Below are 57,671 nucleotides of genomic sequence, written 5' to 3' on the forward strand. Positions count from 1 at the left end.
AGCGCATGGAACGACTTGCCCGCCAATAAGTCGTTGATGGGACTGCCGGAAAATCAGGGACTTCCTATCGGGAATCTGACATCGCAGTTATTTGGCAATATTTACTTGAATCCCTTGGACCAGTTCGTAAAACGAATCTTGAAAATTAGATGCTATGGTCGCTATGTGGATGACATGGTGCTGGTGCATCGCGACAAACGTGTGTTGCTGGATGCTGTTGACCAAATCCGGGATTTTGTTGCCTCGCAGCTAGCGCTGAACTTGCATCCGAAAAAGGTGTATCTTCAACCAGTGCAGAACGGCTTTGCATTTTTGGGGGTGTATATCTTGCCGTGGCGGGTTTATCCTGGGCGGCGTATTGTTAGAAACTTCAGGGAATGTGTTGCAAAGCCTTCTGCAGATTTGCTTTGCCAGGCTGCACGATTGCAAAGTTACCATGGCTATATGAGTCACTATGATGCCAACCTTTTTATTTGGAGGATTTATGGCTAATGAAAATTCTTGAAGAAGTAGGGGAATGTTTATAAAGACTCCGTTATACTTTGCCAAATCTCTGTTTTTTGATGACTTTTGGCGAGTTTAAATACCGTGCTCAGACTCTCATAGAAAGATTCATTTTATTCAATTTACTTACTGTATTGAATAAAAATCAACCTTTTTTATTCAATATGATTGTTTTGTTGACTAAAAATGCTATTTTTAAGGCATGAAAAGTGCCGTGCTCAATCAGCGAAAAGAACGGGATCGCCTTTTGGCGGAGCCTTACCTTACACGTCAAACGGTGTATGATTTTGAAGCCTTGCTCCAGAGCCCGAACATAAAGTTGCTAACGGGGCCTCGTCGCGTGGGAAAATCCACCCAGGCTATTTTGATGCTGCGCGGGAAGAATTTTGCTTACCTGAATTTCGATGACAATGAATTGCTAAAAGGCTGGAACGAGGAACAGGCGGAAATGCTGCTGAACGAGGTGTACCCGAATTTTCAGTACCTTTTGCTTGACGAAGTCCAAAATGTAAGTGGCTGGGATGTTTGGGTCGGCAAGCTTTTTCGTCGTGGGTACAACCTGGTTATAACAGGTAGTAACGCCAACATGCTTTCGGGAGAAATGGCAACCGTGCTTACGGGGCGATATCTTGAAATCAAGATGCTGCCTTTTAGTTTGTTTGAGACAAGCTCGTTTAATCGGGAATTGACCAAGGACGATTATCTTAAAAACGGGGGCTATCCAGAAACGGTGTCGCAACGGGCCATAACGCAAACATACCTGCAGACACTGTTCGATTCCATTGTGTACAAGGATGTGGTTCGCAGGCACAAGATCCGAAATGTTACGGACCTGAATAATGTGGCTACATTCCTTCTTGCAAATTTTACGGGAACATTCAGCTACAACGATGTGGCGGATGACCTTGGCCTTTCCAGTGTTGCCACGACAAAAAAGTTCATGGACTATTTGCATGAGCCATTCCTGTTCTATTATCTGGATAGATACAACAACAAATTGAAACTGATGAAAAAGGCTCCGCGCAAGGTCTATGTGGTTGACAATGGCTTTGTTTCGTCGAGGGCGTTTAGCCTTAGCGAAAATCTGGGAAAACTTCTGGAAAATCAAGTCTTTATTGAATTGCTTCGCCGTGGGTACGATACCGAAAAATCCTTGTTCTACTACCATTCCCGCAATGACAAAGAAACGGATTTTGTAGTTCGTGAAGGCAACAAGGTAAAGCAGCTAATTCAAGTTTGTTACGAGATGTCGAACGAAAAAACAGAAAAGCGAGAGGTGGGTAGCCTTGTGGAATGCGCCGGCGAACTGAAGTGCGATAACCTTACCATTGTAACATGGAATGATGAACGGCTCATTGAAAAGAACGGGTATGCTATTAAGGTCGTGCCCGTGGAAAAATTTTGAATGAGATTTTATTGTCTCCAAGACTTCAACTAAACTTTTACCTAAAATACTCCGTTTAGAACGAAAAGTTTGCAAAAAGGTGGTTGTTTGACTACCTTTTTTACGAAATTTTGCTACTTTAGATGGCGTGAGATACCTAACATTAGAAAAAGCCCTTGATGCGTGGAGAAAACTCCTGCCTATTTCAGATGAAAATAGGGCTCGTCTTGCTCGTCGTTTTTCCGTTGACTTCAACTATAACAGCAACCATATCGAGGGGAACACCCTTACTTATGGACAGACGGAAATCCTTTTGCTGTTCGGGAAGGTGATTGGTGAAGCGAATGTGCGGAGCGTTCAGGAGATGGTGGCCAGCGAAGTTTCTCTCAAGATGATGGTGGCTGAAGCTAAAATCAAGGAAACTCCACTTACACAAAATTTTATACGGGGCCTGCATCATACTCTATTGCGGGAGGATTATTCCGTTCATCGTGAACTGCCTGGTGGAATGCAAGTCGGGTATGTGGTTCACGCAGGGCAATACAAGACCCGCCCAAATAGTGTCATTACGCGTTATGGAGATCGGTTCGACTATGCGTCACCAGAAGAAACTCCTGCACTGATGACGGATTTGGTGGATTGGTATAATGCTGCAGAAAAAGAGGGGAAGTTGTCTCCTGTGGAATTGGCTGCGCTGTTCCATTATCGGTATATTAGAATCCATCCATTTGAAGATGGAAATGGTCGAATCGCTAGACTGCTTGTCAATTACATTTTGGCGAAACATGATATTCCCATGGTAGTTGTTCGCAGTCGAAAGAAAGACGAATACCTGGAAGCTTTGCATGCAGCCGATTTGGCTGTAGGTGCTGCGCCGACATTAGGCGCGAATGCCTCGTTGCGAACTATCGCTCCATTTCTCAAGTATTTTAAGAATATGGTGGCGCAAGAAATTGATGGCGATGTTCGCTTTCTTACAAAGTGTGGTGAAAATATCTGGTGGTATGATGGCGAGTGCGTTGAATTTCGCACCCCGAATTATGGCCGTATTTTGAACCTTATGCAAAGTGAACCGGTTTTGACGCTAGCCGATATTCAGCGAAAACTTGGTATTCGAATTTCAGCGGTTAACAAGCTGGTTCAGCACCTTCTTGATTGTCATTATATTGAACGCGGAAATGATGTTGGCAAATGGCATGTGTTTATCGTGCCGTCAGTTTAGAGACTTTGCAATATTAGAAATGCGAAAAAAGGACCTGAGTTTTCTCAGGTCCTTTCTGTTTCTAGATCCTTCGCTAACGCTCAGGATGACACCGTGAGGCGCATGGTCTCCGCGATGTTCTAATTAGGAATTACTAGCAACCTTCACAGCTTCGATGGTCTTCAGTACGGAGCCGTCTTCGATAGCCTTCATGGCCATGTCGTAGCCTTCCTTGATGGTGGCGGCCTTCTTGCTGATGTAGAGGGCGGCGCCAGCGTTCAAGGCGCAAGCATACTTGATGCCCGGGCGGCCCTTGCCGTTGAGCAAGTCCAAGCCCAGCTGGAAGTTTTCTTCGCCAGTGCCACCGGCCAAGTCGTCTTCGTCCACAGCGGGAACGCCGAAGTCCTTGGGGTCGATGCGGTAAGTCTTGTACACGCCATCTTCCAGGATTTCTGCGATGGTGGTGGGAACGCAGGGAGAAATTTCATCGTAGCCGTCGTCGCTCAATGCCACCATCACACGCTTTGCGCCAAGAGCCTTAGCAGCCTTGGTGAAAGGTTCCAGCACAGCTTCGCTGTACACGCCCAGGCAGAGGTACTTGGCTTCTGCGGGGTTGGTGAGAGGTCCAATCAGGTTCATGATAGTCTTGATGCCAAGGCATGCGCGGACGGGGCCTGCGAAACGCATAGCGCTGTGGTACACGGGAGCCATGAGGAATACGAAGCCGGTCTTTTCCAGAACTTCGGCTGCCTTTTCCGGAGTCATGTCCAGCTTGAAGCCTGCAGCGGTGTAGAAGTTTGCTGCACCGGACTTACTGGAGACTGCACGGTTGCCGTGCTTTGCAATCTTACAGCCGCAAGTTGCTGCGATAAGGCCAGACATGGAGCTCACATTGAAGCTGCCCTTGCCGTCGCCACCGGTACCCACGATGTCGGTGAGTTCATCACCAGCCAAGGGGAACTTTCTCTTCTTCTTGCTCAGTACTGCGGCGCAGCCGGCGATTTCGTCGGAGACGGGGCCCTTGCAGGAAAGTGCAGTAAGGATTGCTGCCATCTGGCGTTCGTCCATGATGCCGTCGGTCAGGTCGTCCATGAACAGTTCTGCAGTTTCGCGGGAAAGGTCCTTGCCTTCCATGAGGGTGTTCAAGATGCCGCGGACGTTCAGCGGTTCACGACGGTAGTTGAGGAATGCCTTGAAGAATTCAGCTTCCTTGCCGCTGGCGATGGATTCCGGATGGAACTGGACGCCTTCGATATCCATGGTCTTGTGACGGATGCCCATGATGTCGCCGTCGTCGGCGCGGGCGGTCACTTCGAATTCCGGCGGGAGAGTAGCTTCGTCGATGACCAGGCTGTGGTAACGGGTGAAGGGATTCTTCTTGCCGATGGTGCGGAACAGGCCCTTGCCGTCGGTGTTGATGTCTTCAACAATACCGTGCTTAATGAACTTTGCGCCAACGATCTTTGCGCCGAAAGCGTACCCGATGGCCTGATGGCCGAGGCACACACCCAGAATGGGGAGCTTGCCTGCGAAGTGCTTGATGGCTTCAACGGAAATGCCTGCGTCTTCGGGACGGCCCGGACCCGGGCTCACAATGATGCGGCTGGGGTTCAAAGCTTCGATATCGGCAATGGTGCATTCCTTGCTGCGGAGCACGCGAATTTCTTCGGTGGTGATCTTTGCCAGAGCCTGGTAAACGTTATAAGTAAAAGAGTCGTAGTTGTCGATGAGTACGATCATTATTTGGTTCCCTCCAGGACTGCGCGGACAGCACCCAGCTTTTCGTTAGTTTCTTCGAATTCACGTTCTGCGTTGGAAGCGGCCACGATACCGCCACCGGCCTGCAGGCTGATCTTCTTGCCCTGCTTCAAACAGCAGCGGATAGAAATGCAGAAGTCCAGGTCGCCATCGGATTCAATGTAGCCCACAGCACCGGCGTAGAAACGACGCTTGATGCTTTCGAGACCGGAGAGAATTTCGATTGCGCTGATCTTGGGGGCGCCGCTAACGGTACCAGCAGGGAAGCTGGAGCGGAGTACTTCAATAGACTTCTTGAGGGGGCTGACCTTGCCCTGAACGTCGGAAACCAGGTGGATCACATGGCTGTACTTTTCGCATTCCATGTACTTCACGGTGTTCACGGTGCCGGCGGAGCAGACGCGGCCCAAGTCGTTACGTGCCAAGTCCACCAGCATCAGGTGTTCTGCGCGTTCCTTGGGGTCGGCCTTCAGTTCCTTCATCAATTCTTCATCTTCCAGGTCGTTCTTGCCACGGCGGCGAGTACCTGCGATGGGGTGGATGGTTGCGATACCTTCGCGAACGCGGACCAGGCTTTCGGGAGATGCGCCAATGAACTGGTGGGTACCGTAATCCAGGTAGAACATGTACGGGGACGGGTTCACAGAACGGAGGCGACGGTAGATGTCCAGAGCCTCGATGTCGCTTTCGAACTGGATGCGGCGAGAAGGCACTGCCTGAACAATGTTACCGGCCACGATGTGCTTCTGCAGTTCGTTAACCTTGTGAGTGTATTCTTCCTTGGACTTGGAAAGATCGGTAATGGTAACGCCCTTGGCCACTTCCTGTTCCGGAGCCAGGTAGCTGAAGTCCATGTCAGAAAGACGCTTCTTCACGTTCTCAATAGCGGCAGGAAGGTCGATCTGGTGTTCTTCGTAGTTCAGTGCGAACAGGTGAAGCTTTTCGGTGTAGTGGTCGAACACGATGTAGATGTGACCCACCATGAATTCGGCTTCGGGAATGTTCAGCTCATCAACCTGGGGGGCCAGGTGAATCGTATCGCAGCGTGCGCAGAATTCGTAGCCCAGGTAGCCTACGCCAGAAGAGGGAATAGGAATCTGGTTAGGGGGAACGGTGTTTTCTGCGGAAATCTTCATGAGGGCGTCGAGAATGTCGCCTTCGCCTTCCTTGAGAAAGACGCTTTCCTTGCCGTCGATAACGATGGAAACGTCCTTTTCGTTCTGACGGAGACGGAAGCCTTCGTCCACCATCAGGGTGGAGTAGCGGCTCTTGCCGTGGGCGAAGCTGGCGGATTCAAAGATTGCCTTTGCGCCCAATTTCTTGCCCAGGGAGAACGGGGTATAGCGTTCTGCCGGGAGGGCGACGTAAATGCTGTCGGTACGAGGTTCAGTCATTTTTTAGTCCTTGGTTCTTAAAACCATTTTTTTTCAGTTCAAATTTAGTTTTTTAGGCTTTTTGAATCTGGAGGACTTTGACTTTTGGGGAGCTATAAACCGCAAAAAATAAGGGCCTCCAGGAGTCTGGAAGCCATCAGTTTGCTTTTGCATTTGCCTTTACTTTTGCTTGCGCTTTTTGTTTTACGCTAGGTGTAAGATGTATGCCTTAATGACCAGACTCTATGTTTAGAGGCTGCGCCACCATCGGCCATCGAAGTTGACCTTCAATGCAACTGTAAGGGCATTATTCATCTTCATGTACCAAATAATACGAAACGAAAAAAACATCGGCAAGGGATTCTTTCAAAAAAAATGAAAAAAGCCCTCGGGTAACCGAGAGCTTGGATTTTGAAAAAACGTATTGAATGATCCGTCTTCCGTGAACCGTAACGGTCTTAGAAAGTAAATCCGGTAAATACGTTGTTGCTCAGGAAGGGTAGCACGCCCAGCAGGAGGGTGGCAATCAGGAGAGCAATGATTGCAATACGCTGGCGCTTTACCATGCGGATAGGAGAGAGTTCTCCTTCGGCTTCGTCTGCCCAGGCGCTCTTGATGACCTGCAAGTAGTAGAACAGAGCCAGCACGTTGTTCAGCACAGCGAAGGCCACTACGAAATAGTGTCCGGTAGATGCACCGCTGAAGAACAGGTGGAACTTTCCGAAGAAACCTGCAAGGGGCGGAATACCGGCAAGGCTGAACATCGCAGTAGCAAGTGCTACAGCCAGCAAGGTATTCTGCTTGGCAAGACCGCGGAGAGAGTCGAAACTCTCGGGGCGATGATGACCGATGACGCCGAAGACGAAGAATGCCAGGTAGTTGGCTACTGCGTAAACGAACACGTAGTAGACGATGGCGGTCTTTGTCATAGCGGCAGGACCCAGCAGGGCAATCATGATGTATCCTGCCTGAGCAATGGAACTGTATGCCATGAAACGGCGGAGTCTGCTCTGCTTCAGTGCGCCCAGATTACCCACAAACAGGGTGGTGCAAGCCAGGAGGGCGATAAGCGGAGCAATCTGTTCCTGGATAGGAGCGAGAGGTCCATAAATCAAAACCACCAGGAATGCAATTGCGGTAGCCTTGGAGGTTACGGACAGAACTGCTGTAACCGGGGAGGGTGCGCCTTCGTAAACATCCGGAGCCCAGGTGTAGAAGGGGAACAGGGTCAGCTTGAAGCCGATACCGCAGAAGACGAACAGAATTGCAATCCACAGCAGGGGATTGGTGCCGGCACTGACGGCGGCAAGAATCTGGTCGAAGTGGATGGAACCAGCAAAGCCATACAGATAGCTAAAGCCGAACAGTTCAAAGGCGGTTGCCACAGAACCCATCAAGATGTACTTGGTGGCGGCTTCGGAACCGTACTGGTCCTTCTTATTCCAGGCGGTCAGGGCGTACATGGGGATGGTTGCCATTTCAAGACCCAAGAAGAGGGTCAGCATGTCACAGGCGGATACAACGATGAAGCCACCGAAGGTTGCAAACATCAATGTCCCTACGAATTCAGCCAGATGGCTCAAGGCGGGTTTGCCGTCGGCACCATGGTTGAAATAATCCTTGGCAAGCCAAGTGCCTAGAATGGCGCTCAGTACGAACACTTCGCGCATCAGCACGCCGAAATCATCCACACGCCAGTTGCTGAGATAGAAAGTGCCTGCGCTGTTTGTCAGCGGGATTAGGTTCAGCAAGACGAAGGTTGCCACCAAACCCAGATTAGCAAGACGCCAGGGGATGGAAGAATTTTTCTTGCATACCAGACGGGCTGTAATCACCAGGAAGGGAAGTGCCAACAGGAGAATGTCGGGAATCAGATAGTTGGAAAGAGTGTACATGGATTAACCTCCTACCACGGGTGTAGCCGCTTGGGAAATTTTTGCAAAGATAGGTGCAATGCTCTGGTCCAGCAGATCGCAGATCCAGCCCGGGAAAATACCGATGAGGAGCAGGCAGAGAACCAGAACCACAACCACCAACTTTTCGCGGAAGCAACCGTCGGTAAGTGTTTCATACTTGGCAGGCATATTGCCGTGAAGCATGCGGTTGGCAGTCTGCAGGATGTAAACTGCGGTAGTGGTGATGGAGAGAATTGCAAGAATAGTCACGATGCGGGTTACGGTATCTTCCTGCTGGAAGGCCCCGATAAAGATATTGCTTTCGGCAACGAAACCGCTGAAGCCAGGCAGGCCAAGACCTGCAAAACCTGCAATGACGAAACCAACGCCCAGGAAAGGAATCTTTCTCATGATACCGCCCATCTGGGTGATGTCACGGGTGTGGGTACGTTCGTAAATCATACCGATGGTTGCGAAGAACAGACCTGTCAGGAAACCGTGGGAAATCATCTGGAGGGATGCGCCGCGAAGACCGATGGGGGTAAGTGCAGCAAGACCCAGGAAGATGAGGCCCAAGTGGCTGATAGAGCTGTAAGCGGTAATGTACTTCAGGTCCTTATGACGCAGAGCAATGAAGGGACCGAGAACTACGTTGAAAATCAGGAGCAGAACCACATAGGGGAGCCAAACCTTTGCGGCTTCCGGCATGAGGAACAAGGCCACGCGAAGGCAGCCGTATGCACCCATCTTCATCATGACGCCTGCTGCCAGCATGGAAACTGCGGTAGGTGCAGAGGCATGACCGTCCGGGCTCCAGAAGTGGAACGGGAACAGGGATGAGCTGACTGCGAAGCCCATGAACAGCAGGGGGAATGCCCACATCTGGAAATCCACGGGAAGAGTAATCTTGGAAAGTTCCACAATGCTCCAGCTGTTGACTCCACCTTCGAAGTAAATGCCGAAGAGAGTGGCGAGAATCATGGAGGATCCGAATGCCAGAGTAAGAGTCAGTTTCTTACCGCCGTAGTCCTTACGACCAGAACCGTAACCGGCGATCATCAGGTACATGCACAGAGCTTCCATTTCGTAGAATACGAAGAACAGCACCAGGTCCATGCTCATAAATACGCCGTAGACGCTAGTTGCCAGGAGCTGGATCAAGGCGAAGAATACCTTCTGGTTGCCCTTGATGTTGTAGCTCACCAGGATGCCTGCCCACACGATTACTGCGGTAAGCAGGAGCAGGAACATGTTCAGACCATCGGCACCCACAATGTAGTGGACGTTGAAGGCGTTGAGCCAGGGAATGTCCGTAAAGAAACGTAACAGCAGGGGCGCTGCAGCTTCATTTGCGGGAGTGCCACTGACGGAATACAGATAGTAGGTCAGGTAGCCTACCAATGCAAGGACCAATGAACCGGAAGCGGTATGGATGGTCTTGAGAAGGGTTGTCTTTTCCTTGGAAATAGGAATACAGACAAGAACCGTCAGGATGGGGATAAGCCAAATCAGGTTAAAAAGTAAAGTTTCCATATTGTAACCTATAACCTAAAAGGGGAGATGCCCGATGAAACGCCACAGGATGACGCCGACGATCAGCGTTCCCAGATAAAATGTCAGGTGACCGCCCTGAGCTTGGCGAACCAAATCACCGAGGCGATGGATGAACCATACCACAAAGGCTACGATGCCTTCCACGATGTAGTCCTGAATGAAACGGGCAACACGAGCGATGCCGCCAATGAGGAACTGGCGAACGACGCAGTAGTACATTTCATCGAAGTAGAACTTGTGATAAATGGTCTTGTAGATGCTACCGCGGTTCACATCGTCCAGTGCGCGGTCGATGTTTGCCTTAGGACTTGCGTAAAGTACCCATGCGATAAGCAGGGCGAAAACAGCAACACCAATAGCTACGAAAGGAATCCAGTGGGCTTCCGGCAACATCATCAGCTGGGGAACGCGAAGCTTACCCGGCGTAAAGAAGTGCTCGAAGAGACCCTTTGCAGCAATACCGCTCAACAGGGAAGGTACTGCAAGAATTGCAATCGGCAATGTCATTGCGAAATCTTCGTGGACATGACCTTCTTCGACGGCGTGGCAACGGGGCTTGCCGTGGAATGCCAGGAAGAACAGACGGAACATGTAGAATGTGGTCAGTCCGCTGGTAAGAAGTGCCAGGCCGAATACAACGTAGTGCTTACCCTGGAAGGCAGCAAGAATGATTTCATCCTTGGAGAAGAATCCAGAGAAGGGAGGAATGCCGGAGATTGCCAGGATGGAAATCAAGGCGCAGATGTAAGTGATGGGCATCTTCTTGCGGAGACCGCCCATGGCGTCAAGATCGTTGGTATGAACCTGATGGATCAAGCTACCTGCAATCAAGAACAAGCTGCACTTAAAGAAGGCGTGGGTAAAGATGTGGAAGGTAGATGCGGTCCAACCGGTGGTGAATACGGCATCACCAATCTTACAAGTACCCAGGGCGAACATCATGTAACCCAGCTGGGACAGTGTTGAATAAGCCAGAATACGCTTGATATCCTTCTGGGTGCAAGCGATGACAGCGGCAAATACCATGGTAAATGCGCCTACCCACATAATGAGAGTGAGGGAATCACCGCAAACGGCGAAGAAGGGGAACAGACGGGCTACCAGGTAAACACCTGCCACCACCATGGTTGCACTATGGATGATGGAGGAAACCGGAGTAGGACCTTCCATTGCATTGGGAAGCCAAATGTGCATGGGGAACATGGCGGACTTACCCCAGCCACCGGTAAAGATCAACACGGCGCCGATGGTCAGTGCGGTTGCCTTGCTCACGGACATAATGCCCAAATTAATGGTCTGGTCGGCGAACATGCCAAGTGCGATGCCATTCAGACTTCCGAAATCAAAGGTCTGGACCACATAGCTGACCAATACGATACCCAGCAGGAAGAAACTGTCAGCGAAGCGGGTCAAGATGAAGGCCTGCTTGGAAGCGCTTACTGCAGAAGGCTTGTGGTACCAGAAGCCAATGAGAAGGTAGCTGGATACACCCACCAGTTCCCAGAAGATGAACATCTGGAAAAGGTTGGTTGCGGCTACCAGGCCCAGCATGCTAAAGCTAAAGAGGGAGAGCAGCGCGAAGAATCGTCCTTCGGCGCGGTCTCCGCGCATATAGCCAACGCTGTAGATGTTTACCATGAACGCGATGAACGTCACTACCACCAGCATCATGATGGAAAGCGGATCCACCAGAAGGCCGATATTTGCAACGAAGCTTTCAGCAAACTTCAGGAAGGGAACTTCAAATGCAATCACCTTCTGGGGGGCAACGCCCGTAGTGAAGTAACTTACGGCCAGAGTCAGTGCAGAGATGAATGCGATGCCGTTGAGAGTAATGGCAAGAGCTGCCGCACCCTTGGCGGAACGTTTTCCCAGGAAAAGCCCGTTAATCACGAAGGTGAGAAGGGGCATGAGGAAAATAAGGTAGCTGATAGATGTATTAGTCATGGAGCTCCCTCAGTTGATCTATGTCGAGGCTCTTGTGACGGCGATACATGCTCACGATAATAGCGAGAGCGATAGCCATTTCACAGGCGGTGACGGCAATGACAAATGCACTGAAAATACTGCCGGAAGTGGAATCACCGGGAGTAAAGTAGGCAAATGCAATGAAATTGATATTAGCTGCGTTGAGCATCAGTTCCATAGAAATCAGCATGCCCACCAGATGGCGACGGTGGATAAGACCCCACACGCCAATGCCAAACAGAAGGAATGCCAGAATCAGGCAATTCATTAAAGTCATTACTTGTCCTCCTTTTCCTTGTGAGCGATGGTCACTGCTGCAATCAAGGTCATTAGCAGGAGAACGCTTACGATTTCAAAAGGAATGATATAGCCATTGGTTCCATAGTCCAGAAGTCTAAGTGCAAAGGACTTCAGGCTTGCGTAACCCTCGGGTGCTGCCATAGGCATGGTGGCCAGTTCCTTAATGGGGAACAAGCACTTGACCATCACCACCACAAAGCCTACACTCAGAAGGAATGCTGCAAAAGTGCGGGGGATGTTTACCGAGAAGTGATCTTCGCCGAGATGGCTGGTCAGCAAGATTGTGAACACCACGAAGATGACCACACCGCCTACGTAGACCATCACTTGGGCAATGGCAATAAATTCTGCCTGCAGGAGCATATAAAGAATGGCTGTTCCTACGAAGGCGAAAATGAGGAATACGGCACTCTTCAAGACGCTCTTGACAGCAACGGTACATACGGCCATCACAAGAATTACAAGCGCCACCGCATAGAAGGCGATATCTACGCCGCTATGGGGAAATGCCAGAGGAATACTGTTAAGCAGGTTTTCAAGCATTAGCCTTGTCCCTCCTTCTTATTCAAGATCATTTCCAGCGTGGAAGCATCCGTAGTTGCCACTTCGAAAGCGGGGCTCATCTCGATGGCGCCAAAGGGGCATGCTTCTACACAGAGGCCGCACTGGGTGCAGCTAGCGAAATGATAAACGTAACGGCCCAGAACCTTCTTGCCAGCAATGTTCTTGGTGGGAAGCACCGTAATGCTGGAGTTGGGACAGGCACGTTCACACATACCACAAGCGGTGCAGTGATTGTTTCCTTCGGCGTCTTCCACCATGGAAAGGCGACCGCGGTAACGTTCATGCATTTTCAGTGTCTTGCGATTTTCCGGATACTGTTCCGTAACGATGCGCTTGGGGTTAAAGAAGTACTTGAGGGAAACGGACAAACCGCAGAGAAGGCTCCACGGACCCGTTACGCACTTCTTCAAGTAGCGCTTGATGTATTGAGATGTTGAAATATGTTTTGACATTTTTGATCTCTATGGTCCTTAACCAGCAAAAACAACCCATGCGGCACCAGCAACCAGAAGGAGCAGGTTTACCGGCAACATAAACTTCCATTCAAAACTCATGAGCTGGTCTACGCGGGGGCGGACAAAGGTCCAGCGGACCATCATGTAGCACCAGATCAGGAAGTAAATCTTGGCGAACATCCATACGAAACCAGGAACCTGCATCATCAGGTTGTCTACGGCTTCGATGCCGATGCAAGGTACGTTAAAGCCTCCCAGGAAGCAAGTTGCTGCCAGAGCGGAGTTGGTCACCAGGGCAATGTATTCAGCCAGGTAGAACATGGCAAAAGGAGTGCCTGTATATTCCGTATGGTAACCACCGGTCAGTTCCTGTTCTGCTTCTGCGATGTCGAAGGGTGCGCGGTTCATTTCTGCAGTAGAAGAAATGAAGAACAGGATGAAGGCGATAAAGCCGAGAACGGGGACCTTGAAAATCATCCAGTTGGCTACAGTACCGGACTGGCTTGTGGCAATGTCCATCAGGTTGGTAGAACCGGACATCATCACCACAAAGAGGAGAATCAAGGCGAAGGAAATTTCGTAGCTGATCATCTGAGCGCCACTACGGAGAGATCCCATCAGGGAGTACTTGTTATTACTGGACCAACCGCCCAGAAGAATACCAAGAACGCCGAAACCGTTCACCGCAATAATCAGGGGAATGCCCAGGTCTACGTCAGCCACCACCAGGTTGCTGCCGAAAGGAATGAGGGCTGTTACCATGAAAGGTGCGATCAATGCAATCATGGGTGCCACATAGAAGAGAATCTTGTCGGCACTCTTAGGAGAGTAAACTTCCTTGAAGAGCATCTTCAGCACGTCGGCGATGGTCTGGATGGTTCCGTGCCAGCCGAGGCGCATGGGGCCCAGACGGCACTGAACGTGGGCGCAGACCTTACGTTCCATGTAGATGAGGATGGGGGCGTTGCCGATGTTCACCAGGCAAACTGCCACAATGCAAATCACTGCATTGATGAGGAATGCAACGATGTTATTGAGCAGGTCGGACTGCAGTGCTTCCGGCAGGTATGCTGCCAACTGCGGAACCCACTCGCGAACGACGTCGCCGATAGGATTTGGAATTGAAGGTACGAACATATTACTTACCTACTATCTGTCAATTTCAGGAATCACAGGGTCCAGAGTGGCCATGACCACCACCAAGTCGGAAATCTTTCCGCCCTGGCACATCTTGTTGAGGGCGCCTACGTGAGGGAAGCTGGGACCGCGAGTGTGAATGCGGTAAGGCTTGTCGCCGGCGGCAGCCACCACGTAAGTACCGTAAAGACCCTTGGCGGTTTCAATTTCGCTGTAGTAACGACCCGGATTCAGCTTGACCGGCTTTTCCTTACTGCGATAGGGACCTTCCTTGGGGAACTTTTCGATACACTGACGCAGGATCTTCATGGATTCGTGAATTTCTGCAATACGGATCTTGTATCGATCGTAGCAGTCGCCGTTATGGAAAACGGGAACGTCGAAATCCATCTGGTCGTAAATGCTATAGGGATTAGCCCTACGGACGTCAAAGTCTACGCCACTAGCACGAAGAACAGGACCGGAGCATCCCAGGGAGATTGCGTCTTCCTTAGAGAGGACGCCAACGCCGATGCTACGTTCCAGAACGATGATGTTCTTGGAAAGGAATCGCTCGTAGTCCTTCATGGTATCTTCCATGTGGTCCAGGAATGACTTTACGCGTGCAATGAAACCTTCCGGAAGGTCGAAACGGCTTCCACCCGGACGGAAAAAGTTGGTGGTCAGGCGGGAACCTGTCACTTCTTCCAGCATGTCGTGGATCATTTCACGTTCCTTAAAGCCGAACAGCAAGCAAGTCTGGCCGCCCAAGTCACCGCCGAAGCAGCCGAAGAACACCAGGTGGCTTGCAATACGACCCAGCTCAGAGAGCATGACGCGGATGTATTCAGCCTTTTCGGGAACACCGATGTTCATGCCCTTTTCGTAAGCAAGAACAAGACCCAGGTTATTCTGGATGGCGGTCAGGTAGTCCTGACGGTCACTCATGGGGATGTACTGCAGGTAAGTCATGGACTCGCCCTGCTTTTCCATACCACGGTGGATATAGCCAAAGTGGGGGACGATTTCCACGATGTTTTCGCCATCCATGCGGAGAGCTAAGCGAAGTGCACCGTGGGTACTGGGGTGCTGGGGCCCCATGTTAATGAAAAATTCTTCGGAATCCGTTTCCCGGGTGATTTTGAATCCCGGAGGGAGCTGTGTCATACTCATACCGGCCTCTTCATCATGTTGGGGTTAGTGAAATCCTTACGCAGGGGATAGCCTTCGAATTTCGGATCCAGGAAGATGCGGCGCAAATCCTGGTGACCTTCGAACTTAATGCCGAACATGTCGTAAACTTCACGTTCCTTAAGTTCTGCGGTTGCGTAAAGATCGCTGATGGAGGGGACGTTTGCCAGAAGGCTGGTTGCCTTCTTTTCTTCGGCCACTTCTGCCTTAGGAAGCGGTGTGCAGAAGAATACCTTGTGACCCTTTACCAAGCTGCGGAGCATGGTGACCAACTCAAAACGATCCGGGTAGTCAATGGCGGTAACGTCAATGAGGTAATCCATCTTCAGGGCGGGATCTGCCTTGGCGAATTCAACTGCAGCCCTGTAGTCTTCCTTGTTCAGGCGGATTTCCAGAGGACTGTCTGCGGGGATGTTTTCCAGTTCGCCTTCGATGGTTGCGCTGGGGAACTTCTCCTGAATCTTTGCCAGCATATCAGCATGATTCAGTCCCTTGTTGAACTTTTCGGCCAGGGAGAGTTCGTGTTCGCGAGTGACTTCGGGGAACACTTCCTTAACGACGCGAACAGGCTTAAAGGCGCTCTTGTAGTCCGGATTTTCTTCCTTGAACTTGGCGCGGGCTTCGGCCATTTCCTCATCCTTGATCTTTTCAAGTTCGGCCCAGGCCTTGGCGGCTTCGCGGTAGCGGTCGTAGTTGGCGGTATCCTTGATGTCGCCTTCATGCCACGGATCGCGGCAGGTTTCCTTGAGGATCTTTTCGCGCAGGGTCAAGAGACCATGGAAAAGAGCTTCCGGACGGGGAGGACAACCAGGAACGAAAACATCTACGGGAATTAGGTTCTCGGCACCACGGACAACAGCGTAGTTGTCATACTTGAAGGGGCCACCACTAATGGTGCAAGCGCCCATAGCGAGAACGTACTTGGGACCCGGCATCTGTTCGTACAGCATCTGGAGTGCAGGTGCCATACGGCGGGTTACTGTGCCTGCAATGATAAACAGGTCTGCCTGTCTCGGGGAAGCGCGGAACACTTCGGAACCGAAACGAGAAATGTCATAACGGGCCATGGAGCTACTCATCATTTCGATAGCGCAGCAGCTGGTGCCGTAGGTGAGGGGCCAAATAGAGTTGGCGCGAGCCCAGTTGACTACGTAGTCAATGGCGTTCACCACATACTTGCCGCCCGGAATGGGGTCAAGTATCTTGGGTGCAAAGTTGATTATTCCCATTTGAGGACTCCCTTCTTCCAGGCGTAGGCGAGACCTGCCACCAGGATTGCAACGAAGATCACCAGGTCAATCACCACTACCACCGGGGAGAGGAAGGTGTTGCCTGCCATAATTTCCTTGAAATTTGCGAATACGGGAAGCAGGAATAATGCTTCCACGTCAAAAACCAAGAAAAGGAGGGCGAAGATATAGTAGCCCACCTTAAACTGGATACGTGCATTGCCATAGGTCTCCATACCGCATTCGTAGGGAGCCGCCTTATTCTTGGTATTCTTGGTGCGATAACCTAGCAACAGACCTGTAACGGTAGCTGCAGCTGCGATAAACGCGCCTAGGAATAGAAAGATGGATAGAATGATGTACTCTGACATGATTAACCTTGTTCTTTCCTTTTTTAATAAAAATTCTGCAATTCCTGGATTGTACCAAAAAGTGTATTACCGATCTGGAATCTTTCCAGAACGTGTCGTAGCAAATCCTTGAATTCGTCGATGGTGGCGACGTTCATTTCATTCAACTTCTGCTGAATGGCGTTCACGTAACCAGAACCTACGGGCTTTGTTTTCATATCCTGCATCTCGCCACTCCACTGCTGTAACATCTGGTCCGTTTCGATACGGGCGATGACATAGCGGGTGGTCGACAAAAGTTCCTGCAAAAAGTGTACCATGAAGATTTCTTCCTGCAGAATACCCCATCTCTTATCCTTGGAGTAGAGGGAGGCGTTTTCGGCCTTTCCGTAAAAGACTGCTGCCTGGGCATACTCGAGACAGGTCATGAGCAGGCGTTCATAACGTTTGATTTCTCGACCTAGATGCTGGAACCATACGGTGTCCGCCACCGGGTTGGTTTCCTTGCGTTCGGCAACGTCGTTAGGGAATAACGCTCTGAAGGCGTAATAAACTTCTTCATAATAGCGATTGCGCATTCGGCAGTTGAATGCACGGTTCTTTAAAGTGTAGTCGCTATGGTGGAGGGTTGTAATCATGATTTGACCACCTGGCGTACGCCGGGAACTTTCTTGATATTTGCGATAAGACTATCCACCTGTTCCTTGCGGTAGGCCTTAAATACCAGGCGCACTCGACCGGAGTAGCTTTCGCCGACGGAGGAAATGCGGTCCATAAACAGGTTCTCGTCCTTCAAAACCTTCAGAATGTCGTAGGTGAAATTCTTGCGGTTATCGTTTTCGATAGAGAGATGGACTTCAAAGGCGTGGGTGGATTGTTCGCTCCACTGCACTGCGATTTGCTGACCGTCCGTAAGCTTTTTCAGTTCTTCGCATTCTGCGTTATGGACTTCGATACCGATCTGGGGGCGAAGAATACCGATAATCTTGTCTCCAGGAACCGGAGCACAGCACTTGGCGAAATGGATCATCAAACTGGTCTCGCGACCGATCTGCAGAGGCATGTCATCGCTGTTTTCGGCTTTCTTGTCCTTGTTAAAGGCGGGGAAGAACTTCAGTGCCTTGGTGTCCCGATGGGACGTTTCCGTGTCTCCACCCAGGAATCTCTGGATGTCCACCAGGGGCAGTTCGCCCTGGCCCAGGCGTTCGAAAAAGTCGTCTAAGCTTGCGGCACCAAAGTACTTCTTGATGGATTCTTCGCTGGGACGTTTTTCCTTTTCAATCTTTGCAAGACGCAGTTCACGAATCCAGATTTCCTTACCCAGGTCCTTGGACTGCTGGATCATGCTGTTTCGCATCCAGCGGCGAAGTTCCTGCTTGGCCTTGACGGTTTTGACCATTTCAAGCCATTCTGGACTAGGCTCCTGGTGGGGGCTCTTCAAAATCTGAACTGTGGCGCCGTGGGTAATCACCGTATCCAGGTTCACCACTTCGTCGTTGATCTTTGCACCGATACAGTGGAGACCCAGCTCCGTATGCACGGCGAATGCGAAGTCCAGGACGATGGCTCCCTGGGGTAGTTCCACGGAGGTGCCCTTGGGGGTAAATACGGTCATGCCGCTAGGCTTTAAGTCCACTCTCAGGAAGTCCAGGTATTCCTTGGAGTCGGAAATTTCGGACTGGAGCTTCACCATGTGGTTGAGCCAAGCCAGTTCTTCGCCTTCGTGCTGAGTTTCCAGCTTGTAGGCCCAGTGTGCGGCGAATCCCTTTTCTGCTGTCAGATCCATGTCCTTGGTGCGGATCTGGACTTCCACCAGCTTGTTTTCGGGACCGATCACTGTGGTATGAATGCTCTGGTAGAGGTTGGGCTTGGGGGTTGCGATGTAGTCCTTAAAGCGGCTCTGCATGGGAGTCCACAGGTTGTGGACGTACCCTAGTGCCAGGTAGCATTCCGGAATGGTGTCCACGATAATGCGGATGGCGAAAATGTCGAAAATGTCCTCAAACTGGCAGCCGCGGCTGATCATCTTGTTGTAGATGCTATAGATGTTCTTGGTACGGCCCTGGATGGTACAGTCGAAGTCTTCCAATGCCATCTTCATCTGGAGAGGCATGATCACGGACTGGACGTATTTTTCGCGGGATTCCTTATTCTCGATAAGGGCGTCCACCAGCTTCTGGTATTCATCGGGATTGACGTACTTGAAGCTCAGGTCTTCCAGTTCGTTTTTAAGCTTGTATAGACCGAACCTATGAGTCAGCGGGATGTAGATGTCCAGTGTTTCCTGGGCAATGGCCTGACGGCGTTCGGGCTTCATGTAGCGCATGGTACGCATGTTGTGGATTCGGTCCGCGATCTTGATCATGATGACGCGGGGATCCTTAGCCATGGCGATAATCAGCTTTCGGTAAGTCTCTGCCTTCTGGGCGGTCTTGTTTGCTTCCTGTGCTGCTGTAATCTTGGTGACGGCGTCCACCATGAATGCCACATCCTGACCGAACATTTCGGTAAGCTGTTCAAGGGTGTAGTCGGTGTCTTCAACGACGTCGTGGAGGAGTCCTGCGAGAACTGTTGGCTGGTCCTGCTTCAGGTCAGCGAGAATCTTTGCAACTTCGTAGGGATGCTCGGTGTAGGGCATGCCGCTCTTGCGGTATTGACCTTCGTGGGCGGTTGCAATAAAGGCAACAGCCTTGGTAAGAATCTCGCGGTTTAGGTCGGGATTCTTCCTGATGAGCACGTCAATAATGTGCTCCTGATTAGATGTAAGAACAACTTGATCCATCAGTAACAAGTATATGTAATAATTCCACCCTTTGTATATCTAAAATGTGGAAAATAAGCGAAAAATAAGGGATTGAAGGTCCCTTATTTATTCCAAGTTGGAATATGGATTTTTACAGTTTTTGAATGAAAAATACAGCGAAAGAAAAGATCTGTAAAAGTGAGGAATACATCTATTCCTTTTTGTTTGACTGACAGAGTTTTAGGACTTCAATTGCTGTCAAATTGAATTTGTCTCGAAGTTCCTCGACGGTGTAAGTGACTCCGTCATCGCATTCGCAAGCAGTTTTTTCCACGTACATTACGCCATAATCGGGACAAATGTCCCCTTCGCAGCCGGGGGTGGTATATTCTGTCTTTGTTGTTTTATAACAGGAATTAGGTGCTTTACTTGTGGGCTCGGAACTGCTGGAATACACAGGGATGGCACCGTAAAGTATGGGAGGCATGGAACTGCTGCTAATCCATTTGATATAGCTGGAGCTGGATTCAATAGTTTCCTGACTTTCGCTAGAAACAGGTTCCGGTTGCTCATTGCAAACATCGGCGGGGCATCCGTATAGAGCTACGGGCTCAGTAGAGGCTTCGTCACTGCAAGATGCCCAAAAACTGGCGAAAACGGCCAGTACGATTTTTTTCCAATGCTTCTTTAGAAAATTCATGCTTAAACCTCCTACGTTCTAAGTATAATCAAAAAATAACTACCGATGTGGTGCATTGGGAGAGCCCCTCTTGTAAAAATGCATAAAGAAAAGACCTTCTAAACAAATTAGAAGGTCTATATAGAACAGGTTGTTTCTTATAGAGGCGCGAACGCCTTAGAAAACTACAGAGTGTCCTGGAACTGGTGGAACTTTTCCAAGAGTTCTGCGTAAGTCTTGGTTGCTTCCAGCTGCGGGAACTGTGCAACGATGGAATCCGGAGCGCAGAAGAACACGCCCTTGTCGGCCTGCTTCAGCATGCCGGTATCGTTGAAAGAGTCGCCGCTGGCGAACACCTTGAAGTTCAGGTCTTGAAGGCTCTTGACCACTTTAGTCTTCTGGTCGTTCAAGCGCAGGTGATAGCCCTTGATCATGTCGTTTTCAACCACCAGGTTGTGGCAGAAAATGCTGGGCATACCCAGATTCTTCATGATGGGGTAGGCAAATTCCTGGAAAGTATCAGAAAGGATAATCACCTGGGCTTCGTCGCGGAGCTGGTCCATAAAGGCGCGGGCGCCGTCAAGCAGTCCAAGATTTGCAATGACATCCTGGATGGTAGAAAGCTTGAGACCTTCGCGTTCCATGATCTTGATTCGACCCTTCATCAAAACATCGTAGTCAGGGATGTCGCGGGTGGTGAGGCGCAGGTCTTCGATGCCGGTCTTTTCGGCAACTGCAATCCAGATTTCGGGAGCCAGAACGCCTTCCAGGTCCAGAGTCACGACACATTGCTTAGTAAACATAAAAATCCTTCGGTTTATTTTCCCTGACGTTCCTTGATAATCTCGCGGAGATCGTCCATTGTTACGATGTACTTATTGCGGCAGAAATCGCAGACCATTTCCAGGTCCTTGCCGTCCTTTTCCAAATCCTTCAAGTCAGCCAAAGGCAGAGCTGCCAAAGAGCTGATGGTGCGTTCCTTGCTGCAGGGGCAGAAGGCCTTGGCGCCAAATTCCTTGATGACTTCAATTTCGTAGGGTCCTTCGAACTGGTAAAGCAGCTCGTCCACCATGGTCTTGCCGCCCTTTTCCTGCACGTCGTACATTTCGGCGAACTTAGGCAGGTTCAACACCACCTGTTCCAAGGTGGTGGTGTCCTTTTCTTCCATTTCGGGGAAGGCTTCTACGTAAAAACCGATGGCGTAGTCCAGTTTGCTAGGATCCTGCTTGTTGAACTGGGCTTCGATGCCCACAGCAGAAAGAATCTGTTCAGACTGGTACAAGTAGGTAGCCAGGTTCTGGCCCATGGAAGGGCTCACCGCCTGCACCACGCTTTCGTGGACGCGCTTGCCGAATTCGTTCAGCTTCACCACCTGGTAGTTCTGGGGAATCAGGGCCGGCTCGTCAGCCTTGATTGCCTGCAGGTCGTCCTGGGGAATCATGGCGCGCACGAAATAGTAGGACTCTTCGTCTTCCTTGCGGCTGATATAAGGGGTAGTGTCTGCCTTGGCGTAAGAAATTTCACCGCCAAAGGTGGCAGTAACGCTTACCGTGCCCTTCATCTTGAGGCTGCTGCTCAAAAAGATGGACGAAATGGTGGTTTCGGCCAGGAGCTTCAGGGAATAGGACTGGGCCCCGTGCTTTGCGCCAATTTCGTTCATTGTGTTGGTAATATCCACAAGAACCAGACGGAAAGGAGCCTTTTTGCCGGTAGAACGAATAATACGATCTTTCAAATTCATGGCCCAAATTTAATAAATATTGCAAATAGTCCCAACGGTTTATATCTTTGTTATGGGGGTGTTCACATTTTTACAAGAAGGAAAAATCGTGAAACACAAAAATTTGGCTGTTTTGGTCCTGCTTTTGGCGGGAATATCTTTCGCACAGACTGGCCTGATGGGCGGTTCTGACGGTATCCACCAACAAAATACGAAGACCTTGGGCCAGTGGCACTTTACTGCTGGTACGGGTGGCAATGTGGCTTTGGACCCTTGGGCCCAGACCCGCGGTGGCGTTTTCTATGAAAATGGGGAAAGAATCAAGATGCAGGATGTGAAATTGTCTGCTACAGGCAATTTCTTTGCTTCCCTGGGATTTTCTGACCGTGTGGATATGGGTGTCGCTGCAGAGATTAACTATGACCGCACGGATGCTCAAGATATTGATGAAGCTGCCGGTAGTATCCGTCCTGGCGACATCGATTTATGGCTAAAGGTTCGGGCCCCCTTCGTAAACGAGGAAAGCGTGTTCAGCCTGGCAGGACAGATGGATGTCTATATGCCCACGGGTGAAACGGAAACTGGAACTCGCCCCCGTCACGCTTGGTTCATCAAGGGACGTCATGAGACGCAACCCTTTACTTCCGACGAGGTGGTTATCGGGGCAACCGCTATTACCACGGTAGACCTGGAAAAGATCGACATTCCCCTTCGTTTTAACGCTGCAATTGGCTTCATGTATGCAAGTCAGGGCGCTAATACCTTGGTATACAACACTGGTATTAACTGGGATATGTCTTACTGGATTACAGCCTTTGTGGAATACTCCGGTGAATTCCGTGTAGAAAATAACGGCATGCCCATTGATTTCTTTGAAGATCCCATGCATGTTACTCCTGGACTTCGCCTCCACTTGCCGCAGAACTTGGAATTGGTTGCGGGCATTGACTTGTCTACCCGTATGATGCGTGTGGGCTACAACCGTGAGGACGAACTTAAGGATGTTGAAAAATACACCATTGGCTACACGGATGAAAACGGTAACGTAAAACGTTATGGCTACACTCCCGGCGTGACCTATGCTCTTACTGGCCTTATTAGCTGGACGTTTGGTGGAGAACCTAGAAACTATAAGTCCGCTGGAGGTGATAAACCAGTGATTGATACGGTTCAGCTGTCAAGAACCGATACCGTTTACTGGGTGGATACCATTGTGAAGGCTTACACTGTGGTAAAAAATGATACCATCGTGAAATATGAGTCTTATACCGTGCTTGATTCTATGCCTGATGCTGATAATGACGGCGTATCCGACGATCTGGACTTGTGCCCCAATTCTCCTCCGGGAATCGTGGTGAACCGTAAGGGCTGTCCTCGTGACTTTGATGGCGACGGCATTCCTGATTATCTGGACCAGTGCCCCAATACAAATCCGGGAACCAGTGTAGACTCTACAGGTTGTGCAGTCACATTCAATCTGGAAGGTCTTGAAAAGGGAATTACCTTCAAGAGTAAGTCTACGGCTTTGGCAAAGACTAGCCAGAAGTCTCTAGATGAATTGGCAAACCTGATGATTGCACGTATAACCATGGGCGTGGAAATACAGTGCTATATGGATAACTTTGGTAAGGACGGAAAGGCTCAGAGTATCGCTCAAAGCCGTGCCCAGTCCGTTGTTGATTATCTTGTTCGTAAGGGCGTTGAGGCGAACCGTTTGCGTGTCGCAGGCCATGTGGTAGATGCTCCTGCAAAAGATCCCAAATCCAAGAAAAAGGCTGAACCCAATTGCACTGTCAAACTTGTTACGTTTACGGTAAGTGACGAGAACGATGGTTCCAAAACTGCTGTGAACGAAAAATCTGCCGCAGCTCCTGAAAAGGCTGTGGAACCCGCTAAGAAGGCGGAGTCCGCTAAGTAATACGGCCCAAGTATTTTTGAAAACGTAAAAGGTCAGGCAATCGCCTGACCTTTATCTATCTCAAACACTCGAAAATTACTGATACTTGAACTTTGCCTTGAACAGGTGCTTGCAATCCAGGGCGTCGTCACCCCAGTGCTTGCTGGATCCGGCGACAAGGTGGATGCCAACATCTGCAATGCCTGCAATCACTCGGCTCATATTGGCGCAGCGCCAGATTCCACGGAGAATGTCATCGCACTCTTCGCGGGTAAGGTTGGCTCCATCGATTTCTCCACGGAGAATGTACAGACCGTCGTGGATGAAGGGGGCTGCATTGTAGGTGTCGTTGCCTTCCTTGATATGAGGTACTACGCAGCCGAAAATATCAGGTGCGGAAGCTCCATCCGTCATGAATCCTTTCTTGAAGGTGCAGGTCATGAGGAACTTGCGAGTTGTCTTGTCGGACTTGGTATAGCGGGATCCCTTGACGTAGACAATGCAGTCCTTGGTGAACCAGTAGGTCTTATTACCATCAAATTCTAGGGGGTAATCCTGACTTACTGAATCCACGGTGATGGAATTCTTGTCCGCTTTTTTTGATTTTCCGCCAAAAAGGCTGGAAAAAAAGCTTGAAATTCCCATGTATGATTCTCCTTTTTTGTGATTATCTAAAAAATTTATATATTACGTTGTTGAAAGTATCATTGTAAAAAATTATTACGGTTTCGGAATAAATTTGTCAGGTATAAATGAAAGACTCGATTACTGCTCCCGTAACTCCCACGACGATTAATCTGACGGGAATTCAAAATATTAAGCCCAAGGGCAATTTTTCCTTGGTGAAGGCTGTTGACGTCCTTTGGAAACAGCGCTGGCTCTTATTGACTTTTGTCCTTGTAGGTGCTGCTGTAGGCGTTTTTGTGGGGAACTGGATTCGTCCCCAGTATAGCAGCGATGCCTTGCTGAAACTAGAAGTAAAGAGCTCTAAGAGCAATAAGTCCTCGGATGTGTTGGACATGCTTTTTGCCCAGGGCAGTCCCGCAGATGCTGAAATTGAGATGATCAAGAGCCGTAGGGTTCTTAGCTACGTGGTTGATGCTGAAGGGTTGTGCTACAAAGCTAATCCCATTGGTCTTGTAGACCGTCTTCGCCATCACGAAGGCCGTATGGATGTTCAAAGCCTAGTCCTGCCGACCCACATCCGCGATGGCTGGACCGCCAAGATTGTGAATGATCGTTCCTATGTGGTTTACAGCCCGGATGGTCGCTCTGTAATGAAGGGCGTCGTTGGGAAGGAATCTTCTGCTACTTATAAGGGTGAGTCCGTTAGCATCCTGGTGTCCAAGATCAGTGGTGTGCCGGGTCAGCGATTCGATCTCGAAATCACAAGCTCTTTAAAGGCTGCCCGTAGTCTTGCGAACAAGCTGATTATTGAAGAACGTGGTAAGCAGACCGGCATTATCGGTATTACCTACGCACATCGCTATCCGGACAGGGCTGTGTCTATTCTGAATTCTCTTGCAGATGTGTATCTGAACCAGAATATCGAAATGCGTAGCGCTGAAGCCGCTAAGACTTTGCAGTTCCTGGAAGAACAGCTGCCTGGCGTAAAGGCTCGCTTGGACTCTGCTGAAAAGAAACTGGCTGACTACCGCCAGAGTGTTGGTGCTGTAGACCTTTCTGTTGAATCCCAGTCCCTTCTTAAGAAGGAACAGGACCTGACTCGCCAGATCTCCGCCCTGGAACAGAAACGTCAGGAAACCACGCGTCTATTCAAGGCTGAACATCCTTCTGTACAGGCTATTACCCGTCAGTTGAGCAAGGCTCGCAGTGAATTGAATAAGTTGAAGAATGATGCTGGCAAGATGCCTGCAACTCAACAGGAAATGTTGGCATTGCAGGAACAGGTCGCTACTAACAACGCTCAGTATACTTCCATGCTGAATAATATCCAGCAGCTGCGCACGGTTCGTGCTGGTGAAGTGGGTACCGTGACTGTCGTTGACTACGCTGTTGAAGACAATGAACAGATCAAGCCTCGCAAGGCTCGTATCTTCTTCTGGAGTGTGGGTATTTTCCTGTTTGCTGGTGTCATGCTGGTGTTGCTGATGCGCCTGTTCCGTAACGGTGTTCGCAATGCTCTTGAAATTGAACGTAAGACCGGCGTCAGCGTTTACGCCAAGGTGCCGGAATCCAGCAACCGCGACCTGAAGAAGAAGAGTCGCAAGGGTACTCTCCCTCTGGTTTGCTGCTGCCCCGAAGATCCTGCCAGCGAAGCCCTGCGCAGTGTATTTACCTCTGTGGAATTCTCCGCTGCTGCTGAACGTCCTGTGATTATGGTTGCAGGTCTTGTTGCTGGTGTGGGTAAGTCCTTTGTCTCTCGTAACCTTGCTGCTCTGTACGCAAACTTTGGAAAGAAGGTCTTGCTTGTGGATGTGGACATGCGTCGCGGTGTTGTGTACAGCAAGCACTCTCAGGGCTTGGCGGATATTCTTTCCGGTAAGATGTCCTTTGACGAATGCTTGTCTAAAACAGACGTGGACAATATGTGGGTGATTGGTGCTGGTAAGCCCGAACAGGCTCCTACAGACTTGCTCCATGGCGAAACCTTTGCAGACATGCTGAGATATGCTAAGCAGAACTTCGACGTAATCGTGCTGGATACTCCGCCTATCAATCTGGTGGCCGATACAGAACTTGTCCTGCCGTTGGTTGACTTCTCCCTGTTTGTGCTGCACTATGGCCGCCACACTATGGACGAAATCGACGAAGCCGTTACTAAGGTTAACCGCTTGAGCGAATCTCCCAAGGCATTCGTGATGAACCATTGCGATAGATTCATGAGCTCTCATTACTACTACAATGGTTATAGCAGCTACGGCTTCAAGAAAAAGTAAACCTTAGATAGATTATGAGAAAAATCCCGACGTGATGTGCGTCGGGATTTTTTTTTGCTACGGTAGAACGAGTGCCGTAGTTTTTATTTGTAATTAACGAGCGACAACCTGGTTGCGAATCTTTTCGGATGTTTCGCGATTGGTAGCCTGGGCCAGACATTCAAATGCGAATTCTTCGGCGGTGCCTGCGCCACGGCTGGTGATGACGTTGCCGTCAACGACCACACGATCGGTCAGGAACTGCTTGCAGTCCAGCTCCACTTCGCAGCCGGGGAAGCAAGTGCACTTGCGATTCTTGAGAAGGCCTGCCTGGGACAATACCAGCGGTGCAGCGCAGATGGCGAAAATCCACTTGCCAGCTGCGTCAAATGTCTTGAGCACTTCTGCGACTTCTGCGGATGCTTTCAGGTTCTTGACGCCGGGACCGCCACCGGGGAGGCACACTGCGTCAAACTGGTTCAAGGATCCTTCGGCAATAAGGTCGCTTAACAGAACGTTCGTTTTAATTGCAAGACCATGAGCCCCGACGACTTCTTCAGATTCGCCGATAGATGCAAGGGCTACGTTTAAACCGCCGCGCTGCCAGTAGTCAAAGGGAGTAACGAATTCGGTTTCTTCGAAACCATTTGCCATCAGGAAAAGAACGTTCATGTTTTACCTCAAGAGACTTGTTTTAAAACAAGATAATAAAAGCTTGGATCCTTCGTCGCTACGCTCCTCAGGATGACAGCGGGGGGAGAACCCTTCAGGATGTCTCTATGAATTTTAGCCTACGGAGTGTTCCAGTTTCAATGTGAGGAGCTGACGGGCTTCGGTGGCGAATTCGCCGGGCAGTTCCTTGAATACGTCCTTACAGAAACCGCCTACCATTGCCTGGATGGCGTCTTCGCGCTTGATGCCGCGGCTCTCGAAATAGAACAGCTGGTCTTCGCTGATGCGGCTGGTGGTGGCTTCGTGTTCGGTCTGTGCGGTACCGTTAGCTACAGTGATGTAGGGGAAGGTGTGTGCAGCGGACTTGTCGCCTACCAGCATACTGTCGCACTGGGTGTAGTTGCGGGCGCCTGCGGCACTCTTGCGGATAGAAACTTCACCGCGGTAAGCGTTGCTGGAATTGTCGGCGCTGATACCCTTGGAGATGATGGTACTCTTGGTATTCTTGCCGATGTGAATCATCTTGGTGCCGGTGTCTGCCTGCATGTGGCCGTTGGTCAATGCCACGCTGTAGAATTCACCTACGGAATTGTCGCCCACCAGAACGCAGCTGGGGTACTTCCAGGTGATGGCGGAACCGGTTTCTACCTGGGTCCAGCTGATGCGGCTGTTCTTGCCGGCGCACTTGCCGCGCTTGGTCACAAAGTTGTAGACGCCACCTGCACCAGTTTCGCGGTCGCCAGCGTACCAGTTCTGCACGGTGCTGTACTTGATCTTAGCGTTTTCGTTAGCCACCAGTTCCACGATGGCGGAGTGCAGCTGCTTGCTGGAAAATTCCGGAGCGGTGCAACCTTCCAGGTAGCTTACTTCGGCGCCGTCGTCTGCGATAATCAGGGTGCGTTCGAACTGGCCTGCTTCCTTGTTGTTGATGCGGAAGTAGGTGGACAAATCCATGGGGCACTTGACGCCTGCGGGAATGTAGACGAAGCTACCGTCGCCAAAGACGGCGCTGTTCAAGGCGGCAAAGTAATTGTCGCCAGCAGGAACCACGCTGCCCAGGTACTGTTCAATCAGTTCCGGGTATTCCTTGATGGCGTCGGAAATGCTGCAGAAGATAATGCCCATTTCCATGAGCTTCTTCTTGTGGCTTGTATAAATACTGACGGAATCGAAGACTGCGTCCACGGCCACATTGGCCAGACGCTTCTGTTCGTCCAGGGGAATGCCCAACTTTTCAAAAGTGGCCAGCAATTCCGGATCCACGTCTTCGATCTTTTCGTGCTTAGTCTTGGTCTTGGGGGCGGAGTAGTAGACGATGTCCTGCAGGTCCACAGGCTCAAAGCTCAGTTCGCCCCACTTGGGCTGTTCCATAGACTGAAGTTTTTCATAGGCCTTCAGGCGGAAGTCCAGCATGAACTGGGGTTCACCGCGGAGCGCACTGGCACGGCGGATAATATCTTCGTTAAGGCCCTTTTCGAAGGCCTCGTTTTCGATATCCGTTACAAACCCGTACTTGTAGTTTTCGCTCATGGTATTTCCCAGATTTTATTCAGCTGAATGTTTCCGCTGGTATTTATAAAATAGCGGGACAAATATATAAAAATTGTAGGGATTGTATTGCCTTGATCCTATCGCTGCGCTCCAGGATGACTCGCTGATTGGGAACTTTATTATCTTTTTGTGACAATTTTTTCACATAGGGTAGGACAATGAAGGAAAGAGAAAACTTCGCATCCCGTTTAGGTTTTATTTTGATCGCTGCCGGCTGCGCTATCGGTATTGGTAACGTATGGCGATTCCCTTTTATTACAGGACAGTACGGCGGTGCTGCATTCATTCTCATCTACTTGTTCTTCCTGGTGATTCTGGGCCTGCCTGCTTTGATTGCTGAATTCGCCGTAGGTCGTGGCAGTAAGCGTGGTATCGGTCGTTCCTTTGAAGAATTGGAACCTGCTGGATCCAAGTGGCACATTGCCAAGTATCCCATGATTGTGGGCGACTACTTGCTCATGATGTTCTATACTACGGTCAGCGGCTGGATGATGTACTACTTCTATCATATGGCTGTAGAAGGGGATATTTACGGTTTGACTCCTGCCCAGGTGGGTGAAAAGTTTGGTACCATGCTGGGTAACCCCAGCGTTCAGGTGGGCTGGATGGTCATCGCCACCGTTCTTGGATTGGGTATTGTTTCTCTGGGCTTGCAGAAGGGCGTGGAACGCGTGACCAAGAGTATGATGTCCATGCTGTTTGTCATCATGATTATTCTTGCTATTCGTGCTGTAACCTTGCCGGGTGCGGATGAAGGCCTGAAGTTCTACCTGTTGCCGGACTTTGCCCGCCTGAAACAGCAGGGTGTTACCGAAGTGATTTTTGCGGCTATGGGACAGGCTTTCTTTACCTTGAGTATCGGTATCGGCTCCATGTCCATTTTCGGTAGCTACATCGGCAAGAAACATTCCCTGGCTAAGGAAGCTGTGAACATCTGCGCCTTGGATACCGTAGTTGCCTTGCTTGCTGGTCTTATCATTATTCCTAGCTGTTTTGCTTTCAATGTGGAACCGGGTGCAGGTCCGGGCCTTGTATTCGTCACCTTGCCCAACATCTTTAGCCAGATGCCTGCAGGCCGCTGGTGCGGTGTTGCCTTCTTCCTGTTCATGAGCTTTGCTGCCCTTTCCACTCTGGTGGCCGTGTTCGAAAACATTGTGGCCTTCTGGATGGACCTGAAGGGATTTGACCGCAAGAAGGTGGTGACCTGGAATATTGTTGCCATTATCCTCCTGTCCTTGCCTTGTGCATTGGGCTTTAACGTCCTTTCCGGATTCCAGCCTTTTGGTGCCGGTAGCGGTGTCCTTGACTTGGAAGATTTCATTGTCTCCAACACTTTACTGCCTCTGGGTGCCCTGTTCTTCGTGGTTTTCTGTAATTTCCGCTATGGCTGGGGCCAGGAAAAGTTCTACAACGAAGTCAATGCGGGCAAGGGCATGAAACTACCGGGAAATGTGCTCGTCCGTTTCTACATCAAGTGGATCCTGCCGTTGATCGTTCTGGTAGTATTCCTGATGGGTTATGTTCAGAAGTTTGCTCCGGATTTCTACAACCAGATTCTGGGCAAGTAACACCCGTCAAGATTGATCATCTAGCAATGAAAAGCCTGCATTATGCAGGCTTTTTTGCGTTTTGGAATAAAAATAATTTGTGTCAAAAATTGACGTAAGTTGATTCTATATTTAGTGATGTAAAAGAAATAAAGAAAGGAATACATCATGCACAATATCTTGAATCTTGCTTCTAACAACACTCTCTTCGTCACCCTCCTGGCTCTCACTCCGGCTGTTTTTGCAGGTATGTTTGTTGGTTCCGATAGCATTGCCGCCGCTGCGGCCGTCGCTGTAGCCTACGCCAGTGTGATTGTGGGCGAAAAGGTGGGGGACTGATTTTCCCTACTTCTTGCTGATTACTTCGACGGTCAATTTGTTGAAGCCTAGCTTGCCACCTTCTCCGATCTCCAGAGCGGCACGGAAGGTGGTTTCGTTTTTCTTGAAGGGCTCAAGAACGGGGGAATACTTGTTCTTGAGTAGGGCTTCCATTTCGTCGTCGGTAAATTCCCTCTGGTAGAATACCTGGGGGATGCCGTAATTGCAGTGGGGATTCTGGCAGACATAGGCGGATAGGTTTCGGCCTTGTTCATCGCTTCCCTTGCGGAAACGTAGCTGGTCACCGCAGGCGGGGCAGGGGAAATCCCGGCGGAGGAACTCAAATTCAACGCGGCCCATGGGACTCATTTTCAGGAAAGCGTCAAAGGTGTCGCCCTTCTTGCTTTTGAATCCGGATATGAGTTCGGTTTTTTCGCTGGTGAGCAGCGCCTTGATGTCGGCTGCACGAAGTTTCTTACCGGCTACGGTCTTGAATAGGGTGAACTTACAATCGCAGGGGTTGCCTTGTTCATCTCGACTGGTGCCTTTACCTGTACAGAAAATGGCGTTCTTGTTTTCTTCAAGAGAGTGCTTACAGAGGGGGCACTTGTATTTCGTTTCTGTCCCGTGGAAATGTCCATCGTTCTCGAAAGCGAAGGTTGCCTTATGGTCGTTATCCCAAACCACCTTGGCGCTGAAGGATTGACCTTTCTTGGTGATGAAATCCGTAATGACGTCTGTGGTTCCGTTATTGAACAGCTCCGCGATTTCCTCATCGGACATGATGTGTCCGGCAATGGTCTTATAGAAGGTAAAATCGCAGGTGGGAGTGGCGTCGGCTGCTACGGCGGCGCCTTCGCACATCAGGCGGTTTCCTGAATCTAGAAGTTGTTTGCCACACTTAGGGCACTTGTAATCCGTAGGCGTTGAGGCGCGAGGCTCATCGCTAAACTCAAACCCGATATTTCCATCTTCGGCCATGACCAACGTGGCGCTGAAGGTGGTTCCCTTCTTGCTTTTGAAGCCGCTTAACAGATCCGACTTGCCGGTGGCGAGAAGCTTGCCCATCTCGGCGTGGCTGAGGGTGCGACCCGCAATGGTGTGGCCTGCCTTGAAACCGCATTCGGCATTCTTGCAGACATATCCCCAGGGGGCGATTTCCATGGGGGTGCTGCACTTGGGGCAGGGAAGCGCGTCGGTAACGGTTTCTCTCTCGAACTGGCTACCGTATTTTTCATGCAGGTGGACGAAAAGTTCCCGCACATAGTCCATAATGCCGTCGCGGAATTCGACGGGCGTCAAGTTGCCTTTTTCCACCTGGGAGAGCTTGTATTCCCATTCTCCTGTCATTTCCGGAGACTTGACTTTTTCGTCCATCAATTCGATGACGTCGCGGCCTCGGGCGGTACTGACCAGATAATTCTTCTGGGCTTCAATGAACCCGCGCTTTTTGAGAGTCTCAATAATACCTGCTTGGGTTGCCGGAGTACCCAGACCACGGTCCTTCATGGCTTCCGCAAGTTCTTCGTTTTCGATTTGCTTACCTGCGGTTTTCATGGCGGCAAGGAGGGTTGCCTCGGTGTAATACTTGGGCTTGCTCTTCTTTTTCTTTTGCAGTTCCAGGGCGTCGAAAGGCGCCTTGTCTCCGGTTTTCCAATCAGGGAAGGCGTCTACGATATTGGTGATATCGTCGTTATTGCCGGCATCATCAGCCTTGGCATCGGCACTATCTGCTGCATCGCCTTTCTTCTTTGCCTTGGCCTTCTTTTCTTCCTTTACAAGAGCACGGAAACCCAGATCCTCGTTCTGCTTGAGTTTTAGACGGAAAACTTCTAGATCCTTCGACTGCGAACCTGACGGTTCTCCGCTCAGGATGACATTGCCTGCTGGCGCAGTCAATGTCACTTCCATTTCATTCCAGATATAGGGCTTCAGCCATGCCTGGATGAAACGTTCCTTGGCCAGGTTGTAGATGTTTTCTTCCATCTCGGGAAGACCATTGGGCTGTTCGCCTGTAGGGATAATGGCGAAATGGTCCGTCACCTTGCTGCTGTTAATGAAAACGAAGTTTTCACTTTCAGGACGCATCAGTCCCTGCTGGGCCGGGGTAGCCAAGCGTGTCGCCAGCTGGTATGCTTCCTGCTTCATGGTGTCCGGCAGGTAAGCGGAGTCCGTACGGGGGTAGGTGAGGAGCTTCTTTTCGTAAAGGTTTTGGGCGCAGTCCAGCACTTGCTGGGCGCTGTATTTGAAACGCTTGTTACCTTCTTTCTGCAGTTCCGTCAAGTCGAAGGGCTTCTGGGGGAACTGCTTTTTCTGCTGGACGTCAATGGCGGTAATGACCGCATCTTCCGGCGGGGAACATTTGTCGATGACAGCTTGGGCTGGTTCTTCTTTTTCAAAGATCGCAACTTTTAGGGCTGGGCCCTTCGACTCAGCGCTTTGCGCTTCGCTCAGGGTGACATGAGGAGCGTCGCGATCCGGGCGCAGCAACTGTGCCTGATACCCTTTCCATGTTCCTACCACGCTGTAGTAGAACAGTTCTTTAAACTGCTCCACGATGGTATCCCGTTCCACAATGAGGTTCAAGGTGGGAGTCTGCACACGACCTACGGAAATCATCTTGCCGCGACCGGCGGTTAGTGTGTAGGCGCGGGTGGCGTTGAGGCCTACCATCCAGTCCGCACGTTGGCGAAGTCTTGCCGCAAAACTCAGGTTTAGACGCTCGGTGGCATCTTCCAGGTTTTTCCAGGCCTTGTCCAAATCCTTTGCCACATAGCTATTCACCCACAGACGCTTAATCTGCTTCTGCCTAAAGGCGGGTGTGTAATCCAGTACCAAATCAAAAATCAGGTTACCTTCACGGCCGGCGTCCGCGCCATTCACGAGGACGTCTGCCTTGGACATCATGTCTCGCACCACGGACAACTGCTTTTTGGTGCTTTCGATTTCCATCAGGCGGAATTTTTCCGGCAGGAGGGGCAGATTGCTTAACTTCCAGCCCCCTTCATAGCCAGGATAGGCATCCAGAGGGGCTAAAGTAATCAAATGACCGACGCACCAGGTGATGCAGTGGTTCTGCCCAATAAGGCATCCGTCTCCCTGGGTGAACTTTTCGCCTTCTAATCGTTCCAGCATGGGTCTATAATGCTGGTTTGCTACGGAAGGTTTTTCGGCCACGAGTAAAATCATGTTTGCAAAGATAATAAATGGTGCGAAAAAATCTAAATTTGGACCTGTGAAAAACTTTTTATTCTTGATCCTTGCTTTTGCTGTTGCCGTGATGATTATCGCCTGTGGTGAGGATTCTGCCACATCCGATACAGGCTCAAAAGCGTCTGACAAAGATGAAGCTCCTGCTGAAACGATAGTGGTTGATCGTTATCATGACATTATTGAATACGATACGATTTTTTCCGATCAAAAATGCTATGCTGATGAATTTGATGGAATTGTGACTGTTACTTGCGGTGAGAATAATCTTCTTGTGTACAAGGGCTCCTGCGATTCTATTGCCTTTGATCCTAAAAAGAAGTTTTGTTACGAAGGACGTACCTTAGATTTCTGTGAAGGATTTGCTTATAATCCCAATAGATTCTTCTGTTACGAAGATTCTCTCTATACATTGTGCGGTGACTCCTCCTATAATCCTTCAGAAAAATTCTGTCACAAAGAAAAGATTTTCCTTAAGAAAGATGGCAAGGAATACAACGCAGATAGCGTGTTCTGCTATAACGATTCTCTCTATACTTTGTGCGACGATTCCATCTATGATCCTTCTGAAGAATTCTGCCGCAAAGATAAAATCTATGAATTGTGTGATGGCAAGGAATACAATGTAGATAGCGTGTTCAACTATAAGGATTCTCTTTATGTTTTGTGCGGCGACTCTATCTATGATCCTCCTGAAGAATTCTGCTATAAAGGAATTGTTTATCCGAAGAAAGATGGAAAGGTATACGATGTAGATAGTTTACTCAATTACCAAGACTCTGTTAGTGGTCTATGCAGGGGTGTGCGCTATGATGCAACCACTCAGTTTTGTTCCGATGGCAGAGTCCTTCCGTTGTGCGATGAGCTTGTGGAATCGAAAGGTCTTTTTTGCTACGAGAATAGCTATTACTCGTTGTGTGACGGTAAACCCTATGATGTAGATAAATATTTTTGCAATGGAAAAACTCCCGTCCAAAAGTGCGAAGGGAAGAGATTTAATACGGATAAAAATTTCTGTGATGATGACAAACTTTATGACTTGTGCAATGGAAAATCTTTTGATCCTTCAGTAGAAACTTGCTTTAACAATACTATTCGTGGGATTTTTAAGGATGAACGTGATGATCAAGAGTATCGTTATATCAGAATGCATAGAAAGGACTGGATGGCTGATAACTTGAATTATGACGTAGAAGGAAGTTTTTGCGGTGGCGCAGCCTCTCTGACTAAAGAAGGGGACGCTTGTGAAGTGTATGGGCGCTTGTATCCTTGGAATACAGCTATTGATGCTGATGGTCGTGATATCTGTCCTAATGGATGGCGTTTGCCTGCCAAAGAGGATTTTGAAAAAATGATTGAAGATGTGACGATTAGATTCCCTGATCCGGGTGCGGTTTTAAAATCGAGATCGTCCTTATGGAATGCATCCACAAAGGCTAGTGCAGGTAAGGATTCATACGCTTTCTCCGCGCTTCCTGCTGGGTATGTAGATAGTGATCGAATCCATTCTGTAGGGGATGCGGCTTATTTCTGGTCTAGTACAGAAGATGGCGATGCGAATAGTTGGTATCTTGAATTTACGTTTGATTCAGATACTGTGGAAGTTCCTTCCATATCCAAGCTAAATGCCCTTTCTATCCGTTGTGTAAGAATTGAAGAGTAAGGTAGACGTTATGAAAAAGAGTGTTCTCTCTCTCGTTATTGCTTTTGCTGTTTTTTTGTTGTGTGCTTGTGGAGAAGAATCCGCAAAGCCTAATGAAGTTCCCGGTCAAACTGTAACGGACACGCTCTACGTAGATGTTTTTGATACGGTTGTTGTGGATAGTATAGATACGGTCTATGTGGATCGATACCATGATGTGAACGTCCGTGATACGGTTTATGAAGATCCTGACTGCGAGACTAAAGAAGTTGATGGAATGGTCACCATTTCCTGTGGCAAAAAAAATGTTTTTGTTTACAAGGGGTCTTGTGATTCTGTAAGCTTTGATCCAGCAAAGAACTTTTGCTACGAAGGCAAAATTTTAGACTTCTGCGAAGGCTTTGCATACAATCCAGAAAGATTTTTCTGTTACGACGACGTCGTCTATCCTCTATGTGGCGGAAAAACATATGATCCTAGAGATTTTAAATGCTTGAGTGGTAAACTTGAGCAGGTTTGTAACGGGGAGGAGTTTGATGGTTCCACTCATTTCTGCTCTGAACGCAAACTTTATGAATTGTGCAATGGTAAGGATTTTTCTCCTTCAACAGAATTCTGTTTCGACAAAAGGATTGTTTCCGAAAAATGCGGTGGGGAAGCCTATGATCTTGAAAAGGAATTCTGTCATGAAAATGGCGTATACCCTTTCTGCAATGGAGCTGGCTACAATGCGACTGAAATTATCTGCGTCAACGGAATGTTTATGAAACGCTGTGAGGGCGTTTTGCTTGATGAAACGAAAAATTTCTGCTATGAAAACAAACAATACGAATTGTGTGGCGGAGAACCTTATATTCCGAATGTAACTGCCTGCGTGGATGATAAGGTTGCAATCATTTGCGATGGAACTTTTATTACTGCAGATGAACAAAAAGACAAGTATTGCCAGAATGGAAAGAAGGTTGCGGAAAGAGGATCTCTTCTGGATGAACGTGATGGCCAGACCTACGGAACTGTGGTGATTGGAACCCAGACGTGGATGTCCGAAAACTTGAATTATCGTGCTATCATGAGTACGGATGATTACGACTCCTTAAGTTTCTGTTCGGAGGAATTACCGAATTCTTGTGATGGCTATGGTCGCTTGTATCTGTTTGATGCAGCCATTGCCGGCGTTGAACGTGATGAAATTGCTGACGGCAATTTCCAGGGGATTTGTCCTGAAGGTTGGCATTTGCCAGATACCAGTGAATTTCGCATTATGGTTGAATTCGTTGGTGGGGAAGAAAATGCTCTGACGAGTTTGCGCACGACTACGGGTTGGGTAGATGGCTACGATGATGATGGTAGGAACGTTCCTGGCTCTGATCAGTTCGGCTTTTCCGCAATGGGCTCTGGCGTATGGGAAAAGGGGTACTCGTCAAATGCATATCTCCATACAGGCTTCTGGACCAAGGTGGGGCCGTATTATTTAGATATTCGTACGAAGAGGGATGAACCTGGGGTTTTCATCAAGCCCTATGGATATGAACATGCTCGTTCAATCCGATGCGTAAAGGATGAATCCTGATTTTTAAATAGCCTGAAGCAATAATTTGGCGGCGTCGGATTGTAGGTATTCCTGCTCCAGCGCTGCCATTTTTTCGTTACGGTGGTTGGTTCGTTCGGCGTAAATCTTTTTGCCGCTGTTATAGAACCACAGGTCGAATTCCTCGTTCACTACTTCGTAATCGGAACCGCCGTTAAAAACGTTGGCAACACCGTAGACTTCGTGATCCTTGCAAAGCAGGACGGAACATCCTAAAATCATGGAAAGGTTTAGACAGGCCTGTTCCAGCGTGGAGACGTCAATGTCATCATTGTTCATGGAAAACAGGATGATCACTTTCTGCGGGGTCCCCTTTTCGTCCAGTTCGCAGGGCATGAGCTTTGCATGGAAACCGATATTTTCAAAATCCTGGTGAGCCCAGGTAATTTTCGTGAGAAACTTCTTGATGTTCTCTACGTCAATGACTTGATCAACTTCGGGGAAAATGCGGCCGCTAATGGTGTATTCGTGTTCCATGGCCCTAATGTAGTAAACTATATTTTTATCCAGATTTAATTGTTAGGAGTTTTTATGAAAAGATTGTGTTCAGTTGTCCTTTCCGTATTTGCCATGGGTTTGGTGGCTTGCGGAGATAGTTCCCCGTCTTCAAGCGACGGCAATGGTTCTGCAGGCGGAACAAGCAAGTGCTCCGTTACGGTGAATGCCTGTCCTGAAACCCTGCCGGAAGGTTCCGTCTGTGATGCCCGTGACGGTCTGGTTTATAAGACTGTCACTATTGGTACTCAAACTTGGACTGCCCAGAATGCAAACTACTGCACGGGTACCAACTGGTGTTACGATAATAAGGCTGCCAACTGTGAAAAGTATGGCCGCCTCTACACTTGGAAATCTGCCAAGAGTGCCTGTCCTGATGGATTCCATCTTCCCGTCAAAGAGGAATGGAATGCTCTTGATGATTATGTTACTGCAGAAACGGGAAATCTGAATTACTCTCTTCGAGGAGCGGAAACCTGGACTCATGAAATGAGTACGCCTGGCGGTGATAAGTTCGGCTTTAATGCGTTGGCCGGTGGTCATTATGAAAAAGCATGGGGCTTTAATGATATTGGATTTAAAGCTTATTTCTGGTCGAACGATATTGACCCGACCAGTAATTCTCAACATCCTACAGCCTTGATTAGCTTTCTTTCTGGTTTTGGTACTGTCATGGGCGTGGGGAACAGCTTTACGGATTCAGGCCTTTCCGTTCGCTGTGTAAAGGACTAGCTTTGGGTCCCCTTGCCAAATTGAATCCCCCTTGCTATATTCCTGAACATGAAGATGATTACCCTAGAACTACTAAGCTTGCGACTTACGGATTTGTGTCCGGAAGCGGTTGCTTACGTATGTTGAATGGTAAATCAGTGATTCGGTTTTAAAGCTAGAATTCAAGAGATTTAACAATAAACAAGCCCGCTTCCCATGGAATGCGGGTTTTTGTTTTTCTAAAAAAGCTATCTTTATGCCGAAAAACTAAAGACTTTGCGTTCCCGGTGAAAACCTTAGGGAAGCGGCAAGGAGATAAAAGATGAATTGTATGATGGATTGCGCCGATCAGGCCAGAAAACCGTTTTTCTATGATGTCACGCTGCGTGATGGTAACCAGGCTTTGCCCAAGCCTTGGAATAATGCTCAGAAGAAGGATGTGTATCTCCAGCTGTTGAAGCTGGGCGTCCAGGGTGCCGAAGTGGGCTTCCCGGCTTCTAGCGAAATGGATTTTGAATCTGTAAAGGAATTGGCTCAGCTCACTGCCGAAATGGCTGCCGCAGGTGACGAAGTTGCCCAGAAGGTGGTGGTTGCCGGTCTTGCCCGTTGCGTCCCCAGTGATATTCAGCGCTGCTGGGAAGCGGTTCAGTATGCTCCCAATCCTCGTATCCATACTTTCTTGGCTACTAGCCCTCTGTCCATGGAACATGTGCTGCACATGACTCCGGAACAGGTGAAGGCTCGCGCCGTGGATTGTGTGAAGCTGGCCAAGTCCCTGGTGGGCGACCGCGGTACTGTGGAATTCAGCTGCGAACATTTTGGTGACTGCCTGGAAAACATGGATTTCGTCATTGACGTTTTGAAGGCTGTAGTGGAAGCTGGTGCAACTACCTTGAATCTGCCCAATACCGTGGAACGTTACCGTCCCATGCTGTACATCAGCCAGATTAAGCAGGTTTATGATGCTCTGCCCAAGAATGTGACCATTTCTGTTCACTGTCATAACGACCTGGGCATGGCTACTGCAGCCACCGTGGAAAGCTTCTTCGTGGGTGCAACCCAGCTGGAAGTGGCCTTGAATGGTCTGGGTGAACGTTGCGGTAACACCAATTTCTACGAAGTTGCTCTGGGCCTGCACAACTCCGGCGTGGACACCGGCCTGCATCTGGATCGCATTTACGAAACCGCCATCCTGATTTCTCAGTGGTCTGGCATTAGCATTTATAGCCGTGCTCCGTTGATCGGTGCCGAAGCTATCGTACATCGTAGCGGCATCCATCAGGATGGCGCAAGCAAGACCAAGGATATGAAGAAGGGTGCATACCGCCCCATCGACTACTCCATCATTGGCCGTCACCAGAACGACTCCCTCAGCTTTACCAGCCAGAGCGGTCGTACTGCCGTGTACGAAATCATCACCAAGTTTGGCTACAAGATGAGTCTCTCCGAAGCTGCTGAACTGCAGCCCATCCTGAAGGCTTACAGCGAAAAGGAAGGGGAACTCAGCGCCGAACGTGTGCTGGATGTTTTCCGTGAACAGCGCGTTAACGTCAATGGCCGCCTGATCTTCAACAATGTGGAAGTGGTGCCCGACGAAAACCGTTTCGTGTTCCATTTCAAGAAGGACAAGGAAGCCGTTATCAAGTCCATTACGGCAGAAGGTCCTATCGAAGCAGGCTTGTTGCTCATGCGCGAAATCGGTATGCCGGTGGAACTGGTGAAGTACCGCCAGGTTGTGGTTCCCGAAAAGGATACCCTGTGGGCCGGTCGTGGTCTGAGCCGCATTGTGCTGAAGGCTAACGGCAAGGAAGTGGAAGGCCGCGGTGTGTCTAGCGATACCCTCAAGGCAAACATGCGCGCCCTGTTCGGTGGCGTGAACTTGTTGTACAAGTAAGCGTCGAAGAATCCAATCCGTAGGTATTTATGTTTGCACGACTGACGAATCCAATTAAGCGAAAAGTCGATGGAGCCAAGGCGAAAGTCCATGGCTTCGTGGATCCGATTAAGTCGGCTACCTGTACTTTGCTGGGTAAGATTCCCATGCCGAAGCTGTCCGGTTCTAATCCGCAGGACGGTTCCGCTGGTGATTCTGAAAACGGTGAGGCTCAAGCGCCTAAAGGTCTTCTTGCTCGCTTAAAAGCGTTCAAGCAGTCTCTGAAGGACATGAGCGACTTGCAGAAGATCATTCTGCTGACTATCGCTGTTTGTGTTCCTGCGGGAATCTTGATTTCCACCATTTTGGTGGGATTCATCAAGAAACAAAAGAAGAAATAAGTTTAACGTCATTGCGAGGAGCGAAGCGACGTGGCAATCCAGGGCGTTAAATTATCAGATCGTCTTCCGAAGGACTTGACCCCAAGTCCTTTTTTTGCTGAATTGGAAAAGACGAAGGCTCAGGTGGCTGCAGAATGTGCCGCTGGTAGTTGCGCCGCGCTCATTGATATGACCGTCAGTTCGCCTGTCCGCGTTGGACTGCCGGTAGAGTTGGACTCCGCGGTTGATGAAGCTCGCAAACAGTTCGGCCATTGGTCTCCGGACGCCTCCGGATGGCGTGAGGCCCGTGAAGCAGTTGCTCGCTATTACAAGGAACGTGGGGGAGTGTTCACTCCCAATCAGGTCATCGTTACCGCCAGTACCAGCGAAGCCTACTCCGTATTATTCAAGACCTTCTGCAATCCCGGTGACGCCATTTTGACGCCCATGCCTGGCTACCCGCTGTTGGATACGTTGGCTCAGCTGGAACATCTGGAATGTGCGCCATACTTCTTGAAGTTAATTCGCGAGAAACCTCGCCGCACTTTGGCGCAGTTGAAAGCTGACGTTGAGGGTGTAGGCGGTCGCGAAAATGCCCCACAGTTCCGCTTCGTGCTGGATACGGACAGTCTGCTGGCCGCTCCCGAAAATGCACGCATCCTTCTGTTGGTTTCACCCCATAATCCCACGGGGCACATTGTCTCCCTGCAGGAATGGAACGAAGTGGTTCGCTTCTGCGAAGAGAACAATTTGGTCCTAGTGGTGGATGAAGTCTTCGGCGACTACGGCTTTAGCGATGAAGTCAAACGCAGCTGGCAGTACTTGACCCGCGAAACGTGTCATCCTCGCGAAGGCGAGGATCTAGATGCTAGATTCCCGGTCAAGCCGGGAATGACAAGTTCATCAGAATCGGAAATGGCGAATGAGGATTATTTCGACTGTGGTGGAAATGATTTTGTTTTCGCGCCTGTTGATGGTCCCAAGTGTCCTATCTTCTGGCTCAATGGGTTAAGTAAGGCGGTGGGCGCTCCCCAGCTGAAGTTCGGCTGGATGGCGTTCTATGCCCCTCGGGAACATTTTGAGGAAATTCGTGCTGCTCTTGAATTTGTGGAAGACGCTTACCTGAGTGCCTCTTCCTGCGCCCAGTCTCTGGCGGCTCCGCTCCTGGCGAACTCTTCTCATTACGAGACCTTGGTGACCCAACGACTCAAACAAAATTGGGAAACGCTATGCAATGCGTTCCCCAGCAAGTATTGTCCCAAGGTTTTGGGTGGTTGGTATGCGGTTCTCCACTTAGGAGATGATGACGAAGAATTGACTCTTCGACTGTTGCGCGAAAAGCATGTGTTGGTTCAGCCCGGTTTCTTCTTTGATTTTGAAGAGGATGGATGGGTTGTCGTTAGTTTGTTGCAAGAACCCTCATTGTTCTCCCAGGCCGTTCAAAGAATCCAGAGTTTGTAATTTACTAGCTCATAAGGAAAATTCTTTTTTCGGGGTTGTCGAAATCTTCGTTTAAAAGATTGCAACGTAGATCGTTTGTTTCGGGTTTGTTGAATACAATCCAAATTAGGACCGTGCCGCTTCGATTGCCTGCATCCCAGAAAATAGCCATCCAGAAGGGTTGATGCCTCTTGTTTCCTGCAGCGGGGAGTCGCACTTCGTACCATTGGGAATGACAGCCCATTTCGTTGGAATTCAACTCTGTCAAATGTTTGGCCCATTTTTTCTGTTCTAGATATTCTCCAAAATCCTGGTAATCCTCCCAGTCAAAATCGGAGGTAAGGAAGATGTCGTACACTAGGTGAGGATTGGGACCGAATAGATATACATTCCAGGGCAGAGGTTTCATCACCGTGTCTAGAATTTGTTTGGTGGGCTTGCCTTCAATACTGATGTAGACTTCTCCCTGGCGGCCGTCGCCACTTTTGTGGAACATAAAGAAATTCATTTCAGTTTCCGTGACACCCGATTGTTTCCAGAAAATTTTCGTATTCGGTTCAGCGCCTGCGCGCATGCTGGAACAACAACCATATTCCGAAGGCTTTTCGTTGGGCTGTCGACTAGTCAGTGTTCCCAGAAGTTCCGTCAATTCCATGTGGGGCATGTTACGGGGAAGCTCGCGCTTACTTGAGTCCACGTTGTCGGAACTGTAGGAACTCTCTGGAACATGCTCTGTTGAGATAGCGGAGGTTAGAAGATTCACCTTGTACAGACAGAATGCGGTAAGGCCTACCATGACAATTTGCAGCAGAACGAAAAATGTCTTGAATAAAAAATGACGATTCATAAATCCCTCGATATTATTATCGTAGGTGATTTGTAAATCGTCAAAAAGTCTGCCGATTATTCGACAGGACTGTTAATTAAAACGCTCGTAGAGGGCGTCGCGTTCCACCGGTTCTAGGCCTTCGTTCAGAATAAGGTTCTTCATTCGTTCCGGACTCATCCCAACGGGTACCTTGGCGCCGGCGGCATGAGTGATTTTTTCTTCGATGATGGTGCCGTCCAGATCGCTTGCTCCGGAGTGAAGAGCCTTCATGGCGGTTTCAATACCCATCTGGATCCAGTATGCCTTGATGTGAGGGAAGTTGTCTAGGAACAAGCGAGCTACGGCAATCGTACGGAGAATGTCTTCCTGGGACGTCATCTCGGGTACAATATTGTGAAGGGCATTGTGCTCCGGATGATAAACCAGAGGGATGAACGCAAAGAAACCGGGAGCTTCGTCCTGCAGGTCGCGGAGCATCTTCATATGGGCGATGCGGTGTTCCGGCTTTTCGATGTGGCCGAACAGCATGGTTGCGTTGGTGGGAATGCCAATCTTGTGGGCTGCGCGATGCACGTCCAGCCATTCTTCGCCGGTTTCCTTACCCGGGCAAATCTGATCGCGGATGTCCTGTACTAGAATTTCGGCACCGCCACCAGGAAGCGCATCAAGACCGGAGGCTTTTAGAGTTTCCATAATCTGCAGGGGCGTCTGTCCAGAGATTTTTGCAAAGTGTGCAATTTCTACGGCGGTAAATGCCTTCAGGTTCACCTTGGGGAATTCCTGACGGAGCTTGCGGAGCATTTCGATGTAGTAATCGAAGGGATGGTCCGGATGAAGACCGCCGACAATATGGAGCTCGCGGGCTCCACCTTCAATGGCGAACGCTGCCTTGTCGCGAATAGTGGGGTAGTCCCAGTCATAAGCCGTGGGGCTATCCTTCTTGATCTTGCTGAAGGCGCAGAACTTGCAATGCAGAACACAAACGTTGGTGTAGTTGATCTGACGGTTATTCACCCAGTAAACGGACTTCCCGTGACGACGTTCCTTTTCTGCATTGGCGCGAGCACAAAGCTCGTCCAAGGGGGCGTTCAAAAACAAATCAAGAGCTTCTTCTTCAGACATTCGAGACATATCCCAAATGTAGAAAATAGGTAAAGGAATGTACGTCCAGCCCTGCACTAAGTGAGTGGGAGTCTACTGTAAAGGATTGGGGGCCTGCAGTAAAAGGAAGGGGATCCAAGGGGAGGGAATATTTTCCCTCCCCTTGTTCCAAACAAAAAGTCCAGCTAAAAAGCTGGACTTTTTGTGTAGTAGCGGGGGCAGGACTTGAACGCTGCGACCTCCGGGTTATGAGCCCGACGAGCTACCAACTGCTCTACCCCGCGTCGAAGTGACTCCATATATAGAAAAACCCTCTAGCTATGTCAAGGGTTTTTGTAAAGAATTATACGAACTTCTTCAGAATATGCTTGCTGGATACGAAATAATCCACGCCGCTCAGCACCGTAACTGTGGTAATGACGCCCATTACGATGGTGGGGAAATAGCTCCAAATGTCGTTAAATCCAGGAATCAGAGCTCGCACCGGATCAATGGCTCCTAAAAGAATTGCCACGATGCCCATTCCCTGGAGTGCGGTCTTCCACTTGCCGCTACGGCGGGCCGGCATAATCAAACCTTCACTTGCTGCAAGAGTACGTAGGGTTTCCACGCTGGATTCACGGAAGTAAATCACCGCTACCATCCACACGGGGGCATAACCCGTAGCGATAAAGCACATGAAAATAGTCATATTGGAAATCTTGTCGCTGAACGGATCAAGATATTTACCCAAGGTACTTACTTCTCCCATTGCGCGGGCCAGTTTGCCGTCCAGAAAATCGGTAAGCATAAAGCCCAGGACCATCAGCAGGGAAAGAACTTTGAATACCAGGCTGTTGTTGCTGTAATCCAAGTCGTTGTCGTAGAAGAACACCCACAGGAAGAAGGGAGTCAACACAATGCGGCTCATGGTCAGCTGGCTTGCGATAGAAAGAGGCTTGCGGTGTGCGGGATCGCGATAGTACCAGTAGGCGTATGCTGCGGTGCTGGCGCCCATAAGCAACATGGAGGTGACCATGCAAATCTGCTGGTAGTCTTCCAGATTCAAAAGATACACCGCCATAGTGACTGTGATGGAAATGTTGCAGAGTTTGCTCCAGCGTCGCTTGCGGGGGAGTTGCTTGCCTTCGCGGAGAACGCCCAGGGAGAAAAGGGTATGGGCGATTAAACGAGCTAGCAATAACACGCAGCCAACGGCCAGCAATTTTTCTGCAGAAGCTTCCTTCATCAAGTCGCGAACGAAAATGCTGGTCATGACCACAAAGGACAGCATTCCGTCAATGAAGTTCAGCCACAGCCTATAATAAGGCTTTTCCACTTCCTGGGAGTGAAGCTGGTAAAGGTTCACCCAGCCCATAATCATTGCCATTACAACGAAGGCGGTAGCTGTCTTTGCCATGCCTTGCCAGATAAAGACGATGACGGCAACAAAAACCAGCGCTCTTAGGACGCTCCAGATTCTAGTACGGAGTCTAACTTCTTCCTTTTGCTTTTCCGGAAGATTGAGAATGTCAGTTTGTTTTACTTCTTCACTCATTTTGTAACTTCTTAGAACTTGACCTAAAATCTATAAATTTTCATCAAGCAGTTGCTTGGCGTGTTCCCGAACCGTCTCGGAATCACCACCCAACATTCGGGATATTTCTGCAATACGGCCTTCTCGGTCCAATTCCACCACGGAAGTAAATGTACGTCCGTCGATTTCCTTCTTGCTGACCGCCAGCTGGTTGGCTGCACGGCTTGCAACCTGATGCAAGTGGGTGATGGTCAAAACCTGGTGGTGCTTGCCCAAGTTGCGGAGGGCTACCCCAATACTGTTGCCTACTTCGCCGCTAATACCGGAATCCACTTCGTCAAAAATCAGCAGGGGAACCTTGTCCAGTTCCGCCATGACACTCTTGATGGCTAGCAACAGACGGGAAAGTTCACCGCCGGAGACTGCCTTCTGCAAACTCTTGCGGCCTTCGCCCGGGTTGGGTGCCAGCAGGAATTCGACTCGGTCTGCGCCCAGTGATGTCAATGCCTGCTTTTCAATAGAAGTACTGAATTCTGCCTTGGGCATACCCAGTGTATGCAGGATGTCGCTAACGGCACTGTCGTAACGCTTGGCTGCTTCTGTTCTTGCCGCAGTAAGCTGACCTGCAATTTTTTCCACTTCATTCAGAGTTTTCTTGGACTGACGGCCCAGTTCTTCCAGGTCGGCATCCAGATTTTCTAGGCTGGAAAGTTCTTCCTGACGCTGTTCTGTCAGGGCAATTAATCCGGAAACATCGGTACGGTACTTGCGCTTCAGTTTCTGGATTTGTGCAATGCGACTATTTGCCTTGTCAATTTCTGCAGCGCTCATGGCTGCAGACGGACGAAGTCGTTGCAAATCCTTGCAGATACTTTCGAAGGGGTCGTAAACTTCTTCCAAAGCCTTCAAGTCTTCTTCATAATTCGGGCACTTGATTGCCAGAGAATGCATCTTGGATTGCAGAATCTGCATCTGGTCCAACAAGCCGTTCTCGCCAGCGAGCATTCCCTGGATTTCATTGAGAAGACGGTGTTCCGCTTCGCTCTTGCTTGCGCTATTGACCTTGTCTTCCAGGGCTTCTTCTTCACCTTCTTTCAAGGCGGCCTTGGAAAGTTCGTCGTACTGGAATTTCAGGAAGTCTTTTTGTGCAGCGAGATTCTTTGCTCGTTCTTCTGTCTCGGAAATCTTATTCTGGATTTCGTTCCACTGGAGCCACAGCTTGGTGTATTCTTCAAGTAACGGGCTGTTGCCTGCGTAGTCGTCCAGCATCTTAACGTGGGTACGTGTATCGCGGAGCAATAGCTGCTCGCTCTGTCCATGCATCTGGATCAACTCTTCGCCCAGTCGCTGTAAGTCGGACAGGTTCACCATAGAGCCGTTGACGCGGGCACGGCCCTTACCGCTTTCCGTTACTTCACGGCGGATTACCAGTTCGTCGTCCGGATCAATTCCCATATCTTCAAGAATTTTCTGGACTTGCGGTTCTTCGCTAATATCGAAAGTCGCTTCTACAACAGCTTTCTCTTCGCCAGTGCGGACCATGGAACCTTGGGCCTTGTCGCCGCAAACGATTCGCAGGGCACGAAGCAGTACGGACTTACCCGCACCAGTTTCACCAGTGATGGCTGTAAATCCCTTGCGGAAAGGAACTTCCGCCTGGGCAATCAAAGTAAAACCGTTAATAGAAAGTGACTTCAACATAGTGCAAATAAACTAGAAAAAATCAAGTGTCAGGAAATGACAATTAGAATTTTATTTCTCGAACTCCACGATGCTGCGATAAATGGGGCGGCCTTCCTTGCGGTACTTCTTTTCGAAACCGGTCATGATGCCTTCTGTAGGTTCAGCTTCATTACGAACCAGAACCTTACAGCCGGGGAAATTGTCAAACACTTCTAGGGCTACTTCGTTGTATTCCTTGTGGTCGGTACCCCAGTAGAAAATTCTCTTGCCGGGCTTCAGCACGCGAGCCACCTGTTCCAAAAAGTCGGGGCGGAGCAAGCGGTTCTTGTGGTGGCGTTCCTTGGGCCACGGATCCGGGAAATACATGTGGAATGCGTCCACGGTGTTGTCCTTTACGGCATCACGGAGGAAGTAGAACACGTCACCGCGAAGCATGCTTGCGTTTTCCAGAACGCCAGCCTTGTTCATCTTGCGCTGGGCGAATGCTGCCCAGGTGTAGTCCCATTCGCTACCCATGATGTAATAGTCCGGGTGCTTTGCTGCATAGTCAGAAATGAAGCTGCCCTTGCCGGAACCGATTTCCACTTCGATGTGGTCGTTATGGCCGGGGAACATGTCCTTCCAGTCAAAGTCCAACTTGTGGGGGAGTCCATCGGGTGTGGCGATGGGCTTGCGGTCTCCGTTGGTACGGAACACGTAGTGCCAGAGGCTCTTTGCGTTTTCGTCTTCCTTCAGGTCACGGAAAAATTCCGGAATGACCACTTCCTTTTCAACGGCTTCTTCGCCTTCAACGATTTCGATTTTTTCTTCACTCATATTATTTACCATTCTTCATCTTTCACAATTCATTTTAAAGCAGGACGACAATGCGGTCCATAAACTTTTCCGGAATGCTCTTCGCGATCACGTCACGAATGTAGCGGTCCGAATACTTCATGGAAAAATGACTTAGGATAATCTTTTCGCACTTCACGCTATCGCCCATTTCATTCAGGGCCTTCACGATGTCGTTAATGTGGCTGTGTCCCTTCTTTACGCTCATGGATTCATCTTCCGGCGAAAGGAAAGTACATTCTGTAATCAGGACCTTGGACTGGAAAACTCGATAGTTGTCCAGCAGGCTTTCTCCCATACAGTCTCCCATGAAACTGACCAGAGGGTCGTAAACTTCACGGGTGATTTCCACCTTGTTTTTGCGATGTTCAATCAGCTCCGCCGGAGTACAATTCAGGAATTCATCCTTCAGTTTTCTTTTGTAATGGTAAAGGGTTCCGCCCATAGCGGGGATGGAATGCTTTACCTCAAAAACTTCCAGGGCAAGGTCCTTGCGGTAATCCAGGAAACGCATTTCGTTGGGACTTACCGGGACGATGTTGGGATACCTGAACTTGTTTTCGGGAACCCCTTCAAACATGGCTTCTGCGCGGATCCATTCCTTGGCGCCTTCGCAGATAAAATCCGGCATGTAGTAGATGCTGTCTCGTTCCACGCCCATCATCTTGCGAAGGCTGTGGTGACGCATGAGGCAACGGCCGTGATCCCCGTGGGCGTGCGTTAGGAATACGTGATTGATGGATGTTGCGGATAGGGGACATTCTCCCATATCGATGCAAAAATCCAACTCGGGCATCTGTAAGTAGGTGGCAAGACCCGAAATGGAAAAGCCGGCAACGGATGTGCAGGATGTGTCTACATGGACCTGCCTGAGGGCGTTGTGGATATGTTTATTTTCGGTTGCCATAAATGCCTTAAATTCTCGTTTTACGGGGCAAATTTAGCAAAAAAAAGGCCCCCTTATGGGGGACCTTTTCTAAACTGAGGCAAGAAGTGCTTACTTTGCTCTTCTCTTCTGTTCGTCAGCGACCAACTTGTCGTAATCAGCGCAACTCATGGTTTCAATGTGGTTACCCATAGCGCGGTTACGAGTTCTTTCCTTACCCTTCTTTTCGGGGATACGGAAGCAGAAATTATAGTTGGTACCCATATCGGTGGGAATGCCCATCTTGAAAATACGGATTCGATCAGACTTGCTGGTGTAAATTTCGTGGTAGTCGTAGGTATTCTTGATCTTTTCCAGTCGCTTATCCTGGTTGAACAGAATTTCGTTAGTGATAGGACCGTCCAGATAAATCGGCAGAGAGTTCTGGAAACGGAGTTCCATCTTGTCGCCACTCTTCACGATGGAAGTTTCCTGAGGCTTGATCAGGTAGCGCTGTTGAGGAACGTTTTTATAGGCCAGGGTACGAACCGTGCGGACGCCGCACATTTCGCGCATATCAGGCTGCTCCACAAAGTCGATGTCGCGGCAAATCGGGGGAAGGTTGGTAGGAACTTCCAAGTTTTCGCCATTATTAGAGCCAGCGCAGCCGGCCATGAGAGAGAGCATTACAATGCTAGAGAGCAGCAAAATTTTAGATTTCATGGTTTTAAATATACATTATAATTTGCTTATGTAAATTTTTTTTGTGCAATAATGTTTAAAAGTTTGTGGAAAAATTTGGGAAAAAACGAACTTTTGTAAACTTTACGTTACCTTCTCTTTTGTGTCCTTGCGCTGACAAATTAAATAGCTATAATTGTGCCCCGGAATTAAGATTGGGTAACAAATGAATATTTACAGCTGGAATGTCAACGGCATTCGCTCTGCATTAAAGAAGGATTTTGAGGGCTGGTTTAACTCTGTTAAGCCCGATATCCTGTGCTTGCAGGAAGTTCGTGCCGAAAAGGACCAGATTCCCGAGAGCATTACCAAGGCGGAGGGATATACATCCTACTGGAATCCCTGTGCTCGCAAGAAGGGCTATAGCGGCGTTGGTGTATTGACTCAGATTGAGCCGGACCAGGTGAACTATGGCTTTGATATTGAAGAATTCGATTGTGAAGGTCGTGTACTCCAGCTGGTTTTCCCGGATTGGGTCCTGAACTGCATTTATTTCCCTAATGGGGGCTCCGGCAATGACCGACTGGATTACAAGTTGCGTTTTTACGACGCCTTCTTGGAAAATTGCAAGCGCTGGATCAGTAACGGCAAGCATGTGGTTACCGTAGGCGACTACAATACCTGCCACAAGGAAATCGATATTGCCCGTCCCAAGGAAAACGAAAACGTCAGTGGCTTCCTGCCCATTGAACGTGCCTGGATGGACAAGTATGTAGAAAACGGTTTTGTGGACAGCTTCCGCCAGCTGCATCCGGACCAGCGGGACATTTACTCCTGGTGGAGCAATCGCTTTGGCGCTCGTGCCCGCAACGTGGGGTGGCGCCTGGATTATGCATTTGTGGATGCAGGTCTTGCTCCCAATATCGTTGCCTCCAGTATCCATACGGATGTAAAAGGCTCGGATCACTGTCCCATTAGCATCGAACTGGAACCTCCCTTCGCTCCGCTCCCGATCAAGAGAGCCGAGGCATAACGGAACCCGGCGGCTAAATAAGCTAGTATTAAAGGAATATGAAGAAAGCCCCGCTTTAAAGCGGGACTTTCTCCGTTACCCGAAATATCTATCAAGTACGCAATCCTGAACCATCTTTCAAGTACGCGCTATCCCGAAATATCTATCAAGTACGCGTTGTGCTCCTGCGGGACTCGTTAGCGACCGGAGGTTCGTATTTCGACGACGGGCTAACGAGTCTTTACGATTGTCCAGGCTTCGTCGAAGAGTCTTGCTGCGTCTCCCGGATCCTTTAGGAATACCATACGGTCGATTTCTTCCTTGGAGGGGTTGATCACGCGGTTGTTCTTGAAGTCTTCGTCAATGACTTCCAGAGATGCCTTGTTGGGGGTAGCGTAATTGATGAACTTTGCTAGCTGGGCGCCTGTTTTCGCTTCCAGAATGTAGTTCATGAATGCGTAGGCGCCTTCCGGATTGGGAGCCTTGGCGCTTAACAGCATGGCATCAACCCACATGAAGGAGCCTTCGGTGGGAATTGCAAATTGAAGATGGGGATTTTCTTCGATGGCGGCCATTGCTTCGCCGTTAAATACGATTGCAGCCCTGTCCATCTTGGAAAGAACCTTGTCCTTGCCACCTACGGAACCATCGAAACCCAGGAAGTGGGGATCCTTCTTTGCCTGGAGAATATAATCCACAGCTTCGTTGATTTGCTTGGGGTCTACAGAGTTTGCGTCATAGCCTTTGGCCTGCAAAGCCATGGAAAGCATGGAACGGCTTTCTTCCAGCAGGCTGAAGTTACCCTTGGTCTGCTTGGGGTCAAACAGCATGGAGTAGCTGACCTTCATGGGATCAATGGTGCTATCATTATAGAGAATGCCGGTGGTTCCCCACAGGTAGGGAATGGAGTAGCTGTTGGTGGGGTCGTAGCTAGGATTCCTGAACTGGTCTGCGATATTAATGCGATTGGGGACCTTGTTGGTGTCGATTGCCTGGAGAAGTCCCAGGTGGATCATCTGCTGAATCACCACGTCACTTGCAATGATCACATCGTACTGGCTGGTGCCGGATGCCTGAAGCTTACCAATCATTTCTTCCTGGGCTTCGTAAAGTTCCAGCTGGAGCTTGTAGCCTGTTTTCAACTGGAATTCTGTTAGCATTTCCGGATCAATGTACTCACTGTAAATCATTACAGTGACCTTGGTCGGCTTTTCGGTGTTTTTTTCTTCGTTACAGCCTACGAAAAGTGCGGCTGCCAGAAGGAGGGACATTACAAGAAAAATCTTTTTCATTTATTGGCCTTTAAATGAAGGAGGATTATACTTATCAAAAAAAATACATAGAAAACCGCCTTTTTCAAAGTGAGCGGCGTCAAATAAAGCAAGTTTGTAAGATGTGTTAGGCTTTTCTCGAAAGCTTGCGTTCCTTACGGATGCCCTTGAGCACCATCAAGATCATGACGAAAAGGGTTAGGCCAAAGATGATGGAGGACAGTGCATGAATCTGGGGAGAAATACCGCGTTTCAGGGAACCGTAGATGTATAGGGGCAAAGTCTGGGATTCTGGCCCACTAGTGAAGAAACTGAGGATGAAATCGTCCAGAGATAGTGTGAACGCCAGAAGTGCTCCGGAAACAATTGCAGTAGAAAGTTGCGGGATGATAACGCGGAACCATGCTCCGGCCGTGCTTGCGTAAAGGTCGCGGGCAGCCTCGATTTGGTCCTTGCCGATGCTTACCAGACGGCTTTGTACCACGAGAACCACAAAGCTGATTTCCAGAGTGACGTGGGCGATGACCATAGTCAACATACCAGGATCAAAAATAGACGTCCAGCTGCGGAAAAGCGCGAATACGGAAACAAGAGCAATAGCCATCAGGATATCCGGCGTGACCACGGGAACGTTGATGCTCATATCGTAAAAATATTGCATCTTCTTACCCCAGGGTGTGCGGTAAATACCGATGGCGAGAATGGTTCCTAGAACGGTTGCGATTAAGGTGCTGACCACCGCAAGAATTAAAGTGTTGACGGTGGTGGTTTGCACCATGGCGTTGTCAACAAGTCCTGTGTACCAACTCAGGGTGAATCCGCCCCAGCTTTGCCCGTGCTTACTAGCGTTAAAACTCTGTTCTACCACCAGGAACATAGGGAGGTAAAGCAGGATAAAACCGATGATGGAAAGAATTACGGTAATAAAGGGAAGTTTCTTCTTAGACAAAATTCTTCCCTCCCACTCTCTGGAAAATCACAAGACTAATCACACTGCAGATAATCAATACAGAACCCAGCATGGCGCCGAAGGGCCAGTCCATGGCTGCACCGAACTGCTGCTGGATCAGGTTTCCGATCAGCATGTATTTGCCTCCGCCCAGTAGGTCGCTGATGACGTACATACCGAGACTAGGGACCAAAGTCAAGATGACGCTTGCCACAATGCCTGGCATCATCTGGGATAAAATGCCGTGATAGAAAGTACGGAAGGGACCTGCGTACAAGTCACGGCTAGCTTCCACCACGCCCCAATCCAAACGTTCAACGCTGGTGTAGAGGGGGAGGACCGCGAAAGGCAACATGGAACTGACCATGCCGATATAGACTGCAAAACTGCCCGGGTAAAGGGATTCTCCTTCGCCGATAACGCCGAAGAATCGAGCGATATCCGCAGGGAACATGTCGGGACCCAGTAAAGTCATCCAGGCGGAAGTGCGAATCACCAGGTTGGTACAGCTGGGGACCATAATGAGTGCAAAAAGAAATGCTCGCATGGATTTGCCGTGATTGGCAATCCAGAATGCCATAGGGAGACCAAAGGCGATGCAGAGAATCGTGGTGACCACTGCAATTTTCAGACTACGCCAGAGAATCAGCAGATTGTCGGGAGACCAACCGAAGGAGCTGAAGCCCACAAGGCGTCTAAGGTTCTCGATGGAAAAATCCCAGTTGATGCTGCCATAGCTTCCGCGTTGGGCAAACGCAAGAACCATCAGGAAAAGGGTAGGTAACAGCAAAAAAACTGTAAGCCACAAAATTCCGGGACCTGTTAGGAGTGCTCCGAATTTTCGCATGCGGCTGCGGGTAGTGAGTTTGCCTTCGAAAACTTCTGTCTGCATATAAAAAAGATAGTCAAATGCAGATTAAGTCGCAACTTATAAAGATGTCACAAAGGTTCCGATTTAAAAAGTTCCCCTAAAAAAGAAATCCGCCAGCACTGCTGACGGATTGTCTTGTAGAGCCCAGATCGGGAGTCGGACCCGAGACCTCTTCCTTACCAAGGAAGTGCTCTACCACTGAGCTACCTGGGCTTTTCTTAGGTGCGCCCAAATATAGTAAGAACTTCCCAGGCTGTCAATGGCTATTTAGACAGCTTTTCGTTAATATCCATCAGGTACTTAAGACCTACGGCGTCCATAGCGGTGCTACCGCCCTTACCGTCTGCACCACCCATCATGATGGAGGGTACCAGAGGATGGCTGGACTTGGCCAGAGCTTCTGCCACGCCTACCTTAGTCTTGTATGCCCATTCGGCGGCTTCCTGCGGAGTAAGACCTGCCTGGACCTTGGCGCGGTTGGCTGCAGCTTCTGCTTCACCTTCGGCGCGGATACGCTTTGCATCTTCAATAGCCTTTTCTGCAGCGAGACGTGCCACTTCCTTTTCCTTCTGGGCATTCAGGATGGCCACATCACGTTCCTTTTCGGCCTGAGTCACTTCGCGGATCTTCACCACTTCCTGTTCGGCCTTTTCCTTAGCCACCTTTGCCTTACCTTCTGCTTCGGCGGTAATGGCCTGCTGCTTTGCGGTTTCGGAGGCGGTACGTTCGGCTACGCGCTTCATTTCACGTTCCTTCACGATGTCCAGCTGCTGCTGGGCCTTGGCATCCAGCTTAACGTTCTGGATTTCGAACTGAAGAATGCGGATGTTGTACTGCTTGAGAGCGGATTCCTTGATAAGCACTCGCTGACCCTGGGCATCCAAAGCTAGCTTGGTAACAGTATATTGCTGGCTTTCTGCCTTCTTGGTGACTCTTCCGGTGGAATCCACTTCGTCTTCGCCCACTTTTTCTTCGCGAATTTCAGTGGTGGTCAGGTATTCGCCGTAGATGAGCTGGTCTTCTGCCAGACGGCGGAATTCTGCAATCTTTGTGACCTTGGCTTCTTCTGCGGTAAACAGCGGAGCGGTCTTACGTACTGCGGAAAGAACTGCATTACGGACGAGTCCGTGTTTCAATTGACGGTCGCCGCGTTGGTCCATATGGATCTTGATCAGTTCTTCGCAAACGGTGGGAAGCTGATACTTGAGGTAGCCGGAGATGTCTGCGTTTGCGTTACGAGAGAGGGTAACGGAAATGTCATCTTCGTCGGTGTCATCTCCTTCCCAAGACTGTCCCTTCACCTTTTCGTTAGAAGAATTGAAGTAGAAATCCTTGGTGCGGTCGTATTCGTAAATGGTTCCAAAACCCTTGAAGTAAAAGCCTGCATGGTCAATACAGGACATCTCGCCAAACGGGCTCTGCTTCACCAGAATCTGGGTGGCGGAGTTGTATCCGAAAATGGAGCTCCAGAGAACCGCGATTACGATAACGATGAAAATCGTCAGTGCAATGGTAAGCTTGTGTTTTGTAGAAATTTTGTTGGACATCTCGTAGATTTTTCCAGCCACTTTGTTTCCTCCTATTCTTTAGTCTGCGAGAACCTGCAGGTATTGCGGTTCCATGTACAGCTTGACCTGGTCGCCGGGATTGTAGATTTCATCGGGGTCGGTCATGACGCGAAGCTTGAGACTTTCTGCGTTACCAACTCCGGGGAGTTCTGCAATCAGTTCCCAGTAGTCGCCGCGGAAAATGCGTTCCAAGATTCGGGCGTCAAAAACGTTGTTGTCGAAGTTTTCGCCTGCAGTGCAAACATGGATGTCTTCCATACGGATGGCGATGCCACCTGCAGCCCACTGCGGGTCCTTTTCAAGCACCAGTTCGCCAAAAGCGACTTTTGTTAGTTTGTCTGCAATTCGTTCGCTTTCAAGGATGTTGCATTCACCCATGAAGGTTGCCACAAAACGATTCACCGGATGCTCGTAGACGTCCTCGGGAGTGCCGTCTTGCACGATGGCGCCTTTGTACATCACCAGCACGCGGTCGCTTACTGCAATCGCTTCGTCCTGGTCGTGGGTCACCATAATGAAAGTAGTGTCGGTCTTCTTCTGGACTTCCTTCAGTTCCACCTGGAGTTTTTTACGCAGGTTTGCGTCAAGAGCGCTGAGGGGCTCGTCCAGCAAAAGGATGTCGGGCTCGTTCACCAAGGCGCGGGCCAAGGCAACACGCTGCTTCTGACCGCCGCTCAAGGTTGCGGGCATTTCGTTCTTCAAGTCGGTGATGTTCACCATTTCCATCATGGCGTTCACGCGTTTCTCGATTTCGTCCTTAGGTACCTTGTGGCTCTTGAGGCCGAATGCGATGTTGTTGAACACATTCAGATGGGGGAATAGTGCGTAACTTTGGAACACCGTATTGATGGGGCGGTGCGCGGGCGACCTGTTAGAAATAACTTCGCCACTAAGAATCACTTCGCCTGCGTCGGCCTTTTCAAAACCGGCGATAATACGGAGGAGCGTGGTCTTTCCGCAACCGGAAGGACCAAGCAATGTGACAAACTGACCGTCTTTGATGAATACGTCAATTCCCTTGAGCACGGCCTTTTCGCCGAAGCTCTTGGAAACATTCTTGACTTGAAGATCGAAAGATTTCATCTTAATACTGCCGCGGAATTAGCTGTGCAAGTATTCGATGATGGCGTCGTGGATGGTGGTGAACACGCTGCGCAGTTCCTTTTCATCTTCTTCAAGGAGCGTCACGCGGAAGCCCTTGAGGTCGGTGCAGAAACTGGTGCTAGGCACAACGCAAATTCCCTTTGCGCCCAACAGGTAGTACACGAAGCGGTAGTCCAGGTTATCAGTCTTGGAACACCATTCTTCCACCTTGGCCTTGATGCGAGGATTGTCAATCTTCATGGTCTGGTGCTTGTTCAGAACGCCTTCACGGAAGATGATGGTGTTGTAGAATGCACCGTAGGTGGGGTTGAAATACAGTTCCGGAATGTCGGAAAGGATTTCGTTAATGATGGCGGAGCGACGGCCAATCTTTTCGTTAAGAGCCTGGCGGTGTTCCATAAAGCGAGGATCGCCCAGTACGCGAGGAATGGTCATCTGGGGGAGGGTGGTGGAGCAGACTTCAACCATCTTGGCGTTGTCAAGAGCGCGGCAGAAGGCGTCGAACTGTTCGTCCTTGTCGCGGTTGTAGTATTCTGCCCAGCCGCAACGTGCGCCCGGCCACGGATATTCCTTGGAGATGCCCTTGAGAGCGATAGCCGGAACGTCGCCGATGTATTCGGCCAGAGCGTAGGCGTGAGCTCCATTGTAGGTAATCTTGTTATAGATTTCGTCGCAGATAATGAAGAGGTTATAACGCTTGGCGATATCAACGATCTTCTGCAAAATTTCCAGCGGGTAAACCATGCCGGTGGGATTATCCGGATTCAGAATCAGGATGCCAGCCACGTTGGGGTTGTACTTCACCTTGTTTTCAAGTTCTTCCAGGTCCGGATACCAGTGGTTTTCGGGCTTGAGGCTATAGGTAATAGCGGGAGCATGAGCGTGGGCAGCTTCTGCAGAACTGTGGGTGCTGTATGCCGGGGAAGGTCCGATAATGCGGGTGGTCATGGACAGAAGGCTGTACATGGTAGCGATTGCATCGCCAAGGCCGTTGAAGAACAGAATGTCGTCGACGGTAATCTGAGCGCCGCCCAGCTTGTTGGTTTCCTTCACCAGGAATTCGCGGGTTTCCAGCATACCCTTGGACGGGCAGTAACCGTAGCTACGGTTGGTCTTGGAAAGGTCCACAACGATGTCCTTGATCCATTCGGGCACTTCGCACTTCTTTTCAATGGGGTCACCAATGTTTTCCCAGTGGAT

49 protein-coding genes, 2 tRNA genes and 1 pseudogene (1 of these 52 running past the window's edge) are annotated in these 57,671 nt (G+C 49.6%); 14 read left to right on the forward strand and 38 right to left on the reverse strand.

All coding sequences use genetic code 11. The annotated features are described in order from the left end of the window. The 3 genes from BUB59_RS00005 to BUB59_RS00015 form a co-directional block, all read left to right on the forward strand. A partial coding sequence (locus tag BUB59_RS00005; RefSeq protein ID WP_143160148.1) for an RNA-directed DNA polymerase occupies nt 1–492 on the forward strand: 492 nt, incomplete at its 5' end. 214 nt (nt 493–706) lie between these two features. Next, complete coding sequence (locus BUB59_RS00010) at nt 707–1,909, forward strand: ATP-binding protein (protein WP_073224416.1); 1,203 nt, start codon at nt 707–709, stop codon at nt 1,907–1,909. 127 nt (nt 1,910–2,036) lie between these two features. Next, a complete protein-coding gene (locus BUB59_RS00015; protein WP_073224417.1) occupies nt 2,037–3,110 on the forward strand; it encodes a Fic family protein in 1,074 nt (357 codons plus the stop codon). Between the two features lie 123 nt (nt 3,111–3,233). Here BUB59_RS00015 and BUB59_RS00020 read toward each other — a convergent pair whose 3' ends face one another. The 18 genes and pseudogenes from BUB59_RS00020 to BUB59_RS00100 form a co-directional block, all read right to left on the reverse strand. After that, on the reverse strand, nt 3,234–4,829 hold the full coding sequence (locus BUB59_RS00020; RefSeq protein ID WP_073224419.1) for a bifunctional anthranilate synthase component II/anthranilate phosphoribosyltransferase: 1,596 nt from the start codon (nt 4,827–4,829) through the stop codon (nt 3,234–3,236). Further along, complete coding sequence (locus tag BUB59_RS00025; protein ID WP_073224421.1) at nt 4,829–6,241, reverse strand: anthranilate synthase component I family protein; 1,413 nt, start codon at nt 6,239–6,241, stop codon at nt 4,829–4,831. Before BUB59_RS00025 ends, BUB59_RS00020 begins: the two co-directional genes overlap by 1 nt. Nucleotides 6,242–6,678: 437 nt before the next feature. Further along, complete coding sequence (locus BUB59_RS00030; RefSeq protein WP_073224423.1) at nt 6,679–8,115, reverse strand: NADH-quinone oxidoreductase subunit N; 1,437 nt, start codon at nt 8,113–8,115, stop codon at nt 6,679–6,681. Nucleotides 8,116–8,118: 3 nt separating this feature from the next. After that, nucleotides 8,119–9,648 carry a complex I subunit 4 family protein gene (locus tag BUB59_RS00035; protein ID WP_073224425.1) on the reverse strand — a complete coding sequence of 510 codons (1,530 nt, stop codon included), beginning with the start codon at nt 9,646–9,648 and terminating at the stop codon, nt 8,119–8,121. A 15-nt stretch (nt 9,649–9,663) separates the two neighbouring features. Then, nucleotides 9,664–11,616 carry an NADH-quinone oxidoreductase subunit L gene (gene nuoL, locus BUB59_RS00040; protein ID WP_073224426.1) on the reverse strand — a complete coding sequence of 651 codons (1,953 nt, stop codon included), beginning with the start codon at nt 11,614–11,616 and terminating at the stop codon, nt 9,664–9,666. Beyond that, nucleotides 11,609–11,914: an NADH-quinone oxidoreductase subunit NuoK gene (gene nuoK, locus BUB59_RS00045; protein WP_073224429.1), complete on the reverse strand. Its 306-nt coding sequence runs from the start codon at nt 11,912–11,914 to the stop codon at nt 11,609–11,611. The genes nuoL and nuoK overlap by 8 nt, the downstream gene beginning before the upstream one ends. Continuing rightward, entirely contained in the window at nt 11,914–12,480 is a 567-nt protein-coding gene (locus BUB59_RS00050) for an NADH-quinone oxidoreductase subunit J family protein (RefSeq protein ID WP_073224430.1), read from the reverse strand. The genes nuoK and BUB59_RS00050 overlap by 1 nt, the downstream gene beginning before the upstream one ends. Beyond that, the gene (locus BUB59_RS00055) at nt 12,480–12,953 is read right to left on the reverse strand and encodes a 4Fe-4S binding protein (protein ID WP_073224433.1); all 474 of its coding nucleotides are present in this window, start codon (nt 12,951–12,953) and stop codon (nt 12,480–12,482) included. The genes BUB59_RS00050 and BUB59_RS00055 overlap by 1 nt, the downstream gene beginning before the upstream one ends. An 18-nt stretch (nt 12,954–12,971) precedes the next feature. Beyond that, nucleotides 12,972–14,093, reverse strand: a complete 1,122-nt coding sequence (locus tag BUB59_RS00060) for a complex I subunit 1/NuoH family protein (RefSeq protein WP_073224434.1) — start codon at nt 14,091–14,093, stop codon at nt 12,972–12,974. 12 nt (nt 14,094–14,105) lie between these two features. Further along, the gene (locus BUB59_RS00065) at nt 14,106–15,239 is read right to left on the reverse strand and encodes an NADH-quinone oxidoreductase subunit D (RefSeq protein ID WP_073224916.1); all 1,134 of its coding nucleotides are present in this window, start codon (nt 15,237–15,239) and stop codon (nt 14,106–14,108) included. Nucleotides 15,240–15,241: 2 nt separating this feature from the next. Beyond that, nucleotides 15,242–15,892 (reverse strand): NADH-quinone oxidoreductase subunit C, encoded by a 651-nt coding sequence (locus BUB59_RS15785; RefSeq protein ID WP_369806264.1) that lies wholly within the window; start codon nt 15,890–15,892, stop codon nt 15,242–15,244. A 117-nt stretch (nt 15,893–16,009) separates the two neighbouring features. Further along, nucleotides 16,010–16,492: pseudogene (locus BUB59_RS15790) on the reverse strand (NADH-quinone oxidoreductase subunit B); the annotation flags it as partial. Next, complete coding sequence (locus tag BUB59_RS00075) at nt 16,483–16,863, reverse strand: NADH-quinone oxidoreductase subunit A (protein ID WP_083540083.1); 381 nt, start codon at nt 16,861–16,863, stop codon at nt 16,483–16,485. The gene BUB59_RS00075 and the pseudogene BUB59_RS15790, both read right to left, overlap by 10 nt. Nucleotides 16,864–16,886: 23 nt before the next feature. Then, entirely contained in the window at nt 16,887–17,480 is a 594-nt protein-coding gene (locus BUB59_RS00080; RefSeq protein ID WP_073224441.1) for a hypothetical protein, read from the reverse strand. After that, on the reverse strand, nt 17,477–19,624 hold the full coding sequence (locus BUB59_RS00085) for a RelA/SpoT family protein (protein WP_073224443.1): 2,148 nt from the start codon (nt 19,622–19,624) through the stop codon (nt 17,477–17,479). The genes BUB59_RS00080 and BUB59_RS00085 overlap by 4 nt, the downstream gene beginning before the upstream one ends. A 172-nt stretch (nt 19,625–19,796) precedes the next feature. Continuing rightward, a complete protein-coding gene (locus tag BUB59_RS00090) occupies nt 19,797–20,285 on the reverse strand; it encodes a hypothetical protein (RefSeq protein WP_073224445.1) in 489 nt (162 codons plus the stop codon). Nucleotides 20,286–20,449: 164 nt separating this feature from the next. Beyond that, nucleotides 20,450–21,067, reverse strand: a complete 618-nt coding sequence (gene thrH / locus BUB59_RS00095) for a bifunctional phosphoserine phosphatase/homoserine phosphotransferase ThrH (protein WP_073224448.1) — start codon at nt 21,065–21,067, stop codon at nt 20,450–20,452. Nucleotides 21,068–21,081: 14 nt separating this feature from the next. Beyond that, nucleotides 21,082–22,005, reverse strand: coding sequence for an Hsp33 family molecular chaperone HslO (locus BUB59_RS00100; protein ID WP_073224450.1), 924 nt, complete (start codon nt 22,003–22,005; stop codon nt 21,082–21,084). 88 nt (nt 22,006–22,093) lie between these two features. On the opposite strand from BUB59_RS00100, the gene BUB59_RS00105 reads away from it, so the two are divergent. Then, on the forward strand, nt 22,094–23,902 hold the full coding sequence (locus BUB59_RS00105; RefSeq protein ID WP_159433296.1) for an OmpA family protein: 1,809 nt from the start codon (nt 22,094–22,096) through the stop codon (nt 23,900–23,902). Between the two features lie 75 nt (nt 23,903–23,977). Here the strand turns inward: BUB59_RS00105 and BUB59_RS00110 are convergent, their stop codons facing one another. Beyond that, nucleotides 23,978–24,526, reverse strand: coding sequence for a DUF1353 domain-containing protein (locus BUB59_RS00110; RefSeq protein WP_073224453.1), 549 nt, complete (start codon nt 24,524–24,526; stop codon nt 23,978–23,980). Nucleotides 24,527–24,633: 107 nt separating this feature from the next. On the opposite strand from BUB59_RS00110, the gene BUB59_RS00115 reads away from it, so the two are divergent. Further along, the gene (locus tag BUB59_RS00115) at nt 24,634–26,781 is read left to right on the forward strand and encodes a polysaccharide biosynthesis tyrosine autokinase (protein ID WP_073224455.1); all 2,148 of its coding nucleotides are present in this window, start codon (nt 24,634–24,636) and stop codon (nt 26,779–26,781) included. Between the two features lie 93 nt (nt 26,782–26,874). Here BUB59_RS00115 and BUB59_RS00120 read toward each other — a convergent pair whose 3' ends face one another. Together BUB59_RS00120 and sufB are read right to left on the reverse strand one after the other, a co-directional pair. Beyond that, complete coding sequence (locus tag BUB59_RS00120; protein WP_073224457.1) at nt 26,875–27,432, reverse strand: DJ-1 family glyoxalase III; 558 nt, start codon at nt 27,430–27,432, stop codon at nt 26,875–26,877. A gap of 114 nt (nt 27,433–27,546) precedes the next feature. Next, entirely contained in the window at nt 27,547–28,962 is a 1,416-nt protein-coding gene (gene sufB, locus BUB59_RS00125) for a Fe-S cluster assembly protein SufB (RefSeq protein WP_073224459.1), read from the reverse strand. A gap of 179 nt (nt 28,963–29,141) precedes the next feature. Between sufB and BUB59_RS00130 the strand changes: the two genes are divergently transcribed. After that, nucleotides 29,142–30,551, forward strand: coding sequence for a sodium-dependent transporter (locus BUB59_RS00130; protein WP_073224461.1), 1,410 nt, complete (start codon nt 29,142–29,144; stop codon nt 30,549–30,551). Nucleotides 30,552–30,698: 147 nt separating this feature from the next. Beyond that, the gene (locus BUB59_RS15275) at nt 30,699–30,869 is read left to right on the forward strand and encodes a hypothetical protein (protein WP_159433297.1); all 171 of its coding nucleotides are present in this window, start codon (nt 30,699–30,701) and stop codon (nt 30,867–30,869) included. Nucleotides 30,870–30,875: 6 nt separating this feature from the next. Here BUB59_RS15275 and BUB59_RS00135 read toward each other — a convergent pair whose 3' ends face one another. Next, nucleotides 30,876–34,037: a type IA DNA topoisomerase gene (locus tag BUB59_RS00135; RefSeq protein ID WP_073224464.1), complete on the reverse strand. Its 3,162-nt coding sequence runs from the start codon at nt 34,035–34,037 to the stop codon at nt 30,876–30,878. Here BUB59_RS00135 and BUB59_RS00140 point away from each other — a divergent pair. Next, nucleotides 34,036–35,721 carry an FISUMP domain-containing protein gene (locus BUB59_RS00140; protein ID WP_083540085.1) on the forward strand — a complete coding sequence of 562 codons (1,686 nt, stop codon included), beginning with the start codon at nt 34,036–34,038 and terminating at the stop codon, nt 35,719–35,721. The two genes, BUB59_RS00135 and BUB59_RS00140, sit on opposite strands and share 2 nt — an antisense overlap. Nucleotides 35,722–35,731: 10 nt before the next feature. Then, on the forward strand, nt 35,732–37,270 hold the full coding sequence (locus BUB59_RS00145) for an FISUMP domain-containing protein (protein WP_143160149.1): 1,539 nt from the start codon (nt 35,732–35,734) through the stop codon (nt 37,268–37,270). A gap of 3 nt (nt 37,271–37,273) precedes the next feature. On the opposite strand, the gene BUB59_RS00150 is transcribed toward BUB59_RS00145, so the two are convergent. Beyond that, nucleotides 37,274–37,765, reverse strand: a complete 492-nt coding sequence (locus BUB59_RS00150; protein ID WP_073224470.1) for a hypothetical protein — start codon at nt 37,763–37,765, stop codon at nt 37,274–37,276. Nucleotides 37,766–37,819: 54 nt separating this feature from the next. Between BUB59_RS00150 and BUB59_RS00155 the strand changes: the two genes are divergently transcribed. From BUB59_RS00155 to BUB59_RS00170, 4 genes are all read left to right on the forward strand, one after another. Then, nucleotides 37,820–38,515: an FISUMP domain-containing protein gene (locus tag BUB59_RS00155; RefSeq protein WP_083540086.1), complete on the forward strand. Its 696-nt coding sequence runs from the start codon at nt 37,820–37,822 to the stop codon at nt 38,513–38,515. Between the two features lie 301 nt (nt 38,516–38,816). Next, complete coding sequence (gene leuA2 / locus BUB59_RS00160; protein WP_234979875.1) at nt 38,817–40,388, forward strand: 2-isopropylmalate synthase LeuA2; 1,572 nt, start codon at nt 38,817–38,819, stop codon at nt 40,386–40,388. A 29-nt stretch (nt 40,389–40,417) separates the two neighbouring features. Then, entirely contained in the window at nt 40,418–40,768 is a 351-nt protein-coding gene (locus BUB59_RS00165; protein ID WP_073224474.1) for a hypothetical protein, read from the forward strand. Between the two features lie 102 nt (nt 40,769–40,870). Beyond that, on the forward strand, nt 40,871–42,208 hold the full coding sequence (locus BUB59_RS00170; RefSeq protein ID WP_234979876.1) for a pyridoxal phosphate-dependent aminotransferase: 1,338 nt from the start codon (nt 40,871–40,873) through the stop codon (nt 42,206–42,208). A gap of 4 nt (nt 42,209–42,212) precedes the next feature. Here the strand turns inward: BUB59_RS00170 and BUB59_RS00175 are convergent, their stop codons facing one another. The 8 genes from BUB59_RS00175 to BUB59_RS00210 all read right to left on the reverse strand — a co-directional run bounded on the left by BUB59_RS00175 (nt 42,213) and on the right by BUB59_RS00210 (nt 49,738). Beyond that, nucleotides 42,213–43,034 (reverse strand): hypothetical protein, encoded by an 822-nt coding sequence (locus tag BUB59_RS00175; RefSeq protein ID WP_073224477.1) that lies wholly within the window; start codon nt 43,032–43,034, stop codon nt 42,213–42,215. A gap of 72 nt (nt 43,035–43,106) precedes the next feature. Further along, nucleotides 43,107–44,147, reverse strand: coding sequence for an aminofutalosine synthase MqnE (gene mqnE, locus BUB59_RS00180; RefSeq protein WP_073224479.1), 1,041 nt, complete (start codon nt 44,145–44,147; stop codon nt 43,107–43,109). A 180-nt stretch (nt 44,148–44,327) separates the two neighbouring features. After that, nucleotides 44,328–44,401 (reverse strand) — tRNA-Met (locus BUB59_RS00185). Between the two features lie 59 nt (nt 44,402–44,460). Beyond that, complete coding sequence (locus BUB59_RS00190; protein WP_073224481.1) at nt 44,461–45,654, reverse strand: CDP-alcohol phosphatidyltransferase family protein; 1,194 nt, start codon at nt 45,652–45,654, stop codon at nt 44,461–44,463. Nucleotides 45,655–45,684: 30 nt separating this feature from the next. Continuing rightward, complete coding sequence (recN, locus tag BUB59_RS00195; protein ID WP_073224483.1) at nt 45,685–47,334, reverse strand: DNA repair protein RecN; 1,650 nt, start codon at nt 47,332–47,334, stop codon at nt 45,685–45,687. Between the two features lie 51 nt (nt 47,335–47,385). Next, a complete protein-coding gene (trmB, locus tag BUB59_RS00200) occupies nt 47,386–48,132 on the reverse strand; it encodes a tRNA (guanosine(46)-N7)-methyltransferase TrmB (RefSeq protein WP_073224919.1) in 747 nt (248 codons plus the stop codon). A gap of 34 nt (nt 48,133–48,166) precedes the next feature. After that, nucleotides 48,167–49,057, reverse strand: a complete 891-nt coding sequence (locus BUB59_RS00205; RefSeq protein ID WP_073224485.1) for an MBL fold metallo-hydrolase — start codon at nt 49,055–49,057, stop codon at nt 48,167–48,169. A 90-nt stretch (nt 49,058–49,147) separates the two neighbouring features. Continuing rightward, the gene (locus BUB59_RS00210) at nt 49,148–49,738 is read right to left on the reverse strand and encodes a hypothetical protein (RefSeq protein WP_073224487.1); all 591 of its coding nucleotides are present in this window, start codon (nt 49,736–49,738) and stop codon (nt 49,148–49,150) included. 184 nt (nt 49,739–49,922) lie between these two features. On the opposite strand from BUB59_RS00210, the gene BUB59_RS00215 reads away from it, so the two are divergent. Further along, entirely contained in the window at nt 49,923–50,729 is an 807-nt protein-coding gene (locus BUB59_RS00215; protein WP_073224489.1) for an exodeoxyribonuclease III, read from the forward strand. Nucleotides 50,730–50,938: 209 nt separating this feature from the next. Here the strand turns inward: BUB59_RS00215 and BUB59_RS00220 are convergent, their stop codons facing one another. The 7 genes from BUB59_RS00220 to BUB59_RS00250 all read right to left on the reverse strand — a co-directional run. Next, the gene (locus tag BUB59_RS00220) at nt 50,939–52,000 is read right to left on the reverse strand and encodes a polyamine ABC transporter substrate-binding protein (RefSeq protein WP_073224491.1); all 1,062 of its coding nucleotides are present in this window, start codon (nt 51,998–52,000) and stop codon (nt 50,939–50,941) included. A gap of 106 nt (nt 52,001–52,106) precedes the next feature. After that, complete coding sequence (locus BUB59_RS00225; RefSeq protein WP_073224493.1) at nt 52,107–52,928, reverse strand: ABC transporter permease; 822 nt, start codon at nt 52,926–52,928, stop codon at nt 52,107–52,109. Further along, entirely contained in the window at nt 52,921–53,820 is a 900-nt protein-coding gene (locus BUB59_RS00230) for an ABC transporter permease (RefSeq protein WP_073224495.1), read from the reverse strand. Before BUB59_RS00230 ends, BUB59_RS00225 begins: the two co-directional genes overlap by 8 nt. A gap of 120 nt (nt 53,821–53,940) precedes the next feature. Next, a tRNA-Thr gene (locus tag BUB59_RS00235) sits at nt 53,941–54,012 on the reverse strand. 50 nt (nt 54,013–54,062) lie between these two features. Further along, a complete protein-coding gene (locus BUB59_RS00240; RefSeq protein ID WP_234979877.1) occupies nt 54,063–55,367 on the reverse strand; it encodes a flotillin family protein in 1,305 nt (434 codons plus the stop codon). Between the two features lie 18 nt (nt 55,368–55,385). Continuing rightward, nucleotides 55,386–56,450, reverse strand: a complete 1,065-nt coding sequence (locus BUB59_RS00245) for an ABC transporter ATP-binding protein (RefSeq protein WP_073224499.1) — start codon at nt 56,448–56,450, stop codon at nt 55,386–55,388. Nucleotides 56,451–56,468: 18 nt separating this feature from the next. Beyond that, a protein-coding gene (locus BUB59_RS00250) for a pyridoxal phosphate-dependent aminotransferase (protein WP_073224501.1) crosses the window boundary here: on the reverse strand, nt 56,469–57,671 show its 3' portion. The gene runs 102 nt beyond the window's last position; only the last 1,203 of its 1,305 coding nucleotides appear in the window; its start codon lies beyond the right edge, outside the window — the gene reads right to left on this strand; the stop codon is at nt 56,469–56,471.

The sequence above is a fragment of the Fibrobacter sp. UWEL genome (assembly GCF_900142535.1).
Lineage (GTDB): Bacteria > Fibrobacterota > Fibrobacteria > Fibrobacterales > Fibrobacteraceae > Fibrobacter.

Bases quoted from the DNA above. Each gene is read 5' to 3' on its own strand.
- BUB59_RS00135 (WP_073224464.1), bottom strand. From the start codon at position 34,037: ATGATTTTACTCGTGGCCGAAAAACCTTCCGTAGCAAACCAGCATTAT.
- BUB59_RS00145 (WP_143160149.1), top strand. From the start codon at position 35,732: ATGAAAAAGAGTGTTCTCTCTCTCGTTATTGCTTTTGCTGTTTTTTTG.
- BUB59_RS00165 (WP_073224474.1), top strand. From the start codon at position 40,418: ATGTTTGCACGACTGACGAATCCAATTAAGCGAAAAGTCGATGGAGCC.
- BUB59_RS00190 (WP_073224481.1), bottom strand. From the start codon at position 45,654: ATGAGTGAAGAAGTAAAACAAACTGACATTCTCAATCTTCCGGAAAAG.
- BUB59_RS00130 (WP_073224461.1), top strand. From the start codon at position 29,142: ATGAAGGAAAGAGAAAACTTCGCATCCCGTTTAGGTTTTATTTTGATC.
- trmB (WP_073224919.1), bottom strand. From the start codon at position 48,132: ATGAGTGAAGAAAAAATCGAAATCGTTGAAGGCGAAGAAGCCGTTGAA.
- BUB59_RS00220 (WP_073224491.1), bottom strand. From the start codon at position 52,000: ATGAAAAAGATTTTTCTTGTAATGTCCCTCCTTCTGGCAGCCGCACTT.
- BUB59_RS15785 (WP_369806264.1), bottom strand. From the start codon at position 15,892: ATGGCCGAAGCCCGCGCCAAGTTCAAGGAAGAAAATCCGGACTACAAG.
- nuoK (WP_073224429.1), bottom strand. From the start codon at position 11,914: ATGACTTTAATGAATTGCCTGATTCTGGCATTCCTTCTGTTTGGCATT.
- BUB59_RS00020 (WP_073224419.1), bottom strand. From the start codon at position 4,829: ATGATCGTACTCATCGACAACTACGACTCTTTTACTTATAACGTTTAC.
- BUB59_RS00150 (WP_073224470.1), bottom strand. From the start codon at position 37,765: ATGGAACACGAATACACCATTAGCGGCCGCATTTTCCCCGAAGTTGAT.
- BUB59_RS00075 (WP_083540083.1), bottom strand. From the start codon at position 16,863: ATGTCAGAGTACATCATTCTATCCATCTTTCTATTCCTAGGCGCGTTT.
- BUB59_RS00245 (WP_073224499.1), bottom strand. From the start codon at position 56,450: ATGAAATCTTTCGATCTTCAAGTCAAGAATGTTTCCAAGAGCTTCGGC.
- BUB59_RS00210 (WP_073224487.1), bottom strand. From the start codon at position 49,738: ATGAAATCTAAAATTTTGCTGCTCTCTAGCATTGTAATGCTCTCTCTC.
- BUB59_RS00025 (WP_073224421.1), bottom strand. From the start codon at position 6,241: ATGACTGAACCTCGTACCGACAGCATTTACGTCGCCCTCCCGGCAGAA.
- BUB59_RS00035 (WP_073224425.1), bottom strand. From the start codon at position 9,648: ATGGAAACTTTACTTTTTAACCTGATTTGGCTTATCCCCATCCTGACG.
- BUB59_RS00120 (WP_073224457.1), bottom strand. From the start codon at position 27,432: ATGAACGTTCTTTTCCTGATGGCAAATGGTTTCGAAGAAACCGAATTC.
- BUB59_RS00215 (WP_073224489.1), top strand. From the start codon at position 49,923: ATGAATATTTACAGCTGGAATGTCAACGGCATTCGCTCTGCATTAAAG.
- BUB59_RS00080 (WP_073224441.1), bottom strand. From the start codon at position 17,480: ATGATTACAACCCTCCACCATAGCGACTACACTTTAAAGAACCGTGCA.
- BUB59_RS00085 (WP_073224443.1), bottom strand. From the start codon at position 19,624: ATGGATCAAGTTGTTCTTACATCTAATCAGGAGCACATTATTGACGTG.
- BUB59_RS00155 (WP_083540086.1), top strand. From the start codon at position 37,820: ATGAAAAGATTGTGTTCAGTTGTCCTTTCCGTATTTGCCATGGGTTTG.
- BUB59_RS00030 (WP_073224423.1), bottom strand. From the start codon at position 8,115: ATGTACACTCTTTCCAACTATCTGATTCCCGACATTCTCCTGTTGGCA.
- BUB59_RS00065 (WP_073224916.1), bottom strand. From the start codon at position 15,239: ATGACACAGCTCCCTCCGGGATTCAAAATCACCCGGGAAACGGATTCC.
- BUB59_RS00010 (WP_073224416.1), top strand. From the start codon at position 707: ATGAAAAGTGCCGTGCTCAATCAGCGAAAAGAACGGGATCGCCTTTTG.
- leuA2 (WP_234979875.1), top strand. From the start codon at position 38,817: ATGAATTGTATGATGGATTGCGCCGATCAGGCCAGAAAACCGTTTTTC.
- thrH (WP_073224448.1), bottom strand. From the start codon at position 21,067: ATGTTTACTAAGCAATGTGTCGTGACTCTGGACCTGGAAGGCGTTCTG.
- BUB59_RS00055 (WP_073224433.1), bottom strand. From the start codon at position 12,953: ATGTCAAAACATATTTCAACATCTCAATACATCAAGCGCTACTTGAAG.
- BUB59_RS00100 (WP_073224450.1), bottom strand. From the start codon at position 22,005: ATGAATTTGAAAGATCGTATTATTCGTTCTACCGGCAAAAAGGCTCCT.
- sufB (WP_073224459.1), bottom strand. From the start codon at position 28,962: ATGAGCGAAAACTACAAGTACGGGTTTGTAACGGATATCGAAAACGAG.
- BUB59_RS15275 (WP_159433297.1), top strand. From the start codon at position 30,699: ATGCACAATATCTTGAATCTTGCTTCTAACAACACTCTCTTCGTCACC.
- BUB59_RS00115 (WP_073224455.1), top strand. From the start codon at position 24,634: ATGAAAGACTCGATTACTGCTCCCGTAACTCCCACGACGATTAATCTG.
- BUB59_RS00205 (WP_073224485.1), bottom strand. From the start codon at position 49,057: ATGGCAACCGAAAATAAACATATCCACAACGCCCTCAGGCAGGTCCAT.
- BUB59_RS00175 (WP_073224477.1), bottom strand. From the start codon at position 43,034: ATGAATCGTCATTTTTTATTCAAGACATTTTTCGTTCTGCTGCAAATT.
- BUB59_RS00140 (WP_083540085.1), top strand. From the start codon at position 34,036: ATGTTTGCAAAGATAATAAATGGTGCGAAAAAATCTAAATTTGGACCT.
- BUB59_RS00090 (WP_073224445.1), bottom strand. From the start codon at position 20,285: ATGAATTTTCTAAAGAAGCATTGGAAAAAAATCGTACTGGCCGTTTTC.
- BUB59_RS00060 (WP_073224434.1), bottom strand. From the start codon at position 14,093: ATGTTCGTACCTTCAATTCCAAATCCTATCGGCGACGTCGTTCGCGAG.
- mqnE (WP_073224479.1), bottom strand. From the start codon at position 44,147: ATGTCTCGAATGTCTGAAGAAGAAGCTCTTGATTTGTTTTTGAACGCC.
- BUB59_RS00050 (WP_073224430.1), bottom strand. From the start codon at position 12,480: ATGCTTGAAAACCTGCTTAACAGTATTCCTCTGGCATTTCCCCATAGC.
- recN (WP_073224483.1), bottom strand. From the start codon at position 47,334: ATGTTGAAGTCACTTTCTATTAACGGTTTTACTTTGATTGCCCAGGCG.
- nuoL (WP_073224426.1), bottom strand. From the start codon at position 11,616: ATGACTAATACATCTATCAGCTACCTTATTTTCCTCATGCCCCTTCTC.
- BUB59_RS00230 (WP_073224495.1), bottom strand. From the start codon at position 53,820: ATGCAGACAGAAGTTTTCGAAGGCAAACTCACTACCCGCAGCCGCATG.
- BUB59_RS00110 (WP_073224453.1), bottom strand. From the start codon at position 24,526: ATGGGAATTTCAAGCTTTTTTTCCAGCCTTTTTGGCGGAAAATCAAAA.